The organism is Kribbella sp. NPDC051952 (genome assembly GCF_040680855.1).
In the GTDB taxonomy this organism is placed as follows: Bacteria; Actinomycetota; Actinomycetes; order Propionibacteriales; family Kribbellaceae; genus Kribbella.
Genome location: NZ_JBFAXQ010000003.1, coordinates 168,148 through 224,329 on the forward strand (window position 1 = coordinate 168,148; position 56,182 = coordinate 224,329).

Below are 56,182 nucleotides of genomic sequence, written 5' to 3' on the forward strand. Positions count from 1 at the left end.
ACCCACCTTGTCGATCTCGTCCAGCAGTACGACGGGGTTCATTGACCCGGCCTCGGTGATGGCCCGGACGATCCGGCCCGGCAGCGCACCGACGTACGTCCGCCGGTGGCCGCGGATCTCGGCCTCGTCGCGGACGCCACCCAGGGCGACCCGGACGAACTTGCGGCCCATCGCCCGCGCCACGGACTCACCCAGCGAGGTCTTACCCACACCAGGAGGACCGACCAGGGCCAGTACGGCGCCGCTGCGACGCCCACCGACCACACCCAGACCGCGGTCCGCGCGGCGACGCCGTACGGCCAGGTACTCGGTGATGCGTTCCTTCACGTCGTCCAGTCCGGCGTGGTCCGCGTCCAGCACGGCCCGCGCCTCGCGGATGTCGTAGCTCTCCTCGGTCCGCTCGTTCCACGGCAGCTCGAGGACGGTGTCCAGCCAGGTCCGGATCCAACCGACCTCGGGGGACTGCTCGGAGGTCCGCTCCAGCTTGTCGACCTCGGCGAGCGCCGCCTTCGCGACGTGCTCGGGCAGGTCGGCCGCCTCGACGCGGGCCCGGTAGTCCTCTTCCTCGGACTCGGCCTTACCGTCCAGCTCGGCCAGTTCCTTGCGGATCGCGGCCATCTGCTGGCGCAGCAGGAACTCCCGCTGCTGCTTCTCCATACCCTCCTGGACGTCCTTCTGGATCGTCTCGGAGACCTCGAGCTCGGCGAGGTGGTCCTTCACCCAGCCGATCAGCTTCTCCAGCCGCTCGGAGACATTCGCGTTCTCCACCAGCCAGGACTTCTGCTCGTTGGTCAGGTACGAGGCGTAGCCGGCCAGGTCGGCCAGCTCCGCCGGGTCGTCGACCTGCTTGACGGAGTCGATCACCTGGTAGGCGCCGCGACGCTGCAGCACCGAGGTGACCAGGGTCTTGTACTCGCGGGCGAGCTCGGCCGACCTGGAGTCGGTGATCTCGTGCAGTTCGGTGGCACTCACCCAGAGGGCGGCACCCGGACCGGTGGTCCCGGCGCCGATGAGGACGCGGGAAGTCCCGCGAATGACGGCCGCCTGGGCTCCGCCCGGCAACCGGCCGATCTGCTCGATCTCACCGAGCGTCCCGGCCTTGGCATATTTCCCGTCCAGCCGCGGCACGAGCAGGATCTGGTCCGAGCCGGCGGCCTGGGCGGCGTCGATGGCCGCCCTGGCCTCGGAGTCGGCCAGTCGGACCGGCACGACCATTCCCGGCAGGACCACGATGTCGTCCAGCGGCAGAACAGGAAGATTCAACGTATCGGTCACGCTGTCACACCCTTATCTCAAGATTGAGTCTGACAGGCTCAACCGTTGACCTCACCAGGTCATTCCCGGCGGTACTGGGCGTTCGCTGACGGTGAAATCAGGCGGACTACGCGGCTGCCGCGGCTCAAGCGGTCAGCAGGTCGCCGATCTGGCGTAGGCCGGTCAGGTCGTGCACGTCGTCGGCCAGGGCCGGGACCTCGGCGGTCGGGATCGCCCGGTGGCTGCGGCGGAACCGGTCGGCGCGCTTGTGGTCCCCGACGACCTGCTGCATCTTGTCCGCGTGCAACCGCAGTACGGCGGCAGTCAGCGGTGACTTGTCCGCCTCCTCGAGCCGCTCCGCCGCGGCCAGTGAGCGCTCCGCCGACAGATCCGGCGCCTGTGTGTTCGTAACCCGGTTCAGCACGACACCGGCCAACGGCATGCTCTCGGCCCGCAACCGCTCGGCGAAGTACGACGCCTCCCGGAGCGCATCGTTCTGCGGCGCGGCCACCACGAGGAACGCGGTGTGCGGCTCCCGCAGCAACGCCACTGTCTTCTCGGCCCGCACCCGGAACCCACCGAACAACGTGTCGAAGGCCGCAACGAACGTCTGTACGTCGGTCAGCACCTGCGTGCCGAGCACCTTGTTCAGCACGGACATCGCCATGCTCACCCCGGCGGACATCAACTTGAACGGCCCACGAGCCGGCGCGAGCAGCAACCGGAGGAACCGTCCCTCCAGCAGCGAAGCCAGCCGCTCCGGCGCATCCAGGAAGTCCAGCGCGGACCGCGACGGCGGAGTGTCCACCACGATCAGATCCCAGTCGCCGGTCTGCTCGGCCTGCTTGTGCAGCTGGCCCAGCTTCTCCATCGCCATGTACTCCTGCGTCCCGGCGAACGACGAGGAAAGCGCCTGGTAGAACGGGTTCGCGAGGATCTGCTCCGCCTTCTCCGGCGTCGCGTGCTGCAGCACCACGTCGTCGAAGGTGCGCTTCATGTCCAGCATCATCGCGTCCAGCCGGCCGCCGTTCGCGGTGTCGACCTGGGCGACCGCCCGCGGCGTGTTGTCCAGCTCGGTCAGCCCGAGCGACTGCGCCAGCCGCCGGGCCGGGTCGATCGTGAGTACGACGACCTTCCGCCCGCGCTCGGCGGCCCGCAAACCCAGTGCGGCCGCGGTCGTCGTCTTGCCGACCCCACCGGCACCGCACGTGACGATGATGCGCGTGGCCGGGTCGTCGATCAGCGCGTCGAGATCCAGGGCCGTCATGGGCGCAGCTCCTCGGCCAGGTCGGCGAGGGCGCCGTGGTCGATGCCCTCCGGCAGCAGCGCCAACTCGGTCACCTTCTTGCCCAAGGCATCTATTCGGTCGCGGTTCTCGCGTTCCAGACCGATCCGGATCGCGTGATCGTGTGCCTCGGCTGCCAGCGTCTTCACCAGGCCGTCGGCGACCGTGACCCCGGCTGCCCGCAGGCCCTTGGTCAGCTCGGCGATCGGCAGTTTCTCCTTCACCGCAAGGGCAAGCGCGTCGTCGTCGAGCGGACTCTTCCGGACCATGTTCACCACGATCGAGCCGATCCGGAGGTCGAGTTTCTCGAGCTGCTCGACCGCGTCCAGCGTCTCCTGGACCGGCATCTCCTCGAGCAGCGTGACGAGGTGGATCCGGGTCACGTCGGACCGCAGCATGCCCATGATCGCGTCGGCCTGGTTGCGGATCGGCCCGACCTTGGCCAACCCGGCGACCTCGTGGTTCACGTTCAGGAACCGCGCGATCCGCCCGGTCGGCGGTGCGTCCAGTACGACGGCGTCGTACGCGAGTCGTCCGTGGGACTTCCGCCGGGTCGCCTCGTAGACCTTGCCGGTCAGCAGTACGTCGCGCAGCCCGGGAGCGATCGTGGTGACGAAGTCGATCGCGCCCACCTTCTCGAGCGCCTTCCCGGCCCGGCCTAGGTGGTAGTACATGTCGAGGTACTCCAGCAGCGCGGCCTCGGCGTCGACGGCCAGGGCGTACACCTCGCCGCCACCTGGTCCGTGCGCGATGCGGCGTTCGACGTACGGAAGCGGGGGTACGTCGAAGAGCTGGGCGAGGCCCTGGCGTCCCTCGACCTCGACCAGGAGGACGCGCTTACCCTCCTCGGCCAGGGCGAGTGCCATGGCGGCAGCAACAGTCGTCTTCCCGGTGCCCCCTTTACCGGTGACCACGTGCAGTCTCGCCATAGGCCCAGAGTAGGTGGTGTCCCACGACACATCGGTCCTGACCGGGGCGGTGGGGCACGGGAGGGATCAGTCCTGACCGGGGCGGTGGGGCGGGGAAGGTGTCAGTAGAGTCCACCTCATGAAGAAGTTCGAGTACTTCACCGCGCCGCTGCTGGTCCACTCGACCAAGGAGATCCTGGACAACTTCGGCCAGGACGGCTGGGAGCTGGTCCAGGTCGTCCCGGGCCTGAACCCGGAGAACCTGGTCGCCTACTTCAAGCGGGAGATCGAGGACAAATGAGCCACCCCGAGGAGAACCTGGCCGCGCTCGGCCTGAAGCTGCCCGACGTGGCCAAGCCGGTCGCCGCTTACGTTCCCGCCGTACGGACCGGTGACCTCGTCTACACGTCGGGTCAGCTGCCGCTGCGCGAGGGCACCCTGATCGCTACCGGCAAGGTCGGAGCCGAGGTCACCGCCGAGGTCGCGAGCGAGTGCGCCCAGCAGTGCGCTCTGAACGCGCTGGCCGCAGTCAAGGCCGAGATCGGCGACCTGGCGAACGTGAAGCGCATCGTCAAGGCGGTCGCGTTCATCGCGTCCACGCCGGACTTCACCGGTCAGCCGCAGGTCGCGAACGGCGCCTCCGAGCTGTTCGGCCAGGTCTTCGGCGACGCCGGGCAGCACGCCCGCAGCGCGGTCGGCGTACCCGTCCTGCCGCTGGACGCGCCGGTCGAGGTCGAACTGATCGTCGAGGTCGGCTGACAACCCGGTGCGGGACCTGACCTCCGAACTGATGTCCGGCCGCATGGCCGAGACAGCACTGACCCACGTCCGAGAGGCCAGAACCCCAGTCCCCCCACGCCCAGCCTCCACCGTAATCCTCCTCCGCGACACCTCCGAAGGTTCGCCGGAGGTCTACTTGCTTCGGCGGCAGCGGACTATGGCTTTTGCTGCGGGGATGACGGTGTTCCCGGGCGGCCGGGTCGACCCGGGCGATGCCTCGATCGCCGACTCCTGGTTCGGCCCGCCGCCGGCGTTCTTCGCGACCCGGCTCGGGTGTTCCGAGGACCTGGCCGCGGCGTACGTCGCGGCCGCCGTGCGCGAGACCTTCGAGGAGTCCGGCGTACTGCTGGCCGGTCCGACCGGCGGCGAAGTGGTGGGCGACACGACCGGCGCCGACTGGGAGGCCGACCGCCGCGCACTCGAAGCCGGTGAACTCCACTTCGCCGACTTCCTCCACCGCCGCGGCCTCCTGCTCCGCGCCGACCTGCTCGGCCCGTGGGCGCACTGGATCACCCCGGAGTTCGAGCCCAAGCGGTACGACACCTGCTTCTTTGTCGCCGCCCTCCCGGCCGGCCAGCTCACCCGGGACGTGACGAGCGAATCCGATCAGGTCGCCTGGATGCGCCCGGCCGACGCCGTCGCCGCGGTGGACGCAGGTGAGTTGCAGATGCTGCCCCCGACGTACGTGTGCTGCCGCGAGCTCTCGTCGTACGACGAAGTTGCCGCGATCCTGCCCGCGGCGGGGGACCGGGAGATCCGGACGATCCTCCCGACCGTCCGGGTGGACGGGGACGACGCCTACTTGGAGACCATATGAGAGTCACCGACTACGCGAGCCTGATCCGTGCCAACAATCCGGGTCCGATGACGCTGGAGGGCACCAACACCTGGATCCTCCGGGCGCCGGATGCCGACCAGTCAGTGGTGGTCGACCCCGGTCCGATGCTGGAGGACCACCTCCGCGCCGTACTCGACGAAGCAGGCAAGGTCGCCGTCGTCCTCCTGACCCACAAGCACCCGGATCACTCGGAAGGCGCCGCCTGGTTCGCCAACCAGGCGGGCTGCGGGGTCCGTGCCGTCGACCCGGCTTTCCGGATCCCCACCGACCACGCGCACGGCCTGTCCGAAGGCGACGTCATCACCGCGAGCGGCCTCCGCATCGAGGTCCTGCCGACCCCCGGCCACACCCTCGACTCCGTCTGCTTCTGGCTCCCGCAGGACGGCTCGCTCCTAACCGGCGACACCGTCCTGGGCCGCGGCACCTCCGTCGTAGCCCACCCAGACGGTGCCCTGGGCCCCTACCTCGACTCCCTCGAGAAACTGAGCGCCTTCGCCAACTCCCCAGCCGGCGTAGCCCGCCTACTCCCCGGCCACGGCCCCGTCATCGAAGACCCACCCGCAGTCCTCACCTACTACCTGACCCACCGTCAAGAACGCCTCGACCAGGTCCGCGCCGCCGTGGCCGCCGGCCACACCACCCCCGAGTCGATCGTCGAACACGTCTACGCCGACGTCGCCCCCACCCTCTGGCCCGCCGCCCAACGCTCCGTCCAAGCCCAACTCGACTACCTGAACGGATAACCCCTCGAGTTGCCGGTTCTCCCGTCGTGACAAGAGGGGAGAGGGGCAACCTCCGGAGATATCCCCCCCAGTTGTTTTCCACAGATCTGCGTTGGGGCCGCCGTGAGGGTAGTTGGGCGGGGATGCTGGTCGGATGAACCCGAAGTTGAAGCTGCTCGCCGAAGCTCAGGGAGGGGTGTTCAGTCGGCGGCAGGCGCTGGCGAGCGGTTACACCCCGCGCCAGATCGTCGAGCGCCTTGGCGACGGGCGATGGGAGCGGCTCAGGCGCGGTCAGTACGCCGAACGCCTCGACCTTGCCGCACTCCCGCCCTGGGAACAGCAGCGGATCTCCCACCTCCGCATCGTCCACGCGGTGATGAACTCACTCCGAGCCGGCACCGTCGTGATCAGCCATCAGTCCGCTCTCGCTCTGCACGGCCTGCCGCTGTGGGGTTTGGATCTGACCCGGGTGCATGTGACCCGCGTCGATGACCGGGCCGGTGGCCTCGTTGCGGGAGTCCAGCACCATCTGGGTGAGCTCGTCCCGGCCGATCTGACCCACGCAGCTGGTCTGCCAGTAACGACCGTGCCGCGAGCCCTGGTTGAAACCGCCTGTACGACGTCTTTCGAAGCCGCAGTCGTCACCGCTGACGTCGTACTGCGTGAAGGGCTTGTCGACGCGGATGAGCTGCATCGCCTGCTGATGGTGACCGAGTTCTGGCCAGGTAGCCCGACGGCGCGGGCAGCGCTGGGGTTCGCGAACCCGCTGTCCGAATCGGTCGGCGAATCGCGCCTGCGCGTGCTGATGCACCGGTTCGGCCTACCGGAACCAGTGCTCCAAGCGGAGTTCGCCGACTCGGACGGCTTTGTGGCACGGGTCGATTTCCACTTCCCGTCGTACCGGACGGTGGTCGAGTTCGACGGGATGCTCAAGTACGGCGATGGATCGCCGGAGGTCCTGGTCCACGAGAAGCGTCGCGAGGACCGGCTGCGCGCGCTGGGACTTCAGCTGGTCCGAGCCACCTGGGCAGACTTCAACCGCCCGGCGCACCTCGCAGCCACCATCCGCCAAGCCTGCTGGGTTAGCGGGCTCGGCGTTGGAGGCGGTCTACGTCCAGGAGGACTACGGAGCGGGGTTCTAGGCGGACCCAGCCGCGGGAGGCGAAGTCGGCGAGGGCCTTGTTGACGGTTTCGCGGGAGGCGCCGACGAGTTGGGCCAGCTCCTCCTGGGTGAGGTCGTGGTGGACGTGTACGCCGTCGTCCGCCGTCCGGCCGAACCGGCTGGCCAGGTCGAGCAGGGCCTTGGCGACCCGGCCCGGTACGTCGGAGAAGACAAGGTCGGCGACGACGTCGGAGACCTTGCGGAGCCGGGAGGCGAGCTGGAGCAGCAGGCCGCGGGCCACCTCGGGGCGGCCGGCCAGCCAGCGGAGCAGCTCGTCGTGGGTCAGCGACATCATCGAGGCGTCGGTGACGGCCGTGACGGTCGCGGACCGCGGTCCCGGGTCGAACAGCGACAGCTCGCCGAACATCTGGCCCGGGCCGAGCACGGCGATCAGGTTCTCCCGGCCGTCGGCCGAGGTGCGGCCGAGCTTGACCTTGCCCTCGACCACGACGAAGAGCCGATCGCCGGAGTCACCCTCGTGGAACAGCACCTGGCCGCGGCGCAGCCTGCTCTCCGTCATCGACGCGGTCAGCGCGGCTGCCGCCTCGTCGTCGAGCTGACTGAACAGCGGTGCCTGTCGGAGCACTGCGGCATCCACTTTGGGCCTCCTAGGACCTTCGACCACGACTGCGAACGGGGGATCCACCCCGTCCGGCACCGGATCGTTCACACCCGGTTGCCCCAAAACCGTAGCCCCTCCGGTGTCGGACCCGCCACGTAGGCTTGCCTCCATGCCATCCCCGCGTGTCGCGCAGCCGGTCCTCCAGCCGGTCGCGACGGTCTCCGTGAAGCTCCCCCGCAAGGCGCCGGTGTTCGCCGACGAGACCCATACCCAGCTGGTCCGCCGGGCCCGGAAGATGCACAAAGTGCTCACCGAGACCTATCCCGACGCTCACTGCGAGCTCGACTTCACCAACCCGCTCGAGCTGCTCGTGGCGACCATCCTGTCGGCCCAGACCACCGACGTGATGGTGAACAAGGTGACCCCGACCCTGTTCGCGAAGTACCCGACCGCGCAGGCGTACGCCGAGGCCGACCGGGAGGAGATGGAGGCGATCCTCAAGCCGACCGGCTTCTTCCGGGCCAAGACCAACAGTGTGATGAAGCTCGGCCAGGCTCTCGTCGACGAGTACGACGGGATCGTGCCGGGCAAGCTCGAGGAGCTTGTCAAGCTCCCCGGCACCGGCCGCAAGACCGCCAACGTGGTGCTCGGCAACGCCTTCGGTGTCCCCGGGATCACGGTCGACACGCACTTCGGCCGGCTGGTCCGCCGGTTCGGCTGGACCACCGAGGAGGACCCGGTCAAGGTCGAGCACCTGATCGGCGCCCTGTTCCCGAAGAAGGACTGGACGATGCTGTCGCACCGGCTGATCTTCCACGGCCGCCGCCGCTGCCACGCCAAGAAGCCGGCCTGCGGAGCGTGCCCGGTGGCCCAGTGGTGCCCGTCGTACGGTACCGGCCCGACCGACCCCGAGGCCGCGGCGAAGCTGGTGAAGGTCCCGGCGTGAGACTCCGTACGACGCTGTGCGCGACCAGCTGGCTTGTCGCCGGACTGGTCCTGGCGTCGTGTGGCACCGAACAACCCGGCGCGACCGCGTCATCCCCGCAGGTCCCCGGTGCCGACAAGCTCGCGCCCTGTCCGTCGACACCGTCGAAGCCACCGGTGAGCAAGGGGCTGCCCGACCTCAGCCTGCGGTGCCTCGGCGCCGGCCCGGATACCCGGCTCGCCGATCTGCGCGGTCCGCTCGTCGTCAACGTCTGGGCCCAGTGGTGCGGTCCGTGCCGCGACGAAGCGCCGTACCTGGCCCAGCTGGCGAAGTCGGGCCAGGTGAAGTCGGGGAAGGTGAAGATGCTCGGGATCGATTACGCCGATCCACGGCCCGAGCTCGCGGTGACCTTCGCGACCGAGCAGGGGCTCGACTACCCGCATCTCGTCGATCAGGACAAGACGATCCAGCAGGCGCTGAAGGTCGGCGGACCGCCGCTGACCGCCTTCATCGACAAGGACGGGGCGGTCGCGTTCGTCCACCGGGGTGTGCTCACCTCACAGCAGCAGCTGGATGACTTGGTGCGCGACAAGCTGGGAGTGAGGCTGTGAGGTTCGAGGATGTCGAGATCCCGGATTGGCTGCATCCGCTGGCGAAAGCGTCGGCGGAGGTCGATCCGAACCAGCTGTCCCGCTTCCTGCCGCCGGACGATCCGTCGGTGCGCAAGTCCGCCGTCCTGATCGTGCTTGCTGAGGGCAACGAAGGGCCGGAGGTGCTGCTGACCGAGCGGGCCTGGACGCTGCGCAAGCACGCCGGGCAGATGGCGTTCCCGGGCGGCGGCGCCGACCCGGAAGACGGGACCGGTGACGAGGGCCTCGTGCGGACCGCGCTGCGAGAGGCCGTGGAGGAGACCGGGCTCGATCCGGCCGGCGTCGTACCGTTCGCGGTCTGGCCGGCGCTCTGGGTCCCGGTGAGCAACTTCGGCGTGTCGCCGGTGCTGGCCTGGTGGCGGGAGCCGTCGCCGGTCGCGGTGGTCGATCCGGCCGAGGTCGCCTCCGTGCACACGGTCGCGCTGAGTGCGCTGGCCGACCCGGCGAACCGGATCAGCTGCCTGCACCCGTCCGGATTCTCCGGACCGGCGTTCACTGTCGGTGACCTCTACATCTGGGGTTTCACCGCCGGATTGCTGGACAAATTGCTCCTGCTCGGCGGGTGGGCGCGCGACTGGGACCCCTCGGTCGTCGTACCGTTGCCCGACCGACTGGTCGAGGCGGCCTGGCGGAGCGAGGGGCGACGGCCGGAGGACCTCCGACGGCTGACCGCGATCGAGCACGACCTCGGGCACTCGCAAGATGCTGAGCCGGAAGGTGTGGAGTGAGCAAGCTCGATTGGGCGCTGCTGATCGTCACAGCGCTGGTGGCGATCTCGGGATACATCGAGGGCTTCGTGCTGGGGGCCTGCGCCACCCTCGGCCTGCTCGGCGGTGCCGCGATCGGAGTCTGGGGCGTCCCGCGGATCCTGGACAACTTCTCACCGAGCGTGTCGGTGTCGTTCGCGGCCCTGGTGCTCGTGGTGGTGCTGGCCTCGATCGGGCGAACACTCGGCGCCCTCCTCGGCGCGAAACTCAGGAACAAGGTCTCCTGGCGGCCGGTCAAGTTCCTCGATGCTCTCGGCGGTGCCGCGCTGGCGGCCGTGTCGGTGCTGATCGTGTCCTGGGTGCTCGGCGTCGCGGTCAGCGGCGCGCGGATCCCGAGCGTGACCTCGGCGGTCCGCGGCTCGCAGGTGCTCGCGAAGGTCGACGAGGTCTTGCCGAGCCGCGCCGACCAGGCATTGCAGGCCTTCAACGACGTGGTGAACACCGATCTGTTCCCGCGGTTCCTCGACCCGTTCGTGCCGGAGCGGATCCGCGAGACCCAGCCGCCGGACGCCGCGATCGCCCGGCAGAAGCCGGTCCGGGACGCCTACAGCCGGATCGCGAAGGTCACCGGGGTCGCGAGCTGCTCGCGCGGCCTCGAGGGCAGCGGGTTCGTCTACGCCAACAAGCGGGTGATGACGAACGCGCACGTGGTCGCGGGCGTGAGCTCGCCCCAGGTCGAGGTGAACGGAAAGTCGTACGAGGCGACCGTCGTCCTGTTCGATCCCGAGGTCGACATCGCCGTCCTGTACGTGCCCAAGCTGGAGGTCGCGCCGCTGACCTTCGACCTGGCCGGCAAGGCGGACGACCCGGCCGTGGTCCTCGGCTACCCGGAGAACGGCCCGTTCGACTCCGAGCCGGCCCGGATCCGGTCCGAGGAGCGTCTCCGCGGCCCGGACATCTACGGCGACCGCACGGTCACCCGCGAGGCCTTCTCGATCTGGGCCTCGGTGCGCCCCGGCAACTCCGGCGGTCCTCTGCTCTCCAACAAGGGCACCGTGTACGGCGTGGTCTTCGCCGCCTCGGTCGAGGACAACCGCACCGGCTACGTCCTCACTGCCGAACAGGTCTCCGACGACGCCAAGTCCGGCGCCTCCGCCACCCAAGAGGTCTCCACCCAATCCTGCACCTGACCTGATGCAGCAGATCCCGCCTCCCGTCGCGTTGTAAGGGTGTGACGGTGACGACGGGCGGGACGGGGCAGACGTTGTCGTTCGACGAACTCGTGGTCTCGAGCGAGCGGCGGCTGCTGCGGCTCGGCCTGATGCTGACCGGGGGCGAGCACAGCGCGGAGGACCTGGTCCAGACGGTCTTCGCCCGCGCGCACCGCAAGTGGGACCGGATCAAGTCGCTGGACAACCCCGAGGCGTACCTGCGAACCATGGTGGTCAACGAGTTCCTCAGCTGGCGCCGCCTGCTGAAGAACCGGGAGCTACCGGTCGCCGAGCCGTCCGACCGGCCGTCCGTCGAGGACATCGGTGCCCGGCAGGCCCAACGCGACGCCACCTGGCGACTGCTGGCGGAGTTGCCGCACAAGCAACGCGCCGTCCTGGTGCTGCGGTACTACGAAGACCTGCCGGACGACGAGATCGCCGCCGTCCTCGGGTGTACGCCGGGCACGGTCAGATCCAACGCCTCCCGGGGACTGGCGACCCTACGCAACAACCTGCCCGCCGAGGAGGAGAGCTGATGGCCAGGCCGACAGACGAAGAGCTGGAGCAGCTGCTCCGGGAAACCTTTGCGGACAAGGAGAAACTCGTCGACACCTTGCCCCAAGCAACCAAGGGGCGACGCCCGCTCGCCCCGGTCCTCTTGGCGGCCGCGGCGGTCATCGTCGTACTCGGCGGCATCCTGTACGGCGTCAACCGGACCCGCGATGTGGACCCGGCACCACCGGTCGCGACGGCGCAGGCCGGCGACGACGCGCAGATCTGGGCGTCGGCGATCACGGCGATCACGCAGAGGTTCCAGTCGGACTACCAGCTGAGCACGCTGCTCGTGCAGGCGCAGACGGCCACGATCGCCGTCGCCGGCCCGGAGAGCGTTCCGCAGCGATATGCGGGTCCGATCCAGGAGTTCTCCGGGGCCGAGAAGGATCAGATCGCGCAGCAGGTCGTCAGAGCAACCCGGCTTCAGGTCGAATGGGTCAACGCACAGGCGCCGGCCGAGAGGGACAAATGCGCCCGGGAGCTCGCGCGCATCTCGGTCGGCAACGTGGTCGACCAGGGCGATCATCGGGAGGTCCGGACGCTGATCACCTACAACTGCGGGTGGATGTACACGTTGACCTATCGCCTCGAGAAGCGTGCTGACGCCTGGACGGTGACAGGCACGGTCGGCCTCGGCCAAGGGGTGATCCCCGCAGGAGGCTGCCCGTTCAGTGGAAAGACGCCAACCACCGCAGAACCTGGCTGTTGAACAGGTCGGGGACCTCTTCGTGGGGGAAGTGGCCGGCCGGGGTGATGAGTTCGTGGGTCAGTGGCGCTGTGACCAGGTGAGGTGGGGTCACCGCGGTCGGCGACACGGCCGGGTCCTGAGCTCCATGGAGTTGGAGCACGGGTACGGCGACCGGCGTACGCATCCGTGCCGAGTACTTGCGGCCGTCCGGGCGAAGCCGGGAGCGGGCGAACCAGCGGTGGTACTCCAGGGCGCAGTGTGGGGCCGGCCAGACCTGGAGGGCCGCGCGGTAGCGGCGGGACGCCTCGGCATCGGGGAACGTCCCGCCGGGCGCGGCCCAGGCCCGGAGGAGTCGTTCGATGTGGATGCCGTCGTGAGCCAGCAGCCGCCGCTCCGGGAGGATCGGCAGCTGGAACCAGGCAGTGCGGGTCAAGGCCTTCCGCTGACCGGAGCGGGTCAGCAGGAGCGGGTGCGGCGCCGAGACGGCTGCCAGTCCGCGGACCTGTCGTGGTGCGAGTACGGCGGCCGACCAGCCGATGAACCCACCCCAGCCATGCCCGACCACGACCGCATCCGCGGCACCGAGCGACCGGATCACGCCGGAGACATCAGCGGCCGCGGTGTAGGGGTCGTAACCACGTGGGGTCTTGTCGCTGGCGCCGTACCCGCGCAGGTCCATCGCAACGGCGCGGTACCCGGCCGCGGCGACCACCGGCAGCTGGTGCCGCCAGGCCCACCAGAACTCGGGGAAGCCGTGCAGGAACAGGACGAGCGGATCGTCCGCGCTCCCGCATTCGGCGACGTGGAACCGGGCCCCGTTGGCCGCGACCAGCGAGTGCGACCAGGGCCCGTCGACCAGCAGGTCGACGACACCCGCCGGGCTCAGCGCCGTACGTCCGATACGGGCAGGGCCTTCTCGTCCTCGGAGTCCTTGCCGATCGCCTTGAGCACCTCGACCGACTCCTTCGACGTCTCGATCGCGCGCTCCGGACCCTTCGCGCCCTTCAGCGCCCGCATCCCGACGAACACCAGGACGGCGGCGATCAGCACGTAGATCCCGGACACGATCAGGAACGCGATGGCCGGGTGCAGGCCGAGCGCTGTGAATCCGTACGCGGCGGCGATGGACAGCAGGATGATCACCAGCAGGAGCAGGAACGCGGCGGCCGCGAACATGCCGGCCCCGGTTCCGGCCTTGATGGCGGTCTTCTTGAGCTCGGTCTTCGCCAGCTCGAGCTCGCTGCGGACCAGGCTGGACAGATCCTTGCTGGCATTCGCGACGAGCTGGCCGACTGTGGGCCCATCCCCGTTCTGCCCCATCGACATGGCACTCCTTCCACAGGTCCGTCCCCCGACACTACCGCCGTACGCACCGAAGCCCGTGTACCCAGGGCTCAGTCGGCGTACTCGCGATTGCGCCGGGCGAGTAGGACGGCCGCGATCAGCGCGGCCAATACGGACGCGATCAGTACGGCGGCCTTCGCACGCTCGACCTGGTCGGCGTCGGACGCGAATGCGAGTTGCGCGATCAGCAACGCGACCGTGAACCCGATCCCGGCCAGCACCGAGACGGCGGCGACGTCCCGCCAGGCGAGGTCCGAGTTCAGCTCGGCCCGGGTGAAGCGCGCGGTCAGCCAGGACCCGCCGAATACGCCGATGGCCTTGCCGACGAGCAGCCCGGCGACGATGCCGATCGCAACGGGATCGGTCAGCAGCTCCCGTACGGCGCTCCCGCTCAGCGTCACCCCGGCCGCGAACAGCGCGAACAGCGGTACGGCAAGGCCCGCGGACCACGGCCGAAGCCGGTGCTCGATCCGTTCCGCCGGCGCGTGCTCCTCGCCGGGATCCGCGACCACCCGGGTGACGAACCCGAGCGCGACACCGGCGATCGTCGCGTGGATCCCGGACTCGTGCATGAACCACCAGGCCCCGATCGCGATCGGGACGTAGAGGAACGGGGTCCGGATCCGGAATCGCTGCAGCACGAACCACGCCGCGATCAGCGCGACCGCGGCGAGCAGCGACAGCAAGTGGAAGCCGTGCGAGAAGAAGACCGCGATCACCAGGATCGCGCCGAAGTCGTCGACGACCGCCAGCGTGAGCAGGAACGCCCGCAGTGCACTCGGCAGCGAGGACCCGACGATCGCGAGGACGGCGAGCGCGAATGCGATATCCGTTGCCGTCGGCACCGCCCAGCCGTGCGGCTTACCGCCGTCGGCGGTCAGGTTCACCACCACATAGATGATTGCCGGGAGCACCATTCCGGCGAAGGCCGCGACCACCGGGACGACCGCCTCGCTCAGCTTCGACAGCGTGCCGACGACGAGCTCACGCTTCAGCTCGACCCCGGCCAGGTAGAAGAACAGGGTGAGTGCTCCGTCGGAGGCCCAGCCCTCGACCGTGAGCGGTCCGAGGTGGGTTTCGCGCAGGTGGTGGTACGTGTCCTGCCAGGGTGAGTTGGCCCAGATCAAGGCCACCACGGCGGCAACGAGAAGCAGCAGGCCGCCGGTGGTCTCGGCCCGGAGCGTGTCAGCCAGGAAAGCCCGTTCTCGGCCGAGAATCCGCGGAAAAGCGCGTTTCTTCTGCCGGATCCGCGGAGTCTGGCTCATGCTCGGGGCCCTTTGTTCGGGGTCGCTTCGGACACCGCCGACCAGACTTCCCGGCACACCCTGTGATCAGGTCGCCGTGTCCGTCCGACGGCGAATCTGACCGTGCGATTCTAACGCGACAAAGTCCTCGACGATGAGATCCGGCGCCAGGAACGCCTTCGGGTACGGCGTGTTCCGCCGGTCGATGTAGAACCCTCGCAACCCGGCGCGGCGGGCGCCGTCGATGTCCCACGGGTGGACGGCGGCGAGGCCCATCCGTTCCACGGGCACTCCGCAGACGTCGGCGGCGTACCGATAGGCGTCCGGGTGCGGCTTCCAGCGTTGCGGCGTGGCCACGTCGAGGCGGTGCTCGAGCAGGTCGATGATCCCGCCCTCGGTGAAGACGCGCTCCGACATCGCCGCCGATCCGTTGGTGAGCGTGACGATCCGTACGCCGGCCTCGTGCAGCCGGCGCAGACCTGGCTCGACGTCCGGATGCAGTGGGAGCCGCGTGAAGTCGGACAGCACTTGGCCGATCGTCTCCTCCGTCGGCTCGATCCCGGCGGCCGCGAGCTGCGCCGCCAGGACATCGCCGCCGATCGCGCGGAAGTCGGCGTACGCCCCGGCCGCGGTGAGCGCGAACCCGTCCCGCAACGTCGCCGCGAACCACGCGTCCAGGCTGTGTCCGGGCAGCCCGGCCGCGGCGAATCCGTCCCGCAAGGGCTCGAGATCGGTCAACGTCTCATTCACGTCGAGCACCAGCACGTCGATCATCACGGCTCCCGGGTCGTCGATCGAATGTTGTTCTTGGATCGTTCGTTCCAAGATAAGATGACGGGTATGGCGGATGTCAAACACTTCGACGAGGCGGCGGCGCTGGCCGCGGTGGAGCTGCTGTTCTGGCGGCGCGGGATCGCCTCGACCGGGATCCAGGACATCGTCGCCGCGACCGGGCTGAGCCGGTCGAGCCTGTACAACGCGTTCGGTGGGAAGGACGAGCTGTACGCGGCGGCCGTCCGGCGCTACCTCGACGAACGGTCTCGGCCGATGTTCGACCGGATCGTTGCGGACGGCCGGGGGCTGGCGGCGGTCACCGCGTTCTTTGATCGGTTGCTGCGGTTGCGGTGTGTGGGGGAGTTCGCCGGCTGGGGGTGTCTGGTCTCGAACGCGAACGCCGATAATCCGCCGGATGCCGCGCTTTCTCTGCTGGCTGAGCACCACGCCGCGCTGAAGGCCGCGTTCCTCGCGGCGCTGGAGGTTGCTGAGAGCAACCAGGAGTTGCGGGCCGGAGTCGAGCCGAATGGTGCGGCCGAGCTACTCACGCTGCTCGCGTACGCCGTCAACCTGCGATCACGCTCGGGTGCCTCACGGGCTCAACTCGAGACCGCGGTGACAGCCGCCGTATCCGCGCTGGCGGCCTGATCAGCTGAGCCAACCCTGGGGATCTGGGCCTTTGGGGACGATGCCGGTGGGGTTGATGGTGTCTTGGGTGACGTAGTAGTGCCGCTTGATCTGGTCGAAGTCGACGGTCTCGCCGAAACCGGGCAGCTGGTACAGCCGGCGCGCGTACGCCCACAGGTTCGGGAACTCGGTGAGCTTCTGGCGATTGCACTTGAAGTGGTTGTGGTACACCGCGTCGAAGCGGGCCAGGGTCGTGAACACGCGGACGTCGACCTCGCGAAGGGTCTCGCCCATGAGGTACTCGCGGTCTGCCAGCCGATCCTCGAGGACGTCGAGTCGCGCGAAGAGAGCGTCGTACGCCTCTTCGTATGCCTCTTGGCCGGTTGCGAAACCGGCGCGGTAGACGCCGTTGTTCACGTCGCGATAGATGTCCTCGATCAACGCGTCCATCTCGGCCCGGTCGGTCGGGATCAGTTGTGGCGCGTCGGCGCGGTGGTAGTCGGTCCACTCGGTGGAGAGGTCGAGCGTGATCTGCGGGTAGTCGTTGGTGACGACGAGTCCGGTCAAGGTGTCGACGATCGCGGGCACCGTCACGCGGTCGTCGTACGACGGATCCGTGCGCAGGTAGGCCTCGGACAGGAACTCGATCCCGAGCACCGGATCGCGGCCGTCCGGGTCGAGGGTGAACCGCCAGCCGCGCTCGTCCCGGATCGGGTCGACGATCGCGAGGGTGATCGCGTCCTCGAGCCCAAGCAGGCGCCGGACGATCACCGAGCGGTGTGCCCAGGGGCAGGCCAGGCTGACCACGAGCCGGTAGCGACCGGGCTCGACCGGCCAATGACCTTGGTCGTCCGGGCCCTCGCCGGGGGTCGACTTGGAGTCCCGGGTGATCCGGCCGGTGAATCGATTGCCCTGCCGTTTCCACTCACCCGGCGGTGAGCTCGCAGGCACGAACTGTCCGCTGGTCATAGCGATAAAACTACCCGGGCCTGAGATTGGGGGTGCTCACTGGCCGTGAGGTGACAGCAGACGTTACAGTCGGACTGACAAGGTCGTTCGTGACAGTGGGGTTACGAAAGACCGAAGCTCGGAGAAGACCAGGAGCACGATCGCGGCTCGCGTTCCCCGGCAACCGGTTTGCCGGGCCCATCCCCAGGGATACTGACCTCATGGCCCGCCCAAGGAACAACCCCGGCGATCTCGCCGAACTCCCCACGGAGCTTCGGACCGATCGACCGAAGGGTGACCAGATTCGCGAGATTCTGGAGAACCTCACCCGCTCGCTGGCCGTCGGCACGGTGCTGCCGTCCGAGCGCGTCCTGGCCGAGCGCTTCGGCGTGGCCCGGATGACCGTGCGCCAAGAGGTGGACCGGGTCGTTGCCGAAGGCCTCGCGGCCCGGCGTCCCGGCGGCGGCACCTTCGTCGCCGAACCGCGGCCGTCGCGGATGCTCGCGTCCTCGTTCAGCCAGGACATGATCAACCGCGGCATCAAGCCCGGCGCCAAGGTGCTCGAGCACCGGGTCGGATCTGCCGACGAGGACCTCGCCCGCGAACTCGAGGAACCGATCGGCGCCCCCGTCCTGCACCTGGTCCGCCTCCGCACCGCCGACGGCGAGCCGATGGCGGTCGAGCGGACGGCCCTGTCGCTGCAGCGTTACCCCGGCCTCGACGACGTCGACTTCGCCGAGAACTCCCTGTACGACGTGCTCTCCTCGCGCTGGGGCGTCACCCTCGGCATGGTCTCCGCGTCCATCGTCGCCGCCCCACCCGAGCCCGGCGACGCCGAACTCCTCGAGATCGACTCGTCGACCCCCTGCCTGATCATCACCTCGGCCCCGCGCACGGCGTCGGGCGAGGTCATCGAGTTCGGCCGCTCGGTCTATCGCTCGGACCGCTACGACATCACGGTCGCTTACCGCGCCACGTAGTACTAGAAGTTCAAGCTGCGCAGGACATTCGGCGTCTGGCCGGACTCCGCGAGGCGGGTGACGATCTCGACCGTTAGAGCCTGGACGAGCATCGCGCCGACCATCGTGGACGTGGCCCCGGTCGCTTCTGGGCTGCCGGGGACCGTGATAGTCGCGTCGCCGGGCACCCCGCAGTTGTCGATCACGACGTCGGCGGTCTCGAACAACCGCTGGCCACCCGGCGCTCGCGACGTTGTCGACGTACTGTGCGCCATCGACGTGAGCGCGATCACCAGAGCCCCCCGCTTCCGGGCCCCGAGCGCAAACTCCACCGGTACGGCGTTCCGCCCGGAGTTGGAAGCGATCAGTACGACGTCGCCCGCCGCGATCTCGTTGATCTCCAAGATCACCTCCGCCAACCCAGGCAACCGCTCGAGCAGTGAGCTCTTCTGCAGCCCCTCATGCAGCATCAACCCCGGCTCAAGCACCGCTCGTACGTCGGCCAACCCGCCGGCGCGGCCGTACAACTCCTCGGCCAGCGCATGACTGTGCCCGGTCCCGAAGACCCAGAACACCCGCCCCGCGCTGAGCGCGTCGACCACCAGCCCCGCCGCGACCCGAATCGGTCCGACCTGCGTCTCAGCTGCCCGGTGCGCGATCTCCAGCGCCTTCTCGAAGTAACCCTCGGCCCCAGCCATGCCGCCGAACCTACCGCCCTGTCAACGCCACGGCGAACACCTCACCTAGACCACTACCCCGATCGCCGCGCGGTGGTGCGCAGGGTGGTCCACCTGGTCGACCACAGCAATCGCAAAGTCCGCATAGCTGATCAGCCTCCCGGCGTCCCCCGTGCCGATGCGATAAACGCCAACCCGGGTTGGATCGGCGTGATTGAAGTCGCCGGCCGGCGCCACCGAAACCCAATCGAGTGCGGACGCCGCAAATGTGTCCAGGACCGCTTGGTGGGCAAGGAAGAACGACCGACCTTCCTGCGGATATCCGGGCGTATCCATCAGCAATGTCCCGTCCGCGGTCGGAAGAATCGACGCCAGTCCAACCCAGATCAGCCGCCCGACGCCAGCCTTCGACAATCCGTCGACCAGTGCTCGGGCGGCCTGCGGGAAGAACGCCGCCGGGTCCGCGCCACCGTCGTACACCGCCGCGATCACCGCGTCGTGGTCTACCGCGAGCTCGGCGATCCGGTCCGCGTCCGTCACGTCCCCGATCACCTGCCCGGCTGCCGGCGTACGCGCGACTTCCGTCACCGCATGCCCTCGTCGCCGAGCCTCCGCCACGGCTGCCCGTCCGGCCCGTCCACGCGCGCCGATCACCAGAATCTTGCTCACCGCAACCTCCTCGAATCGTTGATGTCGCGACCGTAGAAGGCGGGCCGGTTACCGATTGGATACCGTGAAGACCATGGAGGCATTGCGGGCTGACATGTTCGAGGAGATCTGTCCCTCGGGCCTGCTGCCGTTCCGGATCGGCGGGGACAAGTGGGCCGCGCTGGTGATCCGCTGCCTGGAGGACGGGCCGCGGCGGTTCTCCGAGCTGCGGGTGCCGCTCGCGCGGGTCAGTCCGAAGGTGCTCACCCAGTCACTGCGCGCCCTTGAGCGGGACGGTTTCGTACTGCGGACCGAGTACGCCCAGCCGGTACGCCGGGTGACCTATGAGCTCACCGATCTCGGCCGGAGCCTGCTGGAGCCGATCCGGGTCGTGTGTGAATGGACGGCCGACCACTGGGACGAGCTCCTCGACGCGCGGGAATCGTAGGACCTGCCAACGGTTAGACTGAGCCGATGGATGAGCAGACGCCGAGTGTATTGACGCAGCTGCCGAGCTGGTTGCTCACGCAGAGTGCGGCGCAGGCGCATCGGATCATCAGCGACACGTTCGCCGCCGGTGGCGCGCGGTCCTACCACTTCCGGCTGCTGGCGACGCTGGCCGAGTTCGGCCCGGCCAGTCAGGCGGAGCTCGGCCGGCGCAGCTGCATCGACCGCAGCGACGTGGTTGCCGCGCTCAACGAACTGGCCGAGGACGGGTACGTCGACCGCACGCCCGACCCGGACGACGGCCGCCGCAACATCATCACGATCACCACGTCCGGCCGCCGGCACTACCGGCGCCTGACCACGCTGGTCACCAAGGCCCAGGACGAGATCTTCGGCCCGCTTTCGCCGACCGACCGGGCGCGCCTGAGCACCCTGCTCGGCAAGCTCCTCGCCTACCACCAGGCGGACTGACCTACCAGGTCGGCAGCTGGGCGCGAGCGGATTTCTGCGTACGTCGGACCCGGTTCTCGCGCGCGTGGACCCGGCGACGGGCGGCCCGGGAGATCTTCCGGCGCTCACCGTCGAAGGCCGCCGGCTCGGTCGTCTGGGGGTACGGCTGCTGCGGATTCACAGCAACTCCGATGCACGGCCGGCGCCGGCGGTTCCGCCGTACGCCGAAATTCTCGGGTCGACCTTCGTCCGTCGGAAGCCGCCGTCCGACCCGGAATTGGTCCTCTTCGGCGCAGATCGGGGACTGCTGGGCGATACACCGGTTCCGTGTGCGGGTCAGCGTTGGTAGAAAGGTGACTGGGCGCTCCAGCGCGCCGGAAGCCAGCGATGAGGAGTCGTCGACGTGACGAATGCAGAGTCACCCCAGTCCGAGACCGGCCAATCGGAGGCCCAGTCAGAGGGCCAGTCACAGGGGCTGTCGAACCTGATGCACGAGAAGCGCAGGTTCGAGCCGCCCGCCGAGCTGGCCGAGCACGCGAACCTCAAGGCCGAGGCCTACGACCGGGCCGACGCAGACTTCGAGGGGTTCTGGGCCGAGCAGGCCAAGCGGCTGACCTGGGCCACCGAGCCGACCGAGACGCTGGACTGGAGCAACCCGCCGTTCGCGAAGTGGTACGCCGACGGCAAGCTCAACGCGGCGTACAACTGCGTCGACCGGCACGTCGAGAACGGTCTCGGCGACAAGGTCGCGTACTACTTCGAGGGTGAGCCCGGTGACACCCGCGAGATCACCTACGCCCAGCTCAAGGACGAGGTCAGCCAGGCCGCGAACGCGCTGCTCGAGCTGAACGTCCAGGCCGGCGACGTGGTCGCGATCTACATGCCGATGATCCCCGAGACCGTGGTCGCGATGCTCGCCTGCGCCCGGATCGGCGCCCCGCACACGGTCGTCTTCGGTGGGTTCTCCTCGGACGCGCTGAAGGGCCGGATCCAGGACTGCGACGCCCGCGTCGTGATCACGTCCGACGGCGGCTACCGCCGTGGCGCCCCGGCCGCGCTCAAGCCGGCCGTCGACGCCGCGCTGGCCGACTGCCCGGACGTGCGCAACGTCGTCGTGGTGAAGCGCACCGGCCAGGACACCGAGATGGTCGAGGGCCGCGACCTGTGGTGGGAGGACGTCGTCGGCAAGCAGTCGACCGAGCACACCCCGGAGGCGTTCGACGCCGAGCACCCGCTGTACGTCATGTACACGTCCGGCAGCACGGGCAAGCCGAAGGGGATCCTGCACACCACGGGCGGCTACCTGGTCGGTACGTCGTACACGCAGTGGGGCGTCTTCGACCTCAAGCCGGACACCGACGTGTACTGGACCGCCGCCGACATCGGCTGGGTCACCGGCCACAGCTACATCGTGTACGGCGCTCTCGCGAACGCGACCACCTCCGTGCTGTACGAAGGCACCCCGGACACCCCGCACCAGGGCCGCTGGTGGGAGATCGTCCAGAAGTACAAGGTCTCGATCCTGTACTGTGCGCCGACCGCGATCCGCACGTTCATGAAGTGGGGCGACGAGATCCCGGCGAAGTTCGACCTGTCGACGCTGCGGGTGATCGGGTCAGTCGGTGAGCCGATCAACCCGGAAGCCTACGTCTGGTACCGCGAGCACATCGGCGGGAACAAGGCGCCGGTCGTCGACACCTGGTGGCAGACCGAGACCGGTATGCACATGATCTCGCCGCTGCCCGGCGTCACCGCGGGTAAGCCGGGTGCCGCGATGAAGGCGATCCCGGGCGTCAGCGTGGACGTCGTCGACGACGCGGGCAAGTCGGTGCCGGACGGGTCCGGCGGCTACCTGGTCATCACCAAGCCGTGGCCGGCCATGCTCCGCACGCTGTGGGGCGACGACCAGCGCTTCGTCGACACGTACTGGTCGCGCTGGCCGGGCGTGTACTTCGCCGGCGACGGCGCGAAGAAGGACGAGGACGGCGACCTCTGGCTGCTCGGCCGGGTCGACGACGTCATGAACGTCTCCGGCCACCGGCTGTCCACCACCGAGATCGAGTCCGCGCTGGTCTCCCACCCGAAGGTCGCGGAAGCTGCCGTTGTAGGCGCGTCGGACCCGACGACCGGTCAGGCGATCGCGGCGTTCGTGATCCTGCGGTCCGAGGCCGGCGATGGTGGACCGGACGTGGTCCAGGAACTCCGCAACCACGTCGCCAAGGAGATCGGCCCCATCGCGAAGCCCCGCCAGATCATGGTCGTCGCCGAACTGCCCAAGACCCGCTCCGGCAAGATCATGCGCCGCCTGCTCCGCGACGTCGCTGAGAACCGCGAGGTAGGCGACGTCACCACGCTCGCCGACTCCACCGTCATGGACCTCATCAAGACCAACCTGGAGTCCGGCAAGACCGACGAGGACTGAGCCCCCGCTCCAACCGCAACAGGCCCCCGGGAGATCCCGGGGGCCTGTTGCGTTCTCGGGGGATTTGGTTTGCACGGACTTCTTTGCAAAGAGCCGTTTGCAAAGGTATGTTGTGGATATGGCTCCTTCTGCGGTGACTCCTTCGGGTGCTGGGTTGCGTGCGCTGGCTCATCCGACCCGGTTGAAGATGTTGATGCTGTTGCGGCTCGAGGGGCCGGCGACGGCTACCCAATTGGCTCAGCAGCTCAAGCTGAACACCGGGGCGGCGTCGTACCACCTGCGGCAGTTGGCCGAGCACGGGTTCATCGAGGAGGCCACCGAGCAGGGGAACGCCCGGGATCGGTGGTGGAAGGCGGCGCACGAGAGCACTCGTGCGGACCTTGGTTCGGCGCGGAGCAGCGAGGAAGAGGCGGAGAGCGCTGAGGCGTATCTGCACACCGTTGCGTTGATGTTGACCGAGACGCTCATGCAGCACGCGGAGGAGCGGCGGTACCTGCCGGAGCCGTGGCAGGAGGCCAGTACGACGAGTGATTGGCATCTGCGGCTGACTCCGAACCGTGCCGAGCAGCTCGTCGACGCGTTGGCGGACTTGATCGAGGGGTGGGAGCGGGACGGCGAGGACGAGGTCGGCGCCGCGTCGTTCGTGGTCAACCTCAACGCGTTCCCGCGACCGGGCACCGTCGTACTCGAGGGTGACGAGCGATGAACGCGGGCGGTCGGCGGGTTCCGCTGTACGGGTGGCTGACCGCCCAGGCGATCACGTTGCTCGGCACGCGGGTGTCGATGATCGCGATCCCGTGGCTGGTCCTCACCACCACGGGGTCGCCGACGCAGACCGGGCTGGTCGCGTTCGCGGAGATCGCTCCGATGGTGCTCTTCAAGGCGTTCGGTGGGCCGCTCGTCGATCGGATCGGGCCGCGTCGGGTCGCGATCAATACCGACCTGCTGTCGTTCGTCGTCGTCGGGTTGATCCCGCTGCTGCATCACACCGGCGTACTGACGTTCCCCGTGTTGCTGGGCCTGGTTGCGTTAGCCGGAGCTCTTCGCGGCCCTGGGGATGCGGCCACCACAGCCCTCATCCCCGCTCTCGTCGAGCGCGCCGCCGTCCCCTACGAACGAGCCACCGGCCTCTCCTCAGCCATAGAACGAGGAGCCACCATGCTCGGCGCCGCCATAGCCGGCGGCCTGGTAGCCACAGTAGGCGCCGCCAACGCAGTAGCAGTAGACGCAACCTCCTTCGCCCTCTGCGCCCTAGTCCTAATCACCACCACCCGTTCCCTAACCCACCCCACCCCAGAATCCACAGGGCAGGGGATTGGGCCGTCCACCCCTGAACACGCGGAGCGGGAGGATGGGTCGTCCACCCGTGAACCTGCGGGGTGGGAGGTGGCATCATCCACCGCTGACCCCAGCCCTCAGCCTGGGGAGCGGGGTTCTTCCCCCTCTTCCTCTGGGCCCACTACCTCTTATTTTGTGGAGTTGCGGGAGGGGTGGACGTTTCTGCGGCGGGATCCTGTGTTGGTGAGTTTGTGTGTGATGGTTGCCGTCACCAACCTTCTGGATCTGGCCTGGTCAGCGGTCCTGCTTCCGGTCTGGGCTCACGACTCGGGAGCCGGAGTAGGCGCCGTCGGCCTGATCTTCGCGGTCTGGGGCGGCGCGTCGATGCTCGGCTCGGTGATAGCAGCGGCGTACGGCACGAGACTGCCGCGCTTCGCCACCTACCTCGTCGCCTTTCTCATCACCGGCCTCCCGCGGTTCCTGCTGTTCGCACTCGGCGTCCCGGTATGGGCGATCCTGTTGATGTGCGTCATCGGCGGCGTCTCCTCCGGCTTCCTCAACCCGGTCCTCGGTGCGGTCCAGTTCGAACGCATCCCCCGTCCAATGGTCGGCCGCGTAACCGCCCTGACCAGCGCCCTCTCCTGGTCCCTCATGCCACTAGGCGGCGTACTCGGCGGCCTGGTGATCAGCGGGATCGGGCTCTCGCCGGCCATGCTCGTGATCGGCCTCGCCTACTTCGCCGCCACCATGGCCCCCGCCCTCATTCCAAGCTTCCGAGGAATGAACCGGCAAGAACGCGAGCCAGTCGCAGCCTAGGCTGCCCACCATGACTGCCATCGTCGCGATCATCCACGCCGGCCTGGCCGCCGCTTGGGTCGGCGGGATGGCGTACTCGCTGTTCGTCGTCCAGCCCAAGCTGAAGAAGTACTTCGGGCCCGACGAAGAGGGCCGCGAGATGCTGACCGCGGTGATTGCCTCAGGCAACCGTTGGAAGGTGATCGGCCTGATCGCCGTGATCGCGTTCACCGGCGCAGGACTGCTGCTGATCGATCACGACCACTGGTGGATCCACGCGATCAAAGCTGTCTTCCTTCTCGTCGCGACCGGAATCTTCTGGTACGTCTCCTGGCGCCACTGGCCGCGCCGCATCTTCGCGACCGCCGCCGAACGGACCGGACTGCAACGTCAGCTGATCGTCCTCGCCACCACGATGCTCGGCCTCGCCGGCCTGGCTTTCGCGCTCGGAGTGCTCGCCACTCACATATGAGGTTCGTCACCGGATCCACCGTTGTGATCACTCATGGTCAGAAATACATTGGCGACGTATGTATCTCCGGAGAGGAGCGATCATGTGTGGCATCACCGGATGGGTGGCCTACCGGCACGATCTGGGCAGTGAGCGGGACGTAGTCGACGCGATGACGGAGACGATGTCGTGCCGTGGACCGGACGCACGAGGCACGTGGTTCGCCCCGCACGTCGCCCTCGGGCACCGAAGACTGGCCGTGATCGACCTCCCCGGTGGCGAGCAGCCGATGACCACCGAGGTCACGTCCGAAGGCCGCGAGATCACCCTCGGCATGGTGTACAGCGGTGAGGTCTACAACTACACCGAGCTGCGCGACGAGCTCCGCCGCCGCGGTCACACGTTCCGCACCGACTCCGACACCGAGGTCGTGCTGCGTGCGTACGCCGAATGGGGTACGGCGTTCGCCGAACGGCTGAACGGGATGTACGCGCTGGCCATCTGGGACCCGCGGATCGAGACCCTGGTGATGGTCCGCGACCGGATGGGCATCAAGCCGTTCTTCTACTACCTGACCGCCGACGGGGTCCTGTTCGGCTCCGAACCCAAGGCGATCCTGGCGAATCCCGCTGTACCGGCCGTGGTCGAGGCCGACGGACTGCGTGAGCTGCTCACCGCTACGAAGACCCCGGGCCGCTCGCTGTGGGCCGGCATGCACGAGGTCGAGCCGGGCACTGTCGTCACCGTCGACCGCTCTGGTATCCGCGCCAGCACCTACTGGCGTCTCGAGACGAAAGAGCACACCGACGACCAGGACACCTCGGTAGCGCAGGTCCGTGAGTTGCTCGACGACATCACGCGTCGCCAGCTGATTGCCGACGTACCGCGGTGTGTGCTGCTGTCCGGCGGACTCGACTCCAGTGCGATCACGGCGCTCGCGGCCGGTCAGCTGGCCGAGGAGGGCGGGAAGGTGCGCAGCTTCGCGGTGGACTTCGTCGGGCAGGAGGAGAACTTCCAGGCGACCGAGCTGAGGGGTACGCCGGATACGCCGTACGTGCACGACGTTGCGGACAAGGTGAAGTCACAGCACTCCGACATCGTGCTGGACAACGCCGTTCTGACCGACCCGGAGATCCGGCGGAAGGTGATCCGGGCGAACGACGCACCGATGGGCGGCGACATCTTCAACTCGCTGTACCTGCTGTTCTCGGCGATCCGGGAGCAGTCGACGGTGGCGTTGTCGGGTGAGTCGGCGGACGAGGTGTTCGGCGGGTACCTGTGGTTCCACGACGCCGAGGTCCGGAAGCGGGAGACGTTCCCGTGGATCGCGTACGCCGTGTCCCGGCGGCCCGAGGGGCACGTGAGCGTCTTGAACCGGAACATCCTCAAGAAGCTCGACCTCGGTGGGCACCTGCGGGATCGGTACGCCGACTCCGTCCGGGAGGTCCAGCGGCTCGACGGGGAGTCCGACGAAGAGTGGACGATGCGGAAGATCTGCTACCTGCACCTGACCCGTTTCGTCCGGATCCTGCTGGACCGCAAGGACCGCATGAGTATGGCGGTCGGGCTGGAGGTCCGGGTGCCGTTCTGCGACCACCGGCTGGTCGAGTACGTATACAACACGCCCTGGTCGATGAAGACGTTCGACGGCAAGGAGAAGAGCCTGCTGCGGGCCGCGACCCGGGACGTGCTGCCGGAGTCGGTCGCCGAGCGGAAGAAGTCGCCGTACCCGCAGACGCAGGATCCGGCGTACGTCGATGCCCTCGCGGATCAGGTTCGTGGCTTGCTCGCCGACCATCACTCGGTCTTCGACCTGGTGGACCGCAAGACGCTCGAACCGCTCGCGCTGACGCCCACCCCCGAGTCCCGCCGGCACCTGGAACAGACCCTCTCGCTGGCTACCTGGCTGGACCTCTATCACCCCGACATCAAGCTCAACTGAACCTGTTGCGATAGGAGATAGTTGTCCGGCTGTGCCAGGATGGCGCTTCTCACGGAGGTGATCGCGATGGCGCAGGAGACCCTGCAGTTGCTGGTGAGCATGCACCGCATCGTCCGGTACCTGCGCCGGAGCCGGACCACGGCAGTCCTGCACCCGACGCAGTTCCTGGCGCTGATGCTGATCGCCGACGAGCAACCGATCCGGATCGGCGAGATCGCCACCCGGGTGCCCTGCTCCCAGCCGACCGCGACCACCACCGTCGCCGCCCTCGAAGAGGCCGGCCTGGTCCGCCGCGAGCCCGACCCCGTCGACGGCCGCGCCACCGCCGTGGTTCTCACGGAGTCTGGCGCGGCCAGCGTCGAGGCCTCCGGCCGGCAGGCCGCGGAAGAACTCTCCAAACTCCTCCGCCGCCTGGACGAGGACGACCGCGCGCTGGTCCTCAAAGCCGGCGAGGTCCTGTCGCGGATCGCCGACGACCTCTAGGAGAGACCGGGTACGACGGACACCGTGTACGGCGGCGTCCCCGGCGCGATGTCGAGCTGACTGTTGACCCACAACAGCCGGCCGCGATCACGCGCAATCGTGGTCGGGGTCGCACCGGTCGCGCCCGGAGTCGAGTCGGCGACGAGGGTGGCCTTGGTGAGGTTGTGGTTCAGGATCGCCAACCTGACGACGTACTTGCCGCCGCCGGCGTTGTAGACGGCGTACAGGCGGTGGCCTTCGAGCAGGTAGCCGTCGCCGGACAGGATGCCGTTGGCGATCTCGAGGGTGCTGACCTGCTTGGTTCGCAGGTCGATGCGGTAGGTCACGTCCTGGCCCTGCTCGCCGACCAGGAGGGCGCGGCCGTTGCTCACGATGCCGTTGAGGAAGTACGGCGTGGGCTGGATCTGGTCGCGGGTGAGCCACGGCTTGAGTTCGCCGAGACCGTGACGGGTGAGGGAGGCACGCCAGAGCTGGTTGTTCGCCGAGTCCGTGACGTAGACGGCGTCGCCGACGATGGTGAAGTCGTTGAGGAACGAGCCCGCGGTGGCGCTGCGGGTAGCGAGCAAGTGGCCGCGAGCGTCGTACAGGAAGAGCTTCGACGTACTCGCGCCGGCGATCAGGACCCGGCCCCAGCGGTCGACGTGGATGCCGGTCGCGGAGGTGCGTCCGTCGCTGCCCGCCTTCAGGAACGGTTGCAGGCGGGGGCTGCGGGTGCTGCCGCGATAGACGGCGCCGGTGCCGACGCTGGTGACGTACATCGTCCCGTCGACGGTCACCTCGATGCCTTCGAGCGTGTCGCCCGGCGTGGTGGAGACGACGTACGTCGTGGGTCGTCCGGAGTCTCGCTGTGCGACAGCCGGCTGCGCCGACGCCAGCAGGACCAGGATTGCGAGAAGAACCATCCGTTTCATCCGGCCACCTTTCCCGGGCCGCTCAGCCCGTCGCGACCGGATTCGGTCACGACCGAAGCCCTCCACCCACCGGCCTCCGGTCGGGCACAATCGGGAAATGATCCGGATCCACTTCACACCGGCGGACCTGGGCCGGGTCACGTTCCCCGCCGAACCGTCCCCGCTGTGGGAAGCCGCGCTCGCCGCCCGCGCGCTGGGTGATCGCGCGATCCCACCCGTCGCCCGGCGCTGGCGCCGCGACGCCGGCCGACGCCTGCGGCCGTCGATGCGCCCGCTCTTCAAGCTGATCGCTCCGGCCGGCCAGTTCCCGGACTTCCTCACCCCCGACGTGCGCGGCCTCGAACCAGCCGTCGAGGCACTGATGGACACCCCGACCGAGGTCATCCGCGATGAGCTCGGGCCTTGGCTGCCTGCCGACATAGAGCCCTTCATGCGCGGCCTGCTCGCCGGTGCGCCCGGATCCCGTCGCGCGCTCGGCGCCGCCGTACGGGACTTCCACCAGCAGGTCCTTGTCCCGTCCTCCGCCGAGCTGGACCGCCGGTACGGCGCCGACCTTGCACTCCGCTCCCACACGCTCCTGCACGGCGGGGTCGATGCTCTCCTCGCCGCGCTCCACCCCGACGTCGAGTGGTCGACACCGGTCCTCACCACCCACGGCCTCACTCCGGGCCGCACTCTCAACATCCACCTGGACGGCCGCGGTCTCCAGCTCTATCCCTCACCGCTGGTCGCCGACTGCCTGGCCCTGGACAGCCCGAACCACCGCCCGGTCCTCGTCTATCCGTGCACCGACCACCCGGCCGAAGATCCCGGCACCACCGACGCCCTGGCTGATCTCCTCGGCCGGACCCGAGCCCAAGTTCTTCGCTCGTTGCGGGTCCCGGCCAGCACGACCCAACTGGCTCGACGTCTCACCATCTCCCTGCCGTCCACCTCGGACCACACGAGAATCCTGCGAGCTGCCGGCCTGATCACCACCCATCGCAGCCAAGGCAGCACCCTGCACTCCCTGACTCCGGCCGCACGCCAGCTCCTGACCGGCAGTGGCGCGTGGCGAAGCCGCCGGAGCGAGGGCTCCGGCGGCTTCAGAGGGTTGGGCTAGTTGCGGTTGATGGTGAAGGTTGTCGTGGTGTTGCGGATGTCGACCGCGTTGTTGGACAGGATCAGGTTGTTGAAGGTGACCGAGCCGACCGCTGGGCCTTGACCGGGTTCAGGAAGCTCGTTGGCCCAGATGCCGAAGCCGGACTTGGCGTCGAACGCGTCGCCGGACTTGCGTGCTCCTGAAATCGTCGTGTTGGTGAAGACGGTGTCGGCGACCGGGAACTGCGGCTGACCGCCGACGTAGTTGGTCTGGAACATGATTCCGCTGTACGTCGGATCGACGACGTCCAGATCGGTGACGCGAATCCCCTGGAAGATCTTCGATGCCGAGAAGACCCACACGCCGGGGAAGGCCTGGTTACCCCAGAAGTGCCCGCCCGAGCGTACGACGGAAGCGTTCTCGAACCGCGTCGGCGGAGTGGCGCCGAAACCGTTCATCGGGATGCCGAAGTCGAGCGAGCTGATCGTGATACCGGGGTAGGTGAGCATGTCCGCGGCGTACAGGTTCCGGAACACGTTGTTCGTCCCGCCGTAGACCGCGAATCCGGCGGCCCGCCAGGTCAGCGACGCGGACAGGTTCTCGAAGACGTTGTCCCGCACCTCGCCGCCACCACCGTCGATGGCGTTGAAGAGCGCGAAACTGTCGTCACCGGTCGAGCGGGCGTCGTTGTTGCTGACCGTGTTACCGGCCGACCCGTTCGTCATGTTGATGCCATCGGCGAACGAGTCCCGGATCCGCGAGTTCTTGATCACCGAGTTGTCGGTGTTCGCGCCCCAGTACAGGCACATCTGGTGCTCGGCCCAGATGTTGTCGATGGTCATGTTCGACGTACCCGAGAAGTTGAAGACCTTGCCCGGTCCGTCGTTGCGGCTGTCGTAGTTGCCGAAGTACGAGAATCCACTGAACGTCGATCCGTTCGCCGACGACTGTGAATCGAAGCCGACGTCGGTGTTGGACTGGTTCTGCGGTGCGACGAAGCGGGTGAACCACGGTCCCGCGCCGACCACCTTGATGGCCCGGCCGTACACGTTGAACTTCGACGAGGTCTGGTACTCACCCGCCGGCAGATACACGCCCTGCAGCGTGGTGTCCTGCCGGACTCGGTCGAGTGCGCTCTGCACGTCCTGCTGGGTGAACCCGGCCGGTGTCACGAACCCGGCCCCCGGGTTCGCAATCGCGGAGACGGCCTCGGTGTCGATGAAGTCGATCGAGTACGTCGAGGAGTTCGACGGGTCCTTCTGCAGCCGGATCTTCGTCCCCTGCGGATAGGTCTGGTCGAGCATGATGTTGGCTTCGTCGTAGATGTGCCGGGCCGGACCCGACCCCGGGGAGTTGTTCGGTGACGCTTCCGCGCCGTACAGCCACGCGTACTTCGAGGTCAGCGGCAACGTCTTGGCGAAGCTGCCGTTCACGTACACGCTGATCGACGACGTCTGACCGCCACCGCCCGCCGAGTCCGGCATCGAGAACCGGGTGACGAGGGTGTTCGTACTGCCCCGCGTGGTGAACTCGACGTACGAACCGTTCGAGTTCAGCGTGACCGCGCGCCGCCCGGAGGCCTCACCGGCCAGGTCGCCGATCGTCCGGTTCGGGCCGATCACGGTCGCGCCGCCACCGACGGTGGCGTCCTCGGCCTCGAGGTGGTCGTACGGCATGTTGGCTCCGCGACCCACGAAGAACGGCCGCTCGCTGGTGTTATTGGTCCGCTTCACGGGCAGTTCGTTCGCGTCGTCCGCGAGTACGACGCGCACTGTGTAGCGACCGTTCGCCGCGGTCCAGTTGCCTAGGGCAACGGCGGAAGTGGTTGCGCCGGCCGCGATCGAGCCGTTGTACGAGCCGGTGAGGGTGGTGACGACAGAGGTGCCGTTGAGGATGGTCAGGGTGATCCCATGCGCACCAGACGCAGAGGCCACGCTGCCTTGGTTCTTCAGTGCGACCGAGAAGGAGACGGCATTCCCGGCGGCTGGGTTGTTCGGCGTCCAGTTCACTGCGGCCGCGATCAGGTCCGAGCTCGCGACAGGTGTGACAGTCAACGGACCGGACGCATTGCCGGTGTTGTTGCCATCGCTCTGCTCGATCACGGCGTTCGCCTCATCGACCTTGGCGCTCAACGCATAGCTGCCGGCGTCACGGGTTCCGATCGACGCGCTGACCGTGGTCGACGCTCCGGCCGCGAGTGCGCCGACGGCCGCCGTACCGACCTTGGTCGTGCCTAGATAGAAGTTCACGTCGGTCGCCGGGGAGCCCGCCGTACCGGAGTTGTTCACCGTCGCCCGCACTGTGATCGTGTCGGTCTCGACCGGCGAGGTCGGGGTCCAGGAGACGTTCGAGAGGGTGAGATCCGGGTTCGGTGCCGGGACGCCCATCACCTGCAGTTCCGCGACCTGTCCGGCCGGTGCGCCGGTGTTCGCGGTGAAGTTCAGCCGTACGTCGGCTACCCGCGCGCTCACCGGGATCGTGACCGAGTTGCCGTTGGCCGGATTGAACGTGTAGTTGGCAGAGGCAACGATCGTGGTGAAGCCGGACGCACTCTGCTCGCGACCGAGGATCGAGAAGGTCTGGGTGCGGGTGCCCCAGGCCGGGTCCGGGTTGAGTCGGATCACGATCGAGCTGAGGTCGGCGTTCGACCCGAGCCGCGTGGTCAACGTGGCCGGGTTGGCGTTGCCCTCCCAGTACGTCGTGACGTTGTCGTCGTTCGCGTTGGCCGGTACGAAGATGTGCACGTAGCCGGATGCGTCGATCGGCTTGCCCAACGCCAGGTTGCTGCCCGGCCCGGTGCTGCCGTTGCGGGTCACGGTGTTGCTGTTCGCCGACTGGTTGCCAGCGGCATCCTTCGCGCGGACGAAGTACGACACCGACGCGCTGGCCGGCTGGTTGTCGGTGTAGGTGAGGACGTTGCCGGCCAGGCTGGTCCGCAGCTGGCCGTTGGCGTAGACGTCGTACCCGGTGACTCCGACGTTGTCCGTCGAGGCGTTCCAGGTGAGGCGGATCTGACCGGTGCCGGGCTCGGTGAAAGCCAGGCCGCCCGGGGCGGTGGGAGCCTGGGTGTCGCCGGTGGCCGGGCCGTAGACCTCGAGCTCGGACAGCTGACCGGCCGGCCAGCCGGTGTTCGCGGTGATCCGGATCCGGACGAAGCGGGTCGTCGCGGTGCCGTAGTCGATCGTCACGGTGTTGCTCGGTGGGTTGAACGCGCGGACGGCCGACGCGGACAGGTCGCTGAAGTTCTGTCCGTCGGTGCTGCCCTGGACCGCGAGGGTCTGGTTGCGGGCGCCCCAGCCGGAGGTCGGCAGCTTGAGGACGACCTGGTTGGTCGCGACCGACGAGCCGAGGTCGACCTGGACCCACTGCGGGAACGCGTTGTTGGCGCTCTCCCAGTAGGTGCCCTGATTCCCGTCGGTCACGTTCGACGCGCCGTACGTCTGGGTGGAGCTACTGGCCGCCGCGGTCTTGCCGGCGGCGAGGTTGGGCCCGGCCAGAGCGGCGGCGGATGCGGTGCCGGCCTGGGTCGGATGGATGAGCGGGCCGGTCGTCAGCGCCAGACTCGCGGCGAGCAGGACGACCGGCAGGCGCCATTTCGGGATTCGCATGGCCTCTCCTGGTGGGCGGGGTGGTGAGGACGCAGGGGAGTAGCCGCCACGCGAGAGTCCAAAACTTTCTCTGGCTTGCTAATTTCTTGCGCAGCGCTGGCTCATTGTTACGGCAGCACTCCGCGAGCGTCAACGGTTCATGACGCTTGGTCAGGACGCGGGTGGTCAGGAGTAGTCGCCGGAGAACCAGCGGGTCGGGGTGAAGGTGAAGAAGACGATCGTGCTGTCCGGGTCGTCGACCTCGGCGTGCGCGAATCCCTGCGCCGCCTCCTCGGGCATGTAGCGCCGCACGATCGGGAGCATCTGCTCGACGGTCGGCCGGGTGGCGGAGTCCAGGGTCGCCTCGACCGTGACGTACTTGGCCGGCCAGGCCTCCTCCTGGACCAGGAACGTGATCACGCCCGCGGCCTGGATCGCCTCGGCCCGCGCCGTCTTCCGGCCCTGCGTGTTGGTGAACATCGTCAAAGCCCCACCGGGCTCGTAGGCGTAGAAGGTCGGCACCGTGGTCGGCGGCCGCCCGTCCGCACCACTCACGCTCACCACTCCGATGTGCTGTCCGGCCAGGAACTCTTCACGCTTCGCTGCGGTCATCGTCGTCATGCAGTAAGCTTGCAAAAAACAAGTAGTCTCTGTCAAGTAGAGTGAGAATATGACCACGAAGACCTATGGCCAGTACTGCGGTGTGGCCCGGGCGCTCGAGCTCGTCGGGGAGCGCTGGGCGCTGCTGATCATCCGCGATCTCCTGGTCGAGCCGAAGCGGTACACGGATCTGCGGGCGGGCCTGCCGAAGATCCCGACCAACGTCCTGGCGACCCGGCTCAAGGAGTTGGAGAGCGCCGGCCTGGTCGAGCGCCGGGTGCAGCCCCGGCCGTCGGGCGCGATCGTCTACGAGCTCACGCCGTACGGTCTGGAGCTGGAGGACGTCGTACTGGCGCTCGGCCGGTGGGGAGCGCGGTCACTCGGGGAGCTTCGGCCGGGCGAGATCGCGACGGCGGACTCGCTGGTGATGGCGCTGCGGTCGACGTACCACCCGTCGAAGCGCGGGACGGGCAAGCTGGCCTACGAGCTGCGGTTCGGCGACATCGTCGTGCATGCGGTCTGCTCGGGCTCGACGCTGACTGCGGAGCCTGGCCCGTTCCGGTCGCCGGCGCCGGCCAACTTGGTGGTCATCGAGGCGATGGCACCGCTGACGCCGTTGCTGACCGGGGCGATCGACGGGGCGAAGGCACTGGCCGATGGGATGGTGGGCCATCAGGCCAGTGCCGCCGACCTCGACGTCTTTGCGACGGTCTTCCGTATTACTTAGTGCTTGGCCGGGCCCTCCGCGCCGGCTCCGGTGAGGGAGCGGACGGACAGCTCGTGGTAGCGGATCTGGCTCGACTTGTCCCGGCCGAGGAAGGTGCCGAGGACACCGAACAGGAACCCGAGCGGGATCGAGACGATGCCCGGGTTCGACAGCGGGAACCAGGCGAAGTCGGAGCCGGTGATCATCGACGTCGACTTGCCCGACACGACCGGGGAGAACACCACGAGAACGACGGCGGAGACCAGGCCTCCGTAGATGCTCCAGACCGCGCCCGAGGTGTTGAACCGCTTCCAGAACAGGTTGAACAGCAGCGCCGGCAGGTTCGCCGAGGCCGCGACCGCGAACGCGAGGGCGACCAGGAAGGCGATGTTCAGTTTCTGCGCCGGAATCGCCAACCCGATCGCGACTGCGCCGATCCCGATCGCCGCGAACCGTGCGACCCGCAGCTCACTCTTCTCGGACGGCTTCTCCTTCGCCGAACCTGACCCACGCAGCACGTTCGCGTACAGGTCGTGCGCGAACGACGATGCCGATGTCAGGGTCAGGCCCGCGACCACCGCGAGGATGGTGGCGAACGCGACCGCCGCGATCAACGCGAGCAGGATCGCGCCTCCGATCGAGTCGGCACCACCGCCGACCGACTCGGCCAGCAGCGGCGACGCGACATTGCCCTTCGACTCTGCGACGGCTGAACCCTTGGCGGTGTTCAGCAGGGCGGCCGCACCGAACCCGAGGGCCAGCGTCATCAGGTAGAACGCCCCGATCAGTCCGATCGCCCACTGCACCGACCGGCGCGCGGACTTCGAGTCGGGCACGGTGTAGAAGCGGATCAGGATGTGCGGCAGCCCCGCCGTACCGAGGACGAGCGCCAGGCCGAGGGAGAGGAAGTCGATCTGGCCGGTCAGGTCCTTGCCGTACAGCAACCCGGGCTGCAGGAAGCTCTCGCCCTTGCCGGACTTGTCGGCCGCCGACCCGAGCAGGTCGGAGATGTTGAAGTGGAACTTCAGCAGCACCAGGAACGTGATCACGACCGTTCCGGCCATCAACAGGACGGCCTTGACGATCTGCACCCAGGTGGTGCCTTTCATGCCGCCGATCGTCACGTAGACGATCATCAGCGCGCCGACCAGGATGATCACGGCCGCCTTGACGCCTTCGCTCTTCACGCCGAGCAGCAGCCCGACCAGCGAACCGGCGCCGACCATCTGGGCCAGCAGGTAGAAGATCGAGACCACGATCGTGGAGGTCGCGGCCGCGGTCCGGACCGGCTTCTGCTTCATCCGGAACGCGAGCTGGTCGGCCATCGTGAACCGGCCCGAGTTCCGCAGCAGCTCGGCGACCAGCAGCAGCGCCACCAGCCAGGCCACCAGGAACCCGATCGAGTAGAGGAAACCGTCGTACCCGTAGAGGGCGATCTGGCCGGAGATGCCGAGGAACGACGCCGCGGACATGTAGTCACCGGCGACGGCGAGGCCGTTCTGCGCGCCGCTGAACGAGCGGCCGCCGGCGTAGTAGTCGGCGGTGGTCTTGTTCTGCCGCGACGCCCACCAGGTGATGTACAGCGTGACGGCAACGACCGCGGTGAACAGCGAGATGGTCAGCGTGCGGTTGCCCGGCTGGGCGTCGGCCAGCGGGATCAGCGCGGGGATGATCAGAGTCACCGGCGGCGCTCCCTCTTGTACTTGGCGTTCAGGCCGTGAGCGAGCGGATCGAGCTTCCGGTTCGCGAACCGGCCGTAGATCGCGGCGATCACGAACGTGGAGACGAACTGCAGCAGGCCGAAGATCAGCGCCACGTTGATGTGCCCGACGACCCGATGACTCATGAAGTCACGAGCCCAGTTGTTGCAGGCGACATAGGCCAGGTACCAGGCCATGAAGACGATCGTCCACGGGACGACGAAGTTCTTGTAGCGCCGCTTCAGCTCTTTGAAGTCGGCCGCCTCGTACACCGCCTCATAGGCACGGGCATCCCGCTCGCGCACCATTTCCTCGTCCATCAGTTCCCCTTTGCGTGGACACCAACGGATGCACGTTAGCCGCAAGTCGCAGGTTTGTGACCTACCGCAACCAAAACGTTTTAGAGGTGCGGGGCTACCGGGGCGTCGAGGGTGCGGCGGTAGTTCGCCAGGTCGCTGGGGCGGGCGCGATAACAATCGGTGAAGTACGGCATCCGCAGCGGCTCGGGCGGACGAGCGGTGGTGTCGTACAGCGTGTCGATCTGTTCGAGGACCGCCTCGCGGCGGGACTCGGTCAGTACGGCGATCCGTGAGTGCGACTCGGCCAGCAGGCGCAGGCCGTTCCGGGTCAGGTCCTGCCAGTGCCGGAACCGGGAGGTCTCCACCAGCGCGAACAGGTCCGACTGCAGCAGGATCGGTACCGGGTCGAACCGGTCGCCACCGGCCTGGTCGCTGCCCTGGATCGCGTGCATCATCCGGCGTACCCACGGGACGACCATGTCCGCGTTGTTCCAGAGCAGCCCGAGTACGCCGTTCGGCCGCAGCACGCGGGCGATCTCCGGCAGGGCCCGGGCGTGGTCGAACCAGTGGAACGCCTGGCCCACGATCACCGCGTCCACCGAGGCGTGGGCGAGCGGGATCGACTCGGCCGCGCCGACCATCGTGTCGATCCCGGACCGGCGACGGCAGACCTCGAGCATCTCCTGGGACGGGTCGACCGCGACCACATCGTGCCCGAGGTCGGCGGCGACGGCGGAGAGTTTGCCGGTGCCGGCGCCCAGATCGAGGACCTGCAGGCCCCGGCCCGGGCCCAGGATCCAGGTCAGCGCCTCGGCGGGAAACGTCGGTCGGCCGGCGTCGTACGCCGACGCGACAGCGCCGAACGACTTCGCCCGGGCCTCGTTCGCCGGCTCCGGTCCTGGATCATCGGTGGTCATCACCGTAAATCATGCCGTAGCGGCAGCCTGCCATGTCGCTAGCAGGCCCTCACTCGCCGAGCTTCTTCTGTTCGATGTGCGCGTTGAGCGTGGACAGCTCCGGATGTGCGTCCAGGAATGTGACCAATTCGGCGCAGCTCATGCCCGCCGCGCCGTGATCGTCGATGAGTGCGTCCAGCAACTTCCAGTCGTCCGGGGTGTCCAGCGTCAGCCGGTACTGCGCACCTCCGCCGGTCCACGGCAGGTTCAGCAACCGCATCTCACCGGACCGGTTCTGGTGCAGGTACGACGTGACGTGCTCGCGGTCGGCCCGCAGCGTCGCCCTGTCCTCGGCGTCGTACAGGCGGGCCGCGGAGAAGATCTCGTAGTCCATGCCGCGCGGGTAGGTCCGCTCGAGGCAGTTCGACAGGTAGAGGTCGAGGTCGTTCTCGGCCCGCCAGCGATCGACGCCCGCGGCAACGATTCCCGGGTCGATCAGCGGGCAGTCGGACGTCACCCGCACGATTCCGTCCAGCCCGTGCTCGCGGGAAGCACCGGCGAAGCGGCTGAGGACGTCGTCCTCGCTACCGCGGAAGACCGGTACGCCGGCGTGCTTGGCCACCTCGACCACGACGTCGTCGTTGAAGTTCGAGGTGGTGGCGACGATCACCGGCAGACCGGTGTGCTGGAGCCGGTCGAGGTGATGCTCGAGGTAGGTCCGGCCACGCACGCTCAGCAGGACCTTGGCGGGCAGGCGGGAACTCGTCACCCGTACCTGCGTGATGATCCCGATCTTCAGGGATTCCATTGGAAAAGCTCCCGGATCTCGGCCGGGCCGGCGACGTTCTCGACGCCGAGCTCGGTGTCGGTGAACTCACGGGCGATCGCCGACGGGACGAACGGCTGGTCCAGTTCCGGCCACAGCCGCTTGATCCGCGCCTGCCCGCCGAACGAGGGATGCTCGTGTTCGAGCACCATCGGATCACCATAGACCCCGGGCTGCAGGCCGATCGAGGCGCCGTACAGAACGGCCGAGCTGAGCCGGTTGGACGCGACCCGCGTGTGCTTGCGGAGTTCGCGCAGCTGTTTGACCAGGAACTTGGCGTCGGTCTTGCGCCAGTGCAGGCCGCGGTAGCCGTGGGTGATGACGCGGAACCCGGCGTCCTCGTAGACCTTCCGGATCGCCGGGTTCTGGTACTCGTTCCAGTACAGGCAGACGGTCACCGGGCCGGTCTCGTGTTCGTTGACCGAGGCAACGAGACGGCCATGATCACCCAGTACATGCTGGCCTTCCCAGCCGTGGAACGGGTAGAAGATGGTGCCCCGGGCCCCTTTTGCGGGGGTGGCGAGCTCCGGGTGCACCTTGAGCAGGTACAGCCAGACCGAGCCGATCACCGAGTAGTTGCGCAGGCCCAGCGAGTGGCCGCGCCGGCGGACGCTGTCGGACCAGACGAACTTCGGCATCCCGGGCGCGAAGTTCGTGCCGTGGGCGAAACCGTCCAGGATGTTCCAGCCGTGCTGCAGGTATCCCCAGATCCGGGGTGGCTTCGCGAGTCCGGCGTACGACGCCATGATGTTCGCGTGCCCGTAGAAGTGGTTGGCGTGGTGCATCAGCGGCGTACCTTCCGCACCAGGCGCTTCAGGCGGCGGCGGATCACGCGCGCCGGGTTGAGGACCGCGTGGCCGACCCGGTAGGGCAGGGACCGCCGGATCCCGCTGACCGTGCCCTCGAACAGGATCGCCCGGGCACTCGCGTGCGCCAACTCATCCGCGAGCCGTGCCACGGTCGCGAGTTGCTCGGCGCTTCCGAGCGGACGGACCACCTCATCCGGACTGAATTCCTGGGTGGGAACGGTGATCCCGGCCATCGAGGCGAGCCGCGCAGTCAGGGTGTGCGGGTCGGCGGCGGCCGGCCATGGTTGCCGTGAGCCACCTTCTAGCGCCCGTCGCGCGAACCGGGCGAGGTGCTCGACCACATCGAGCTCCTGTGCCGTCCCGAACAGCCGGTACGACGTCCCGTCCAGGATCACGTTGTCCGGCGAACCGTTCCCACCGGTACCGAGCCAGGCCACGTACTCGGGGATGATCCGGCGCAAGGTCGCCTGGTCGTCGACGCGCAGGGCGGCGAGTAGGTGCTCCTCCAACAACACACCCTTCCCGCCGGGAACGGCACCCTCCGGAAGCACGCTGGGTGGCTTGGCGCCGAGGACGAAGTACCAGGCCGGCGCCAGCTCCAGGCCCAGACCGGCCTCGGCTGCGTCGAGCAGGAGACGGTACGGGTCCATCAGCACCGGGCCTGCGTTGCGCTCGGCAACAGCCTGGGCTGCGACTACGGCCGCGAAACCGTCGACCGCGGTCACTGCGACTTGTGCGTCGACCAGGGATGGGAAGACCGCGTAGGTGCAGGTGGCCTCGAGTGATGCCTGCAGTGGCTTGAGGCCGGCGGGTGCGGTGTCGGCGACGTCCCGGGCCCAGTCCTCGTCGCGCGGGAGCGCGGCCGTGATCGCGGGCTGGGTGAAGCGCTCGATCCCGAAGGCGTTCGAGGCGCCCAGCAGCAATCGGCCGGAGGGAGAGAGGTGATCCCGCAGCCGATGCAGTGCCTCGGACCAGGTCAGCTTGGCGGTGTCGGGGCCGACCAGGCGTTCGAGGCCGTCCAGCGCAACGATCACGTCGTACGTCTCGTCGCTGGCGAGCCGGTCGAGGGAACCGCAGAAGACCTGGCCCTTGGTGTCGCCGAGTAGTTCGGCGATCTCCTCCGCGTCGGGAGCCGAGCGCAGCAGCAGGTCGATCGAGGTGATCCGGTCGGCGACAGCGGTGATCACCTCGACGGCGTGCGGGCCGGCGATCAGGACGGAGTCCTCCGGCTGGAGGGTGGCGGCCAGGAGCGCTACGGCGGCGGATCCAGCCGCCGCAGGACGAGCGTCCCCCGGGTGCAGATCCGACCAATTGAGCATCTCTCCGCCGATCAAATTCGACCGGGTCACATCAGTCACGTTAGCCAACCAGCTTCAAAAGGGTCTCGATCACCCTGTCGACGTCGCTGTCGGACAGGTCCGGGAAGAGGGGGAGGGAGAGCTCCTCGGCGTAGAAGCGCTCGGCGTTCGGGCACAGACCGCGCTGATAGCCCTGCCGGGCGAAGACCGGGTGCCAGTAGACCGGAATGTAGTTGACCTGTACGCCGATGCCCGCGGCGCGCATGCCCTCGAAGATCTCGCGGCGGCGGCCGTTGAGTACGCGGATCGGGTAGAGGTGCCAGGCGGGATCGACGCCGGCCCGCTGCACCGGCGTACGGAGTCCGTCCACGCCGGCGAACGCCTCGTTGTAGCGGGCGGTGATCTCGGCCCGGCGGTGCTTGAAGTCGGCGAGCCGGGCGAGCTGCGACAGCCCGAGGGCGGCACCGAGATCCGTGAGCCGGTAGTTCACGCCGTACTCGTGGACCTCTTGATGCCACGGACCCTCGTCGGTGAGCTCGAAGCGATCAGGGTCGCGGACGAGGCCGATGAAGTGGAACTCATGGGCGCGCTGCCCGACCGCCGGGTCCTTGCAGACGACCGCGCCGCCCTCGCCGGTGGTCAGGTTCTTGGTCGGGAAGAACGACATCGTGGTCACATCGGCGAGATCCCCGATCGGCCTCCCATCCGCGCGACCGCCGACCGAATGAGCCGCGTCCGCGAGGGTCCGGGCCCCGACCCGATCCGCCAACGGCTGGAGTACGTCGTACTCCGCGGCCTGACCCGCGTAGTCGACGGCCGCGATCACCTTGGTCCGGTCTGTCAGCGCAGCCTCGACCGCCGACGGATCGATCAACGCGGTGTCCTCGTCGACGTCCGCGAAGACGATCGTCGCACCGAGGATCGCGGCGCAGGACGCCGTCGCGACGAACGTCATCGGGGTGGTGATGACCTCGTCACCCGGTCCGACGCCGAGTGCGGCGTACGCGATGTGCAGGGCCGCGGTGCCCGACGTACAGCTGACCGTGCGGTGGCCACCGGCGAGTTCGGAGACGGCGTTCTCGAAGGCGGTGACGGCCGGACCGGTGGTGAGCCAGTCGCCGCGCAGGACGGCGGTGACCGCCTCGATGTCCGCGGCGGAGATTGATTGGCGTCCGTAGGGCAGCATCGGGCTATTCACTCTCGAGGATCTTGCGGATCTCCTCGATCGAGTACCACAGCTCGTTGGTGTCCGACGCGAAGTGGAACCCGTCCGCGACCGGGCGACCGTCGGACGGCGGCAGGTAGCCCCAGGTGGCCAGGTCGGGCTGCAGCACGTACCGGTTGCCGACCAGGAGCGCGCGGCGGCCCTCCTCCGGGCTGATCATCTCTTCGTGCAGCTTCTCGCCCGGGCGGAGGCCGACGTCGTGCATCTTCGCCCCCGGCGCGATCGCCTCGGCCAGGTCGGTCACCTTCATCGAGGGGATCCGCGGCACGAACAGCTCGCCACCGGTCATCAGCTCGAACGAGTCGACCACGAACCGGACCGCCTCCGGCAGCGTGATCAGGAACCGGGTACAGCGCAGGTCGGTGATCGGCAGCGACTGCCCGGCCGCGTGCAGCGCCCGGAACTTCGGGATGATCGAGCCGCGGCTGCCCATCACGTTGCCGTACCGCACCACGCTGAAGCGGGTGTCGTACGCCGCCGCGTAGTGGTTGCCGTTGATGAACAGCTTGTCCGCGGTCAGCTTGGTCGCGCCGTACAGGTTGATCGGGCTGGACGCCTTGTCGGTGGAGAGCGCGACGACCCGCTTCACGCCGGAGTCGATCGCAGCCTCGATGACGTTCTGCGAGCCGATCACGTTGGTCTGGACGAACTCCCACGGGTTGTACTCGCCGCTGTCGACCTGCTTCAGCGCGGCCGCGTGGACGACGTAGTCGACCCGGTGCATGGCGCGCAGCAACCGGGACCGGTCCCGGACGTCGCCGAGGAAGAACCGCAGCCGGGGGTCGTCACCGAACAGCTGGCGGACCTCCCACTGCTTGAGCTCGTCCCGGCTGAAGACGATGAGCCGGCGTGGGTTCAGCTCGTCCAGCGCATACCGGACGAAAGCCCGGCCGAAGGACCCCGTGCCTCCGGTGACCAGGATGTCGGAGCCGGTAAGGATGGACACTCGAGCGGGACCCTTCTGACGGACAGTTCCGAGCACAGTACGCGCAGTGCAGACTCGAACAATAGCTGCCCGCTCTGAACGCTCCTCAACCCTCGGTCGTACCTGGGTGTGATCAAACGAATGCTCTGGAAGGATAAGTTCGAGCCGTGAAGCGCGTCGGGGTGCGGTGTGATGTTGGGCCTGGGCGGGGGATCGGGCACGTGATGCGCTGCCTGGCGCTGGCGGAGGAGATCCAGCGTCGCGACGTGGAGCTGGTGTTCGTCTGCGACGCGCACACCGTGCCGTGGGCCGCGGAGCAGATCAGGGTTCGCGGGATCGCGGTGGAGTCGGCGGTGTGGACGGCCGCGGAGCACGTGGAGCTGTTCGCCCGGCTCGGGCTTGATGCGGTGGTCTTCGACTCGTACGACCTGGATGCGTCCGTCTATCCGGCCGTGCGCGCAGCGGGGATTCCCACGCTCGCCATCGTCGACGGTGACTTCCGTGGGGCCGAGGCGGACGTGCTGGTGGATCAGAACCTCGCCGCCGAGCTCGACCACCCCTCGCTGCCGCCGGGCTCGATCCGTCTGGCAGGTCTGCAGTACGTGATGATCCGGGACGAGATCCTCGCGCATCGCCCGTCGGAACCACCCGCGCCGCGGCAGGTCGGCGTACCGAGGGTGTTTGCGTTCTTCGGCGGGACGGATGCGTTCGGTGCCGGTCCGTCGGTCGTGCGAGCGCTGTCTGCTACCGGGGTTCCGTTTCAGGCCACTGTGGTTGCGCCTGGAGCGCACCTGGCTGCCCGGATCGCCGCGGTTGAGCTCAGGCCGCAGCAACGGGTCGACGTCATCGGTCCGACCGATCGGCTGGCGGCTGAGGTACGGGACGCCGACCTGACCATCAGCGCCTCGGGTACGTCGACGTGGGAGCTCCTGTGCCTCGGGGCGACGGCCGGACTCGTGTGTGTGGTGGACAACCAGGTGATGGGCTACGAGCGCGCGATTGCGACGGGTATGGCGGCGGGCATCGGCGTACTGTCCGACCTCGAGGAAGACCCGTCTGCTGCGGCCGCGGTGCTCAAGCGGCTGCTGACCGATCCGGTCGAGCGCGCTCGGTTGGCTGCGGCCGGATGGGCGCTGGTTGACGGCAATGGGCGGCAGCGGGTTGCCGACGCGTTGCTCGGGCTTATCTGACTTCGTAGATCGTGGCGTCCATCGTGGCGTGACGGAGGCGGACGTAGTTGCGGAGTGCCGGTGACACGTCGCCTGCCCGGTTGTCGGCGTACAGCCAGCGGACGCCGGCCTGGCGGAGGCGTTCGATCGCGGCGGGCGTCGGGGCCTTGAAGGCGGCGTCGTTCGCGATCAGCTCGCCGCGGTCCCAGTACGGGATCAGGCTCGGGTTCCCACCGGTGATCAGGGCGATCCGGTTTGCCTGGTTGGAGTAGGACCAGCCTTCGATCAGCACTGGCCGTTCGGACAGGGCGGCGAGCCAGAAGTGCCGGCTGTCGCAGATGCCGTCGCGCTGGATGATGCAGTGCGCATTGGTCGCGATCAGCTCGCCCGGTGCGCTGTTCCGACGCAGCCACTGCGCCGCACCGGCCTCCGCTGCCGTCGCACCGCCGCGGAAGGGGTGCGCGAAGACCAGATTGGACGCCTTGTCCGACACGACCGCCTGCAGTGGAACGAGAATCGCCCCGATCATGCTCGCCGCCACCAGACCGGCCGCCAGCGCGACAAGGACGTTGCCAGGTCGTCGAAACGCCTTCCACGCCAGGGCAACGACCACTGCGACCGCGCCGAGCGCGACAGCGGTCCACAGCCACGGACCCTTGACTCCCCGCAGGTCAGCCGACGCCGATCGAGCAATGGCAAGGCCCGCCAGCCCGAGCAGCCCAGCCGCGCCCACGAGCACCACAGCGCGTCGATCACCGAGTCGCCCGACCAGGTTGGCCAGCCCGACCGACGCGAGTACGGCGACCACCGGAAAGGCCGTCCGCAGGAAGTACAGCTGGCTGACCCCGGACTGCGACGTCAGCAGCGTCCCGAGCAGGCCGGCGACCGCAAAGCCCAGCAGGAACACGGCGCCCGCGTCCCGCCACCTCCGGCCGACGAAGAACAGTCCGGACGCCGCCAGTCCCCAGCTCAGCAGGGTCGTTGCCGCTGACAACAATTCCGCGTGCGGGTTGTCCACCAGTGTCGCGTACGGCGCCAACTGGACGAACGTCTCGAACGGCTTGATCTCCGTCCCCCAGGTACTCCCGCCGAAGATCGCGATCAGCGCGGCCACGAACACCACGAACGACAGCCCGCCACCGAGCATCGCCGTACGCGTGCTCTTCTTGGCCGCCGTCAGTTGCACGAAGGCGAACGCGAATCCGACGCCCACCAGCGGCAGGATCGTCGACTTCGCCCCGGACGCGACCAGCGCGAGCAGGATCAGCAACACCCATCGGCTCCGCAAACTGTCTGATCGCAGCAGGTCCACAGCCACTAGGCAGATGGCCAGTGCGATCAGGACGCCGAGGTTCTGCGTCGGACTCAGGTACGCCGCGACCGCGGTCGAGATCCCGCCGAGCCCCTGATCCGCCAGCGGCTGCACAGCCCCGCCCAGCCCAGCGATCAGGACGGCCAGCGGTCCGGCCCAGGTCGCACCCGACTCCGAGGTCGGAGCGAACCGGCTGGTCAGTGCGAACACCAGCCCACACCCGGCCAGGAACAACGGCAGCCAACTCAGCGAATGAATCAGATCGGTCAGATCGATGCGCGTCCCCCACGCCGTCGCGGCCGTCGCCTGGTGGAAGAACGTGTGGTACTTCATCGGCTCGCCACCGAGCCACAGCGTCGAGATCGGTACGTCGTACTTCGCGCTGGCGGCCAACGCCTGCTGGAAGGCCAGATCCGGGTAGGCGCGGAGCGGATCCGTGTACGCAGGCAGGAACTGACCCGGTCCGCGCCGGTAGACCACCAGCAGGACCACCGCGGTCGTGGCGGCGAGCAGCCAGGCCTGCAGGGGTCGGAGTGGCTGGTCGACACGCCGCCAGACCCGCTCACGAACGTCGCGGTCCCTGAGCGCGATCAGAAGCACGACCGGTCCCCACACCCACGACCACGCCTGTAGTCCGATCGATGCGCTGGCCAGATAGACGATCACCTGCGCCGCCGTGCCGACCGCGAACCCGGCGGAGAGGTCTTCGACCAGGTTGCGGCCGTAGTTGCCGATCAGCCGCCACAGCGCGAACCCGGGCAGTGCGATCGCTAGCGCGGTGAAACCCACGAACCGTGCGACCTCGAAGGGGGTCGCGTTCAGGGCGAGTAGGACGATCGCCAGGACTACGACCAGGAGTCCGGCGACTAGACCGGAAAGGGTCGGTCCCGCAGTCCGCGGCCCCCGCCGTCGTGCTTTCGCGCGCATGTCGCAACACTAATGTGAAATGCGTGGTCGGACGACTGCAGACTGTCATCGGCAGTAGTCTCCGGGCATGCGACCCGATCAGCCGGCGCTCTCCGTCGTCGTACCGATGTACGACGAGGAGGAGGTGCTGCCGATGTTCTTCGCACGGATGCGGCCGCTCCTGGACGGGCTCGGGATCTCCTACGAACTCGTCGTCGTGGACGACGGCAGCCGGGACAACACCGCGACGCTTCTGCTCGAAGCCGCCAAGGACTGGGCCCAGCTCCGCGTCGTCAGACTCCTCCGGAACAGCGGTCACCAGGCCGCCCAGTCGGCCGGCTTCCGGCGCGCCCGGGGTGAGTACCTGGTCACGATCGACGCCGACCTGCAGGATCCGCCCGAGGTGATCGCCGAGTTCCTCGACACCGCGCGCGAGCGGGACGTCGATGTCGTGTACGGCGTACGCTCCGACCGGTCGAGTGACACCTGGCTGAAGCGGACCACCGCGCGGATGTACTACCGGCTGATGTGCCGGCTCGTCGGCAAGGAGATCCCGTTCGACGCCGGCGACTTCCGGCTGGTGTCGCGCCGGGTCGTCGACGCGGTGAACTCACTCCCCGAGGACGGCCGCGTCTTCCGGTTGGTGATCCCGTGGCTGGGCTTCCCGAGCGCGGAAGTGCCGTACGTCCGCGCCGAGCGAGCCGCCGGTACGACGAAGTACAACTTCACCAAGATGCTCCGGCTCGCGTTCGACAGCGTGACCGCCTTCTCCGCCGCGCCGCTGCGGCTGGCGACCTGGCTCGGCCTGCTCGGCGGGATGCTGTCCGGCGTGTTCGTGATCGGTGCCCTGGTCATCAAACTCGCCGGCCGCAGCATCCCCGGCTGGACCTCGACCGTCCTCGCCGTGAGCGTGATCGGCGCGATCCAACTGCTCTGCCTCGGACTGCTCGGCGAGTACGTCGCCCGCCTGTTCCAATCGAGTCAGCGCCGCCCCCAGTTCCTCGTCGGCTACGACAGCCTCGAGGACCATGGCCACCACACCTTCGCCGAAACCATCGACGAGAACGACTAAGCTCCCGGGGTTGTGAGTTGGTACGACGCGCTCGAAGCCGGTGAATTGACCGTGCGGCCGTCCGTGGACGCGGCGAAGCGGTTCGGGGTCTCGATCGACCGGATCTCCGTGTCCGCATCGGCCGGTACGCCGCTCGCCGAGGTGCTCACGGCCGTCGAGAGATCCAGCGCCGACGTGATCGTGCTGCGCTACCCGGCCCGCGAGACCACCTGGTTCGCCGCGCTGGCGAGCGGGCCGCGGCAGGCGCTCCTGGCCGACACCGTCGTCTACTGGTCGCTCCCGGTCGGCAAGGGCCGCCGCCCGGCGCCACTGGCCGGTTTCACCGCGCAGATGGAACCCACGGCCGACGACGACCTGGTGGACGACCTGGTCGCGGACGTGTTCGGCGACTCGGGGAACCACTACTGCTCCAACCCGATCTTCGACCGCTCGCTCGCGCTGGTCGGCCGGCAGGAGTGGGCGCGGCGGCGGATCGCCGACGCGGGCGCGGTCGTACTGCGTGGTCCGGACCGGCGGATGCTCGCCCTCGCCGCAATCGATCAGCAGCGCTCGTGGACCGAGATCCAGCTGTCCGGCGTCGTACCGGCCGAGCAGGGGCGGGGCCGGTACGGGCACCTGCTCGCCGCGGTCGAGGACGCCTGCACGACCAGACGGCTGGTCGTGTCCACGCAGGCGCATCTCAGCGGTATCCAGCGGGTCTGGGCCCGCTACGGATTCGAACCGGTGCATAACCTTCTGACACTTCACCTCGTTGCCGCTACGTAGACCAGTGCTCTTGAAGTACGGGGTGCCTGGGGGGCACACGTAAGCCGGCAGCGAGAGGAGCCTCACCCGAGTGACGCCGCGGCTGAGCGTGGTGGTGCCCTTCTACAACGTCGGTGAGTACATCGGCGGCTGTCTGGACTCGATTGCCCGGCAGACCTGGACCGACTTCGAGGCGATCCTGGTCGACGACGGCTCTCCGGACGACAGCGCGGTCATCGCCAAGGACTTCTGTACTCGCGACCCCCGGTTCCGGCTGATCCAGCAGTCCAACGCCGGGCCCGGACCGGCCCGCGACGCCGGGATCCGGGAGGCGGCAGGTGAGTACCTGGCCTTCGTGGACGGCGACGACCTGGTCTCGCGGCACGGGTTCGCGGCGCTGATCCGGACCCTGGACAAGACCGGTTCGGACTTCGCCGGCGGGAACGCGCGGCGGTTCAACAACAGCTTCGGAGTGCGGCCGTCGTGGTTGCACCGGCAGCCGTTCGCCCGGATCCGGCTGGCGACGCACGTGACCGAGGTGCCCGACCTCGTGCTGGACCGGATGCTCTGGAACAAGGTCTACCGGCGCTCGTTCTGGACCGAGTACGGCTACACCTTCCCGCCGATCCGGTACGAGGACTACCCGGTCGCGCTCAAGGCGCACCTGGACGCGGTGACCGTCGACACGATCACCCAGCCGGTCTACTACTGGCGCGAGCGGGAGTCGGGTGAGTCGATCACCCAGCAGAAGTTCCAGCTCGGCAACATCCGCGACCGGGTCGTCTCGGCCGGGATGGTGCTCGACCTGGTCGAGGACAGCACCCCGGTGGTCCGTCGTCGCGTGCATGCGCACCTGGCCCAGATCGACGTGCTGACGCTGATGTCCGCGTTCGGGTCGGTGCCGGCCGAGGAAGAGCAGCACCTCGTCGACCTGTCCCGCGAACTGCTCGACCGGCTCGACGACGAGGTACTCGCGGTCACCCATCGGTACGACCGGATCCAGCACGCGGCGCTCCGGGCCGGTGATGTCGAGCTGCTCCGGCGACTCGCCGTCTTCCGCAACGACGGTGGACTCCGTGGCGGTGCGCGCGCGGTCGCCCGGCCGCGGCGGACCTGGCAGCTCGACTACAACTACCCGGGCCTGCGCGAGGACGTCGTACCGCAGGAGCTCTACCGGCTCTCGGATGCGGCCCTCACCCTGGCGACGAGCGTGCGCGAGGTGACCTGGGTCGACGGCGGTTTGTCCGTCAAGGGCACCGCGGAGATCCGGCACCTGGAAACCGAACGGTCGTCGACCCTCGAGATCGCCCTGGTCGTCGGCGACACCACCCACCCCCTGCCGGTACGGCGGTACTCCGCGCTGGACCTGCATGGCGACAAGACGATGGTCGGGTTCGAGGTCGTGCTCGATCCTGAACTCCTTGCGCAATGCACCTCTGAGCCGGCCCACTTCGACGTACAGATGAGGTCCGGGCGACGGCTCCGGCAGGGCGTGCTGGGTGGGCAGGGTCCGGGCAGTCCGGGCTGGCCGCTGGGTGCCTGGCTCGACGAGACCAGTTGGATCCAGCCTGGTCCGGGCAAGGGCGGATGCTTCGCCGTTCGGCGGCTCACGGATCCGTGCCGGTTGACCGCCGTCGAACGGACGCCGGAGGCGCTGGTTCTGCACGGACGCTCCGCCTTCGACGAGCCGTCGTTGTTCGTCACCCGGCCGGTGCTCGGCGGCGAGGAAGAGATTCCGCTGGAGATCGACGGTCGCGACTTCACTGCCCGGCTGCCGATGCACGACCTGCTGGCGCAGTCGAATCCCGATGACCCCTTCGGTCAGCGGACGACGCGATCCTTCCGGTTGCGCGGTCCGGAAGGGCAGCAGCGGGTGTTGTTGTGGACGGCAGGCGAGTCCGCGGTCTCGCAGGTCGAGGGCAGTCGTGTGGTGACGCTGACTCGATCGACCGGTGGGTACGTGAACCTGCACGAGGCGCCGGTCCGGACGATGGCCACCGGTGTGGTTGCTGAGGGCAACTTGCTGGTGGTGCGTGGGTCGGACGGAGGTGACGTCACCTTCAGTTGGCGGCGGTACCTGGCCGACTCGGACGATCACCTGGACGTCGCATGCCGCCGTACGTTGTGCGCCGACGGCTGGTCGGCGGCGGCTGCGGTGGACGCGCTGATCCCGGTGGCGGCGGTGCGGGTCTCGGCGGATCCCTTGGCGTCACTCGCGGACTGGATCCTGTTCGCGACGAGGCCCGACGGTACGACGCATGCCGTGCAGTGCGAGCCCTTCCTGTGCAGCCGGTTGCCGCTGACGATCGCGCGTGACGCGCACGCTCTCGCCGTACGGCCGCACGCCGGCACGCTGCACGTGGAGGTCCGCTGACATGCATCACCACAATCACTACTACGGCCAGACGCACATCCTGTCCCGGTACGCCGGTCTGGACTTCGACCACCCGCCGCGACTCCGGGGGTATCTGCAGCACGGCTGGAACATCGGCTGCGGGTGGAACCCGGTGCACGAGTTCTACGACGGCGCCTGGCGGTTCACCTGGAGCGACGCCCCCCGCCGACGCGGGCACGCCCTCGGGCGGCGGAACTACCACAGCATCGGCGCGCCGTTCCTTTACCTGCTGGAACTGGAGAAACAGGCCGAGCCGGTCGAGCGTGAAGGCACGCTGTGGTTCCTCTTCCACGGGTGGGAGGGCGGCAAGATCCACGGCGATCACCAGCGGTTGATCGACGAGATCCGGGAGACCGAGCCCGGGCCGGTCACCTTTTCGTTGTATTACACGGAGTACGACCGTCCCGAGGTACGCGGGTTCTACGAGGACGCGGGCTTCCGGGTGGTGTCGTTCGGGCGCCGCGGGTTCTCGTACGAGGGCACCGATCGGCGGTTCCTGTTCAAGCAGTTGCACGAGTTGCGGCGGCACAAGCGGGTCGCCGCCAACCGGTTGTCGACGGCAATCTTCTACGGCGTCGCGGCCGGGTGCGAACCGGCGGTGTACGGCGACCCGATGGAGATGGACGGCGAGAACCCCTTGTTCGGCGGGCAGAGCCGGATCGAGCGGCTGTGGCCGGAGATGCTCGGCAAGTCGATCGACCCAGAGGCCGCCCGGGCGACGACCGACCTGGAGCTCGGCAAGCCGTGGATGATGCCGCCCGCGGAGATGCGGATGCTGTTCGATTGGAGAGAGCGTGTCTGACCTGCAGGTGGTCCTCGGTGAAATGCAGCCGTGGACCGACAGCGCCGACCACCACCCGGCCCTGGCCGCACTCCTGGCCGACGTCCTTCCCGCCAATCACCGCACGCTGATGATTGGGCCGCACTCGCGGGGGCTCATCTCGGTGGTCCTCGATCGGACCACGGACGCGACGATCCTGGTGCGGTCGGTGGCGGATGCGGAGGAGTTGGCTGCGGACTTCGGTGATCGGCTTCAGGTCGTTGCCGGTGCTCTGGACGGGCTTCGGCTTTCGTCGGAGGACGGGATCGAGCCGTTCGAGGTGATCGTCGCGGCAGACGGTCTCGACCGGGTGCTGGGTTATGACAGTGCTGATCTGAGCTGGGCCGCGCGGTTGGACGCACTCACGGGACTTGCTGCCCCGGAGGCGGTCGTCGTACTCGGACTCGAGAACGAGTTCTCACTGCTGAACCTGCTCGACAGCCGCCCGCTCCACGAACGCCACGGCGACAACGAGTGGCGCCCGCTCCATGACGATCCGACTCGCCCGGTGTCGGTCGATCAACTCGCGGCCGCGTTGCCTTGGACTGCCCAGGTGTACGCCGACTTCGGCGCCCGGACCTTCATCGCAGCAGAGGTCGCCGCGGACGCACGTCCAGGTGAGCTCCCCACGCGTCTAGCCGTGGAGGCCCTGCAAGCAGCCGACATCCCCCTGCTCTCCCCGATCGCCGAGGGCGTCGACTCCGCCGCCCGAGCCGGCCTCCTCCCCTCCATCCCCACCGCCTGGCTAGCCATCACCAACATGCACGCCGAACACGACCTCTACACCGAGTCCGGCCCCACCGTCCTCACCACCGACCGAGGCCCGGCCGGCTGGCAAACCAACATCACCCCCACCACCCCGGCGTTCACCCCCGCCGACGCGACCTCCGCGACCCCGGCGCTCACCTCCGCCACCGGAGCGTCCGCCTCCGCGAGCTCGGCGTCCGCCGCCTCCACAGCCGCCCCGGCTACCCCAGCCTCAGCCATCACCTCGGCGGCCGACCCCTCCTCTTTCTCTTCCCCCATTACCACGCTGGCTTTTGATGGGGCGGTTGTGCCGAATGTTGTTCCTGGGGGTGTGTCCGTCGAGCATCTCCTCATTCGACTGGCTGCTGCTGAGGATGTCCCAGGATTCCGCGAGCTGGCCTCCCGCCTGGGTGAATGGGCTACCGACTCCACCGTCGTGCTCAGGTGGGACGACATCGTGGTGGACGGCGACTCCTTCGCCCACGGGGTTTCGCCGTGGGTGACCGCAGAGCCGACCGACAAGGCAGACCTACTAGCCGCCGCCTGGTGCCGCTTCCACGACCGGTTGATCGGCGGGCACCGCCGCCACCCCTGGCCCCCGTGGATGCTCGGCGACGACCTCGTCTCCACCTGGATGAGCATGTCCGGGATCGAGCTCCCCGAGCCACTCCAAGCCACCTCCCCCGACACACCCCCCGCCTCCGCCGGACACGTTGCCCGCGGCAAGGAGTTGGCCGCCGCACTGAACGACGTACTCGCAACCCACGAGCACCCGGCCGTCGACGTACGCACCGCCCTGGTGGACGCCGAAGAAGCCAAGCGCGAGCTGTTCGAGCTCAAAGGCCACGTCTACGGTCTCGAGCGCACCCTCGGCTTCCGCAACAAGCAGATGAAGACGCGCGAGAACCGCATCCGCGAACTCCGCGGCCAGCTCGACAAGATGACCGCGGCGCACAACCGCATCCGCGGCTCGCGCACGTACGCACTCTCCCGGGTCGTCTTCCACGCCGCGCAGATCCGCAAGCCGCGCGTCGTGGCTCGCAAGGTGTCGCGCCGTCTGCGTAGGCGATGATGCCCCCGCGCCTGAGCGTGGTGGTTCCGTTCTACAACGTCGGTGAGTACATCGGGCCGTGCCTGGACTCGATCGCGCGGCAGACCTGGACCGACTTCGAGGCGATCCTGGTCGACGACGGCTCCCTCGACGACAGCGCGGTGGTGGCGAAGGACTTCTGCGCCCGCGACGACCGGTTCCGCATCGTCCAGCAGGACAACGCCGGCCTCGGCCCCGCGCGCAACACCGGCGTCGACCACGCCGTCGGGGAGTACGTCGCCTTTGTCGACAGCGATGACCTGGTCACCCGGCACGGGTTCGGCAACCTGATCCGGACCCTGGACCGCACCGGGTCGGACCTGGCAGGCGGGAACGCGCGCCGGTTCAACAACAGTTACGGCGTACGGCCGTCGTACCTCCAGCGGCAGTGCTTCACCAAGGACCGCTTCGCGACCCACGTCTCGGAGACGCCCGAGCTCGTGCTGGACCGGATGGTCTGGAACAAGGTCTACCGGCGGTCGTTCTGGGACGAGCACGGGTACCGCTTCCCGGCGATCCGCTACGAGGACTACCCGATCACGCTGAAGGCGCACCTCGACGCGGTCACGGTCGACACGCTCGCGGCCCCGGTGTACTTCTGGCGCGAGCGCGAGTCGGGCGACTCGATCACCCAGCAGAAGTTCCAGCTCGGCAACCTCCGCGACCGCGTCGTCTCGGCCGGCCTGGTGATGGATCTGGTCGCGGACGGACTGCCCGAGGTACGCCGTCGGGTGCACGCGCACTTCACCCAGATCGACCTGCTGGCCGTGCTGACGGCGTTCGGCACCGTTCCGGCGGCGGAAGAGCAGCAGCTCCTCGAACTCGCGGCCCAGTTGATCGGCCGACTCGACCCGGCGGTGCTCGACAACGCGTCCCGGTTCGACCGGTTGCAGTACGCCGCACTCCGGGACGGTGACGTCGGTCTGCTCCGCCGGCTCGCCCTGTTCCGCGCCGACCAAGGGCTGAGCGTGCGAGCGATGCCGCGCCGGTGGCGGAAGTGGCAGCTCGACTACCCGGGTGTCCGGGAAGCCGCCGTACCGCAGGAGCTGTACGAGGTCGCGGACAACGATCTGACCCTGGCGACGAGTGTCCGCGAGGTGGCGTGGGTCGACGGCAAGCTGTCGGTCAAGGGCACCGCGGAGATCCGGCACTTGGAGACCAAGCGGTCCTCCAGCCTCCGGATCGCGCTCGTGATCGCCGGTCGGTCGTATCCCTTGCGCGTACGGCGTTATGCCGCGACGGACCTGCTCGGCGACGAGTCCCTGGTCGGGTTCGAGGTACTGCTGGACCGCGAGCTACTCGCCAAGTGCACGGCCGGTCCGTCCCACTTCGACGTACGGATGCGGGCTGGTCGGGTACGTCGGCGGGACGTGTTGCGCGGGCAGCGGGCCGGTAGCCCGGGCTGGCCGCCGGGGGCGTGGATCGACGAGACGAGCTGGATTCAGCCTGGGCCGGGTAAGGACGAGGCTTTCGCGATCCGGCGGCTGCAGGATCCATGCCGGTTGACCTCGGTCGAGCAGACGCCGGAGGCGTTGGTATTGCACGGCCGGTCGTCGTTCGACGAGCCGTCCTTGTTCGTGACCCGGCCGGTCGCGGGCGGCGAGGAGGAGTTGCCGCTCGAGGTTGACGGGCGTGATTTCACCGCCCGGGTGCCGATTCGCTCGATGATCGAAGAGACCAACCCGGACGATCCGTTCAGTCAGCGGACCACACGGGCGTTCCGGGTGCGCGGTCCGGAAGGCCAGGAGCAGGTGTTGTTGTGGACGGCCGGGGACCGGTTGGTCTCGCATGCCGAGGGCGGCCGGGTGGTGATGCTGACCCGCTCGACCGGTGGGTACGTGAACCTGCACGAGTCGCCGATCCGGATGACCGCGACCGCTGCGGTTGCTGCTGGCAACATGTTGTTGGTGCGCGGGCCGGACTGGGGCGAGGTCAGCTTCAGTTGGCGGCGATTCCTGGCCGACTCCGACGAGCCTGTGGACGTCGACTGCCGCCGTACGGTCTCGGACGACGGGTGGGCCGCCTTGGTGGACCTGGGCGCGTTGGAGCCGGCGGACTGGATCCTGTTCGCGACGGCTCCGGACGGTTCATCACATGCCGTGCAGTGCGAGCCGTTCCTGTCCAGCCGGTTGCCGTTGACGATCGCGCGCGGTGCTCAGGTGCTGACCGTTCGGCCGTACGCCGGGACCCTGCACGTCGAGGTGCGGTCAGCGACGGGCGACCAGTAGCTGGTGGGTGTCCGGCCAGTCGATCGGATCGCCGTCGGGAGTACTGAGTGACGCGACCGGCGCGATTCGGTTGTCGATGACCCAGTCGTTGCGCCAGGCCTTCGACGCCAGGTCGATCGTGAACCCGGCCTGCTCGGCGACGGTGGACCAGCCGGCGAAGTTCAGCCCGCAGAACTGTTCGTGCGTCTCACTCAACCAGTTGTCGACGTAGTCCTTGCGGGTCAGGAAGTCCATCGCGTCGGCCAGCCGGAGCACGAGCCCATCATGCTGGACGTCGTACTCGAACGGGACCCTGGCGTTGCGCCGGAAGTCGTGCGCGAACTGGAAGAACCGCGCCCGGGTGGACAGCCTGCCCACGTACGCCGCCGGGTCGTCGAGGGACTCGAATTCGGCCGGATCGTCCGGGTTCTCGCCGTCGCTGTCGTCCAGCCGCAGTACGACGGAACGATCCGGCTCGGCGGGTCCGCAGACGTCGGAGTTGATCCAGACGCCACCGGGAGCCGTGTGGGCGAAGAGCGCGTTCGCGAACCGTTGCACGGTTTCCGGCCGGGATCCATCGGCGTACGACCAGATTTCGTGGGTGAGCGCGAGGGTGAGGGTGGTGTCGATCGAGCGGGGTGGGAAGACGGCCGAGCCGAGCATGTTGCGTTGGTAGAAATAGACGTTCGGGTTGTGGAAGAGGCCTTGTTCCTTCTTGTGGACGCATTCGGCGTACAGGTGGCGGGCGACTTCGACACCGATCAGGTCGGATTCGTGGAAACGCGGGTCACCGTCGACGAGTTGCAGGGTTGCGCCGGTCGCGCAGCCGATATCGAGAATGCGTCCGGGGCGGACAAAGTCCTTGATTTGCTGCCATTTCCGGTCGGCGGCAGTTTCGAAGGCGTCGGCGTACGTCTTGTAGTCGCGGGTCGTGGTGAGGCCGCCGTCATCGCCGACGACGGGGTCGTTGACGCAGCGCTGGATGTGGGCATCGAGGGCGTACCGCTCGAAAACATCCACCGTCGCGGGGTGCGCCAGCTGGTTCCAGATCTCGTTGCCTGAGGCAATCATCAACAGGATGTCCCACGGTCGTGGCAGGCCGTCCGGCTCGACTCCGACCA

At 68.3% G+C, this 56,182-nt stretch carries 55 protein-coding genes (2 of these 55 running past the window's edge); 30 read left to right on the forward strand and 25 right to left on the reverse strand.

Going from position 1 to position 56,182, the window contains the following annotated elements:
• The 3 genes from lon to AB0L70_RS07920 form a co-directional block, all read right to left on the reverse strand.
• Nucleotides 1–1,275: the 5' portion of an endopeptidase La gene (gene lon / locus AB0L70_RS07910; RefSeq protein ID WP_363681260.1), read on the reverse strand. It extends 1,077 nt beyond the left edge of the window; the window shows 1,275 of its 2,352 coding nt (coding positions 1–1,275); its start codon is at nt 1,273–1,275; the stop codon falls past the left edge of the window.
• Between the two features lie 124 nt (nt 1,276–1,399).
• Entirely contained in the window at nt 1,400–2,521 is a 1,122-nt protein-coding gene (locus tag AB0L70_RS07915; protein ID WP_363681262.1) for an ArsA family ATPase, read from the reverse strand.
• Nucleotides 2,518–3,468, reverse strand: a complete 951-nt coding sequence (locus AB0L70_RS07920) for an ArsA-related P-loop ATPase (RefSeq protein WP_363681264.1) — start codon at nt 3,466–3,468, stop codon at nt 2,518–2,520. Before AB0L70_RS07920 ends, AB0L70_RS07915 begins: the two co-directional genes overlap by 4 nt.
• Before the next feature lie 118 nt (nt 3,469–3,586).
• Between AB0L70_RS07920 and AB0L70_RS07925 the strand changes: the two genes are divergently transcribed.
• From AB0L70_RS07925 to AB0L70_RS07945, 5 genes are all read left to right on the forward strand, one after another.
• A complete protein-coding gene (locus AB0L70_RS07925) occupies nt 3,587–3,748 on the forward strand; it encodes a hypothetical protein (protein ID WP_165553378.1) in 162 nt (53 codons plus the stop codon).
• The gene (locus AB0L70_RS07930; protein ID WP_363681266.1) at nt 3,745–4,206 is read left to right on the forward strand and encodes a RidA family protein; all 462 of its coding nucleotides are present in this window, start codon (nt 3,745–3,747) and stop codon (nt 4,204–4,206) included. Before AB0L70_RS07925 ends, AB0L70_RS07930 begins: the two co-directional genes overlap by 4 nt.
• 196 nt (nt 4,207–4,402) lie before the next feature.
• Complete coding sequence (locus tag AB0L70_RS07935; RefSeq protein ID WP_363681268.1) at nt 4,403–5,044, forward strand: NUDIX hydrolase; 642 nt, start codon at nt 4,403–4,405, stop codon at nt 5,042–5,044.
• The gene (locus AB0L70_RS07940) at nt 5,041–5,808 is read left to right on the forward strand and encodes an MBL fold metallo-hydrolase (protein ID WP_363681270.1); all 768 of its coding nucleotides are present in this window, start codon (nt 5,041–5,043) and stop codon (nt 5,806–5,808) included. Before AB0L70_RS07935 ends, AB0L70_RS07940 begins: the two co-directional genes overlap by 4 nt.
• A gap of 133 nt (nt 5,809–5,941) precedes the next feature.
• Entirely contained in the window at nt 5,942–6,973 is a 1,032-nt protein-coding gene (locus AB0L70_RS07945) for a type IV toxin-antitoxin system AbiEi family antitoxin domain-containing protein (RefSeq protein WP_363681272.1), read from the forward strand.
• On the opposite strand, the gene AB0L70_RS07950 is transcribed toward AB0L70_RS07945, so the two are convergent.
• The gene (locus AB0L70_RS07950; RefSeq protein WP_363681274.1) at nt 6,870–7,547 is read right to left on the reverse strand and encodes a Crp/Fnr family transcriptional regulator; all 678 of its coding nucleotides are present in this window, start codon (nt 7,545–7,547) and stop codon (nt 6,870–6,872) included. The two genes, AB0L70_RS07945 and AB0L70_RS07950, sit on opposite strands and share 104 nt — an antisense overlap.
• Nucleotides 7,548–7,680: 133 nt before the next feature.
• Here AB0L70_RS07950 and nth point away from each other — a divergent pair, with 133 nt between their 5' ends.
• The 6 genes from nth to AB0L70_RS07980 are packed head-to-tail and all read left to right on the forward strand — an operon-like array spanning nt 7,681 to nt 12,268.
• Complete coding sequence (gene nth / locus AB0L70_RS07955; RefSeq protein WP_363681276.1) at nt 7,681–8,457, forward strand: endonuclease III; 777 nt, start codon at nt 7,681–7,683, stop codon at nt 8,455–8,457.
• Nucleotides 8,454–9,047, forward strand: coding sequence for a TlpA disulfide reductase family protein (locus AB0L70_RS07960; RefSeq protein WP_363681278.1), 594 nt, complete (start codon nt 8,454–8,456; stop codon nt 9,045–9,047). The genes nth and AB0L70_RS07960 overlap by 4 nt, the downstream gene beginning before the upstream one ends.
• The gene (locus tag AB0L70_RS07965; protein WP_363681280.1) at nt 9,044–9,814 is read left to right on the forward strand and encodes a CoA pyrophosphatase; all 771 of its coding nucleotides are present in this window, start codon (nt 9,044–9,046) and stop codon (nt 9,812–9,814) included. The genes AB0L70_RS07960 and AB0L70_RS07965 overlap by 4 nt, the downstream gene beginning before the upstream one ends.
• Nucleotides 9,811–10,983 (forward strand): MarP family serine protease, encoded by a 1,173-nt coding sequence (locus tag AB0L70_RS07970; protein WP_363681282.1) that lies wholly within the window; start codon nt 9,811–9,813, stop codon nt 10,981–10,983. The genes AB0L70_RS07965 and AB0L70_RS07970 overlap by 4 nt, the downstream gene beginning before the upstream one ends.
• A 47-nt stretch (nt 10,984–11,030) precedes the next feature.
• Entirely contained in the window at nt 11,031–11,540 is a 510-nt protein-coding gene (locus tag AB0L70_RS07975) for a SigE family RNA polymerase sigma factor (RefSeq protein ID WP_363681284.1), read from the forward strand.
• On the forward strand, nt 11,540–12,268 hold the full coding sequence (locus tag AB0L70_RS07980) for a hypothetical protein (RefSeq protein WP_363681286.1): 729 nt from the start codon (nt 11,540–11,542) through the stop codon (nt 12,266–12,268). The genes AB0L70_RS07975 and AB0L70_RS07980 overlap by 1 nt, the downstream gene beginning before the upstream one ends.
• Here the strand turns inward: AB0L70_RS07980 and AB0L70_RS07985 are convergent.
• The 4 genes from AB0L70_RS07985 to AB0L70_RS08000 form a co-directional block, all read right to left on the reverse strand.
• The gene (locus AB0L70_RS07985) at nt 12,228–13,148 is read right to left on the reverse strand and encodes an alpha/beta hydrolase (RefSeq protein ID WP_363681807.1); all 921 of its coding nucleotides are present in this window, start codon (nt 13,146–13,148) and stop codon (nt 12,228–12,230) included. The genes AB0L70_RS07980 and AB0L70_RS07985 overlap by 41 nt on opposite strands.
• Entirely contained in the window at nt 13,130–13,573 is a 444-nt protein-coding gene (locus AB0L70_RS07990; RefSeq protein ID WP_363681288.1) for a phage holin family protein, read from the reverse strand. Before AB0L70_RS07990 ends, AB0L70_RS07985 begins: the two co-directional genes overlap by 19 nt.
• Before the next feature lie 68 nt (nt 13,574–13,641).
• Nucleotides 13,642–14,856, reverse strand: a complete 1,215-nt coding sequence (gene nhaA / locus AB0L70_RS07995) for a Na+/H+ antiporter NhaA (RefSeq protein ID WP_363681290.1) — start codon at nt 14,854–14,856, stop codon at nt 13,642–13,644.
• Between the two features lie 66 nt (nt 14,857–14,922).
• The gene (locus AB0L70_RS08000; RefSeq protein WP_363681292.1) at nt 14,923–15,609 is read right to left on the reverse strand and encodes a haloacid dehalogenase type II; all 687 of its coding nucleotides are present in this window, start codon (nt 15,607–15,609) and stop codon (nt 14,923–14,925) included.
• A gap of 66 nt (nt 15,610–15,675) precedes the next feature.
• On the opposite strand from AB0L70_RS08000, the gene AB0L70_RS08005 reads away from it, so the two are divergent.
• On the forward strand, nt 15,676–16,257 hold the full coding sequence (locus tag AB0L70_RS08005; RefSeq protein WP_363681294.1) for a helix-turn-helix domain-containing protein: 582 nt from the start codon (nt 15,676–15,678) through the stop codon (nt 16,255–16,257).
• Here the strand turns inward: AB0L70_RS08005 and AB0L70_RS08010 are convergent, their stop codons facing one another.
• Nucleotides 16,258–17,205 (reverse strand): glutathione S-transferase C-terminal domain-containing protein, encoded by a 948-nt coding sequence (locus AB0L70_RS08010; protein WP_363681296.1) that lies wholly within the window; start codon nt 17,203–17,205, stop codon nt 16,258–16,260.
• 200 nt (nt 17,206–17,405) lie between these two features.
• On the opposite strand from AB0L70_RS08010, the gene AB0L70_RS08015 reads away from it, so the two are divergent.
• Entirely contained in the window at nt 17,406–18,164 is a 759-nt protein-coding gene (locus tag AB0L70_RS08015; protein WP_363681298.1) for a GntR family transcriptional regulator, read from the forward strand.
• A gap of 2 nt (nt 18,165–18,166) precedes the next feature.
• Here the strand turns inward: AB0L70_RS08015 and AB0L70_RS08020 are convergent, their stop codons facing one another.
• Entirely contained in the window at nt 18,167–18,841 is a 675-nt protein-coding gene (locus AB0L70_RS08020; protein ID WP_363681300.1) for an SIS domain-containing protein, read from the reverse strand.
• A gap of 45 nt (nt 18,842–18,886) precedes the next feature.
• The gene (locus tag AB0L70_RS08025; RefSeq protein WP_363681302.1) at nt 18,887–19,489 is read right to left on the reverse strand and encodes an NAD(P)H-binding protein; all 603 of its coding nucleotides are present in this window, start codon (nt 19,487–19,489) and stop codon (nt 18,887–18,889) included.
• Nucleotides 19,490–19,562: 73 nt separating this feature from the next.
• Between AB0L70_RS08025 and AB0L70_RS08030 the strand changes: the two genes are divergently transcribed.
• Nucleotides 19,563–19,916 (forward strand): helix-turn-helix domain-containing protein, encoded by a 354-nt coding sequence (locus AB0L70_RS08030; protein WP_363681304.1) that lies wholly within the window; start codon nt 19,563–19,565, stop codon nt 19,914–19,916.
• 26 nt (nt 19,917–19,942) lie between these two features.
• Complete coding sequence (locus AB0L70_RS08035) at nt 19,943–20,386, forward strand: MarR family transcriptional regulator (protein WP_363681306.1); 444 nt, start codon at nt 19,943–19,945, stop codon at nt 20,384–20,386.
• A 1-nt stretch (nt 20,387) separates the two neighbouring features.
• On the opposite strand, the gene AB0L70_RS08040 is transcribed toward AB0L70_RS08035, so the two are convergent.
• Nucleotides 20,388–20,546: a hypothetical protein gene (locus AB0L70_RS08040; protein ID WP_363681308.1), complete on the reverse strand. Its 159-nt coding sequence runs from the start codon at nt 20,544–20,546 to the stop codon at nt 20,388–20,390.
• 306 nt (nt 20,547–20,852) lie between these two features.
• Here AB0L70_RS08040 and acs point away from each other — a divergent pair, with 306 nt between their 5' ends.
• From acs to AB0L70_RS08070, 6 genes are all read left to right on the forward strand, one after another.
• The gene (acs, locus tag AB0L70_RS08045) at nt 20,853–22,787 is read left to right on the forward strand and encodes an acetate--CoA ligase (RefSeq protein WP_363681809.1); all 1,935 of its coding nucleotides are present in this window, start codon (nt 20,853–20,855) and stop codon (nt 22,785–22,787) included.
• A 118-nt stretch (nt 22,788–22,905) separates the two neighbouring features.
• Nucleotides 22,906–23,493, forward strand: a complete 588-nt coding sequence (locus AB0L70_RS08050; protein ID WP_363681310.1) for a helix-turn-helix domain-containing protein — start codon at nt 22,906–22,908, stop codon at nt 23,491–23,493.
• Nucleotides 23,490–24,881, forward strand: coding sequence for an MFS transporter (locus AB0L70_RS08055; RefSeq protein WP_363681312.1), 1,392 nt, complete (start codon nt 23,490–23,492; stop codon nt 24,879–24,881). Before AB0L70_RS08050 ends, AB0L70_RS08055 begins: the two co-directional genes overlap by 4 nt.
• A 10-nt stretch (nt 24,882–24,891) precedes the next feature.
• Nucleotides 24,892–25,332 (forward strand): hypothetical protein, encoded by a 441-nt coding sequence (locus AB0L70_RS08060; protein ID WP_363681314.1) that lies wholly within the window; start codon nt 24,892–24,894, stop codon nt 25,330–25,332.
• An 82-nt stretch (nt 25,333–25,414) separates the two neighbouring features.
• On the forward strand, nt 25,415–27,253 hold the full coding sequence (gene asnB / locus AB0L70_RS08065) for an asparagine synthase (glutamine-hydrolyzing) (RefSeq protein ID WP_363681316.1): 1,839 nt from the start codon (nt 25,415–25,417) through the stop codon (nt 27,251–27,253).
• 39 nt (nt 27,254–27,292) lie between these two features.
• Nucleotides 27,293–27,736: a MarR family transcriptional regulator gene (locus tag AB0L70_RS08070; protein ID WP_363681318.1), complete on the forward strand. Its 444-nt coding sequence runs from the start codon at nt 27,293–27,295 to the stop codon at nt 27,734–27,736.
• On the opposite strand, the gene AB0L70_RS08075 is transcribed toward AB0L70_RS08070, so the two are convergent.
• Nucleotides 27,733–28,647: a superoxide dismutase gene (locus tag AB0L70_RS08075; RefSeq protein WP_363681320.1), complete on the reverse strand. Its 915-nt coding sequence runs from the start codon at nt 28,645–28,647 to the stop codon at nt 27,733–27,735. The genes AB0L70_RS08070 and AB0L70_RS08075 overlap by 4 nt on opposite strands.
• 97 nt (nt 28,648–28,744) lie before the next feature.
• Here AB0L70_RS08075 and AB0L70_RS08080 point away from each other — a divergent pair, with 97 nt between their 5' ends.
• Entirely contained in the window at nt 28,745–29,749 is a 1,005-nt protein-coding gene (locus AB0L70_RS08080) for a winged helix-turn-helix domain-containing protein (RefSeq protein WP_363681322.1), read from the forward strand.
• On the opposite strand, the gene AB0L70_RS08085 is transcribed toward AB0L70_RS08080, so the two are convergent.
• Nucleotides 29,746–33,336: a discoidin domain-containing protein gene (locus AB0L70_RS08085; protein ID WP_363681324.1), complete on the reverse strand. Its 3,591-nt coding sequence runs from the start codon at nt 33,334–33,336 to the stop codon at nt 29,746–29,748. The genes AB0L70_RS08080 and AB0L70_RS08085 overlap by 4 nt on opposite strands.
• A gap of 165 nt (nt 33,337–33,501) precedes the next feature.
• A complete protein-coding gene (locus tag AB0L70_RS08090; RefSeq protein WP_363681326.1) occupies nt 33,502–33,936 on the reverse strand; it encodes a pyridoxamine 5'-phosphate oxidase family protein in 435 nt (144 codons plus the stop codon).
• A 49-nt stretch (nt 33,937–33,985) separates the two neighbouring features.
• On the opposite strand from AB0L70_RS08090, the gene AB0L70_RS08095 reads away from it, so the two are divergent.
• Nucleotides 33,986–34,642 carry a helix-turn-helix domain-containing protein gene (locus AB0L70_RS08095; protein ID WP_363681329.1) on the forward strand — a complete coding sequence of 219 codons (657 nt, stop codon included), beginning with the start codon at nt 33,986–33,988 and terminating at the stop codon, nt 34,640–34,642.
• On the opposite strand, the gene AB0L70_RS08100 is transcribed toward AB0L70_RS08095, so the two are convergent.
• The 8 genes from AB0L70_RS08100 to pseB form a co-directional block, all read right to left on the reverse strand.
• Nucleotides 34,639–36,294 carry a cation acetate symporter gene (locus AB0L70_RS08100; protein ID WP_363681811.1) on the reverse strand — a complete coding sequence of 552 codons (1,656 nt, stop codon included), beginning with the start codon at nt 36,292–36,294 and terminating at the stop codon, nt 34,639–34,641. The two genes, AB0L70_RS08095 and AB0L70_RS08100, sit on opposite strands and share 4 nt — an antisense overlap.
• Nucleotides 36,295–36,299: 5 nt before the next feature.
• On the reverse strand, nt 36,300–36,641 hold the full coding sequence (locus AB0L70_RS08105; protein ID WP_363681331.1) for a DUF485 domain-containing protein: 342 nt from the start codon (nt 36,639–36,641) through the stop codon (nt 36,300–36,302).
• Between the two features lie 80 nt (nt 36,642–36,721).
• Nucleotides 36,722–37,537: a class I SAM-dependent methyltransferase gene (locus AB0L70_RS08110; RefSeq protein WP_363681333.1), complete on the reverse strand. Its 816-nt coding sequence runs from the start codon at nt 37,535–37,537 to the stop codon at nt 36,722–36,724.
• A gap of 49 nt (nt 37,538–37,586) precedes the next feature.
• Complete coding sequence (locus AB0L70_RS08115) at nt 37,587–38,324, reverse strand: glycosyltransferase family protein (RefSeq protein ID WP_363681335.1); 738 nt, start codon at nt 38,322–38,324, stop codon at nt 37,587–37,589.
• Nucleotides 38,312–39,127, reverse strand: coding sequence for a hypothetical protein (locus AB0L70_RS08120; RefSeq protein ID WP_363681337.1), 816 nt, complete (start codon nt 39,125–39,127; stop codon nt 38,312–38,314). The genes AB0L70_RS08115 and AB0L70_RS08120 overlap by 13 nt, the downstream gene beginning before the upstream one ends.
• Entirely contained in the window at nt 39,127–40,500 is a 1,374-nt protein-coding gene (locus tag AB0L70_RS08125; RefSeq protein ID WP_363681339.1) for a hypothetical protein, read from the reverse strand. The genes AB0L70_RS08120 and AB0L70_RS08125 overlap by 1 nt, the downstream gene beginning before the upstream one ends.
• Nucleotides 40,501–40,510: 10 nt before the next feature.
• On the reverse strand, nt 40,511–41,635 hold the full coding sequence (locus tag AB0L70_RS08130) for an aminotransferase class I/II-fold pyridoxal phosphate-dependent enzyme (protein ID WP_363681341.1): 1,125 nt from the start codon (nt 41,633–41,635) through the stop codon (nt 40,511–40,513).
• Nucleotides 41,636–41,639: 4 nt separating this feature from the next.
• Nucleotides 41,640–42,620 (reverse strand): UDP-N-acetylglucosamine 4,6-dehydratase (inverting), encoded by a 981-nt coding sequence (gene pseB, locus AB0L70_RS08135; protein ID WP_363681344.1) that lies wholly within the window; start codon nt 42,618–42,620, stop codon nt 41,640–41,642.
• Nucleotides 42,621–42,766: 146 nt separating this feature from the next.
• Here pseB and AB0L70_RS08140 point away from each other — a divergent pair, with 146 nt between their 5' ends.
• The gene (locus AB0L70_RS08140) at nt 42,767–43,789 is read left to right on the forward strand and encodes a spore coat protein (protein ID WP_363681346.1); all 1,023 of its coding nucleotides are present in this window, start codon (nt 42,767–42,769) and stop codon (nt 43,787–43,789) included.
• Here the strand turns inward: AB0L70_RS08140 and AB0L70_RS08145 are convergent.
• Nucleotides 43,782–46,007, reverse strand: coding sequence for a hypothetical protein (locus AB0L70_RS08145; RefSeq protein WP_363681348.1), 2,226 nt, complete (start codon nt 46,005–46,007; stop codon nt 43,782–43,784). The two genes, AB0L70_RS08140 and AB0L70_RS08145, sit on opposite strands and share 8 nt — an antisense overlap.
• 67 nt (nt 46,008–46,074) lie before the next feature.
• Between AB0L70_RS08145 and AB0L70_RS08150 the strand changes: the two genes are divergently transcribed.
• The 6 genes from AB0L70_RS08150 (at nt 46,075) to AB0L70_RS08175 (ending at nt 55,082) form a co-directional block, all read left to right on the forward strand.
• Nucleotides 46,075–47,058, forward strand: a complete 984-nt coding sequence (locus AB0L70_RS08150) for a glycosyltransferase family 2 protein (protein WP_363681350.1) — start codon at nt 46,075–46,077, stop codon at nt 47,056–47,058.
• Nucleotides 47,059–47,070: 12 nt separating this feature from the next.
• Nucleotides 47,071–47,823: an N-acetyltransferase gene (locus tag AB0L70_RS08155; RefSeq protein ID WP_363681352.1), complete on the forward strand. Its 753-nt coding sequence runs from the start codon at nt 47,071–47,073 to the stop codon at nt 47,821–47,823.
• A gap of 70 nt (nt 47,824–47,893) precedes the next feature.
• Nucleotides 47,894–50,176 carry a glycosyltransferase gene (locus AB0L70_RS08160; protein WP_363681354.1) on the forward strand — a complete coding sequence of 761 codons (2,283 nt, stop codon included), beginning with the start codon at nt 47,894–47,896 and terminating at the stop codon, nt 50,174–50,176.
• 1 nt (nt 50,177) lies between these two features.
• Complete coding sequence (locus AB0L70_RS08165) at nt 50,178–50,999, forward strand: hypothetical protein (protein ID WP_363681356.1); 822 nt, start codon at nt 50,178–50,180, stop codon at nt 50,997–50,999.
• On the forward strand, nt 50,992–52,836 hold the full coding sequence (locus tag AB0L70_RS08170) for a hypothetical protein (protein WP_363681358.1): 1,845 nt from the start codon (nt 50,992–50,994) through the stop codon (nt 52,834–52,836). The genes AB0L70_RS08165 and AB0L70_RS08170 overlap by 8 nt, the downstream gene beginning before the upstream one ends.
• The gene (locus AB0L70_RS08175) at nt 52,836–55,082 is read left to right on the forward strand and encodes a glycosyltransferase (RefSeq protein ID WP_363681360.1); all 2,247 of its coding nucleotides are present in this window, start codon (nt 52,836–52,838) and stop codon (nt 55,080–55,082) included. The genes AB0L70_RS08170 and AB0L70_RS08175 overlap by 1 nt, the downstream gene beginning before the upstream one ends.
• Here the strand turns inward: AB0L70_RS08175 and AB0L70_RS08180 are convergent.
• A protein-coding gene (locus AB0L70_RS08180; RefSeq protein ID WP_363681362.1) for a class I SAM-dependent methyltransferase crosses the window boundary here: on the reverse strand, nt 55,062–56,182 show its 3' portion. 370 nt of this gene lie beyond the right edge of the window; the window shows 1,121 of its 1,491 coding nt (coding positions 371–1,491); its start codon lies off the right edge, out of view; its stop codon occupies nt 55,062–55,064. The genes AB0L70_RS08175 and AB0L70_RS08180 overlap by 21 nt on opposite strands.

Excerpts from the sequence above, each read along its gene's own strand:
- AB0L70_RS07915 (WP_363681262.1), bottom strand. The coding sequence starts at position 2,521 with ATGACGGCCCTGGATCTCGACGCGCTGATCGACGACCCGGCCACGCGC.
- AB0L70_RS07920 (WP_363681264.1), bottom strand. The coding sequence starts at position 3,468 with ATGGCGAGACTGCACGTGGTCACCGGTAAAGGGGGCACCGGGAAGACG.
- AB0L70_RS07925 (WP_165553378.1), top strand. The coding sequence starts at position 3,587 with ATGAAGAAGTTCGAGTACTTCACCGCGCCGCTGCTGGTCCACTCGACC.
- AB0L70_RS07930 (WP_363681266.1), top strand. The coding sequence starts at position 3,745 with ATGAGCCACCCCGAGGAGAACCTGGCCGCGCTCGGCCTGAAGCTGCCC.
- AB0L70_RS07935 (WP_363681268.1), top strand. The coding sequence starts at position 4,403 with ATGACGGTGTTCCCGGGCGGCCGGGTCGACCCGGGCGATGCCTCGATC.
- AB0L70_RS07940 (WP_363681270.1), top strand. The coding sequence starts at position 5,041 with ATGAGAGTCACCGACTACGCGAGCCTGATCCGTGCCAACAATCCGGGT.
- AB0L70_RS07945 (WP_363681272.1), top strand. The coding sequence starts at position 5,942 with ATGAACCCGAAGTTGAAGCTGCTCGCCGAAGCTCAGGGAGGGGTGTTC.
- nth (WP_363681276.1), top strand. The coding sequence starts at position 7,681 with ATGCCATCCCCGCGTGTCGCGCAGCCGGTCCTCCAGCCGGTCGCGACG.
- AB0L70_RS07980 (WP_363681286.1), top strand. The coding sequence starts at position 11,540 with ATGGCCAGGCCGACAGACGAAGAGCTGGAGCAGCTGCTCCGGGAAACC.
- AB0L70_RS07990 (WP_363681288.1), bottom strand. The coding sequence starts at position 13,573 with ATGTCGATGGGGCAGAACGGGGATGGGCCCACAGTCGGCCAGCTCGTC.
- nhaA (WP_363681290.1), bottom strand. The coding sequence starts at position 14,856 with ATGAGCCAGACTCCGCGGATCCGGCAGAAGAAACGCGCTTTTCCGCGG.
- AB0L70_RS08000 (WP_363681292.1), bottom strand. The coding sequence starts at position 15,609 with ATGATCGACGTGCTGGTGCTCGACGTGAATGAGACGTTGACCGATCTC.
- AB0L70_RS08005 (WP_363681294.1), top strand. The coding sequence starts at position 15,676 with ATGGCGGATGTCAAACACTTCGACGAGGCGGCGGCGCTGGCCGCGGTG.
- AB0L70_RS08010 (WP_363681296.1), bottom strand. The coding sequence starts at position 17,205 with ATGACCAGCGGACAGTTCGTGCCTGCGAGCTCACCGCCGGGTGAGTGG.
- AB0L70_RS08015 (WP_363681298.1), top strand. The coding sequence starts at position 17,406 with ATGGCCCGCCCAAGGAACAACCCCGGCGATCTCGCCGAACTCCCCACG.
- AB0L70_RS08020 (WP_363681300.1), bottom strand. The coding sequence starts at position 18,841 with ATGGCTGGGGCCGAGGGTTACTTCGAGAAGGCGCTGGAGATCGCGCAC.
- AB0L70_RS08030 (WP_363681304.1), top strand. The coding sequence starts at position 19,563 with ATGGAGGCATTGCGGGCTGACATGTTCGAGGAGATCTGTCCCTCGGGC.
- AB0L70_RS08035 (WP_363681306.1), top strand. The coding sequence starts at position 19,943 with ATGGATGAGCAGACGCCGAGTGTATTGACGCAGCTGCCGAGCTGGTTG.
- acs (WP_363681809.1), top strand. The coding sequence starts at position 20,853 with ATGCACGAGAAGCGCAGGTTCGAGCCGCCCGCCGAGCTGGCCGAGCAC.
- AB0L70_RS08050 (WP_363681310.1), top strand. The coding sequence starts at position 22,906 with ATGGCTCCTTCTGCGGTGACTCCTTCGGGTGCTGGGTTGCGTGCGCTG.
- AB0L70_RS08055 (WP_363681312.1), top strand. The coding sequence starts at position 23,490 with ATGAACGCGGGCGGTCGGCGGGTTCCGCTGTACGGGTGGCTGACCGCC.
- AB0L70_RS08060 (WP_363681314.1), top strand. The coding sequence starts at position 24,892 with ATGACTGCCATCGTCGCGATCATCCACGCCGGCCTGGCCGCCGCTTGG.
- asnB (WP_363681316.1), top strand. The coding sequence starts at position 25,415 with ATGTGTGGCATCACCGGATGGGTGGCCTACCGGCACGATCTGGGCAGT.
- AB0L70_RS08070 (WP_363681318.1), top strand. The coding sequence starts at position 27,293 with ATGGCGCTTCTCACGGAGGTGATCGCGATGGCGCAGGAGACCCTGCAG.
- AB0L70_RS08075 (WP_363681320.1), bottom strand. The coding sequence starts at position 28,647 with ATGAAACGGATGGTTCTTCTCGCAATCCTGGTCCTGCTGGCGTCGGCG.
- AB0L70_RS08080 (WP_363681322.1), top strand. The coding sequence starts at position 28,745 with ATGATCCGGATCCACTTCACACCGGCGGACCTGGGCCGGGTCACGTTC.
- AB0L70_RS08085 (WP_363681324.1), bottom strand. The coding sequence starts at position 33,336 with ATGCGAATCCCGAAATGGCGCCTGCCGGTCGTCCTGCTCGCCGCGAGT.
- AB0L70_RS08090 (WP_363681326.1), bottom strand. The coding sequence starts at position 33,936 with ATGACGACGATGACCGCAGCGAAGCGTGAAGAGTTCCTGGCCGGACAG.
- AB0L70_RS08095 (WP_363681329.1), top strand. The coding sequence starts at position 33,986 with ATGACCACGAAGACCTATGGCCAGTACTGCGGTGTGGCCCGGGCGCTC.
- AB0L70_RS08105 (WP_363681331.1), bottom strand. The coding sequence starts at position 36,641 with ATGGACGAGGAAATGGTGCGCGAGCGGGATGCCCGTGCCTATGAGGCG.
- AB0L70_RS08110 (WP_363681333.1), bottom strand. The coding sequence starts at position 37,537 with ATGACCACCGATGATCCAGGACCGGAGCCGGCGAACGAGGCCCGGGCG.
- AB0L70_RS08115 (WP_363681335.1), bottom strand. The coding sequence starts at position 38,324 with ATGGAATCCCTGAAGATCGGGATCATCACGCAGGTACGGGTGACGAGT.
- AB0L70_RS08120 (WP_363681337.1), bottom strand. The coding sequence starts at position 39,127 with ATGCACCACGCCAACCACTTCTACGGGCACGCGAACATCATGGCGTCG.
- AB0L70_RS08130 (WP_363681341.1), bottom strand. The coding sequence starts at position 41,635 with ATGCTGCCCTACGGACGCCAATCAATCTCCGCCGCGGACATCGAGGCG.
- AB0L70_RS08145 (WP_363681348.1), bottom strand. The coding sequence starts at position 46,007 with ATGCGCGCGAAAGCACGACGGCGGGGGCCGCGGACTGCGGGACCGACC.
- AB0L70_RS08150 (WP_363681350.1), top strand. The coding sequence starts at position 46,075 with ATGCGACCCGATCAGCCGGCGCTCTCCGTCGTCGTACCGATGTACGAC.
- AB0L70_RS08165 (WP_363681356.1), top strand. The coding sequence starts at position 50,178 with ATGCATCACCACAATCACTACTACGGCCAGACGCACATCCTGTCCCGG.
- AB0L70_RS08175 (WP_363681360.1), top strand. The coding sequence starts at position 52,836 with ATGCCCCCGCGCCTGAGCGTGGTGGTTCCGTTCTACAACGTCGGTGAG.